Raw genomic sequence first — 57,228 nt, forward strand, 5'->3', positions numbered from 1 at the left:
CACGGTTGGCGATCAGGATCTTTTTTATCACTTGGAGGTTCCCTTGAGCCGGTGGCACCACGACCTGCTGGAGCCAGGTCGACGCGTGACCAAATGTTTCAATTCAGTCGCAGGTCCACACTAGCGCCGCTGAGGGATTAACAAAAATGAATAAAAATTGGGTCAGGCATAAGTAAACACTTATAGTCGGAACATCCGTGTGCCGTGAGAGCCTGAATAAAATGCGTAAGTCATTGATGCGTATGACATTGCGTCAGTTGCAGATCTTCAATGAGGTGTGTGATTTACGCTCCTACAGCCGCGCCGCCGAGGAAATGTCCCTCACACAGCCGGCGGTGAGCCTACAGATTCGTCAGCTTGAAGAGCTGATCGGTCAGCCGCTTTTCGACTATGTCGGCAAAAAACTCTACATGACCGAGGCGGCGGAAGCGCTCCAACGTGCCAGTCGCGACATTTTCGGGCGGCTGGAAAACCTCGATATGCAACTGTCGGACATGCAGGGTTCGCTGCAGGGTCAGCTGAAACTGGCAGTGGAATCGAGCGCGAAATATTTCGTGCCGCATTTGTTTGCTGCGTTCAAGCGCCAGCATCCGGAAGTCAATTTGCAGCTGACTGTGGTCAACCGTGGCCAGGTCATCCGCCGCCTCTCGGACAACCGCGATGATCTGGTGATCATGTCGATGGTGCCGCAGGACATGGGCCTGGAATTTCTGCCGTTTCTCAACAATCCGATTGTCGCCGTGGCGCGCCCGGATCACCCGCTGGCGCACATGGGCCCGCTGCGCTTGCAGGATCTGGAGCCGTATACGCTGCTGATCCGCGAGCAGGGCTCGGGCACGCGTCTGGCCTGCGAAGAATATTTCAAGGAAAAGCGCGTGCATTTCACCCAGACCCAGGAAGTAGCGTCCGCCGAAGCCCAGCGCGAATGCGTGGTGGCGGGTCTGGGCCTGGCGCTGTTGACGCGCCACGCCCTGAACCTGGAGCTGGCGACCGGCGGCCTGGTCGAGCTGCCGGTCGAAGAGTTGCCGCTGCTGCGCAGCTGGTGTCTGGTGCAGGCCAAAGCCAAGCGGCTGTCACCGGTGGCGCACGCCTTCCTGGCGTTCATCCGCAGCGAGCGGGCGCAGATTATTGCGATGGTTGAGCGTTTCGACGGGAAGCTGCGGGCGTCGCCTGCCAGTGCGTGATCTCGGGAAAATCGCCGATCTCAGCCTGAAGCTGGCGAAGTTCGAAGCGATCTTCGATTGCGCGGCGAAATTCCATGCGGCGCTGATCTTCCTGCTGACGACGGGTTTTCGCGGCGCTGTTGCGTTCTTCGTAGGGCTGAGCCATTTCGATTCTCCCAAGGCGAGTACGGGAGTTTCACGATAGGCGTGGGGGATGACGGTTTGGCTGCGCGGGGATGACAATGTGATGAAATGTGCGCAGGGATATGCTGTTGTTGAAGACGCTTTCGCGAGCAGGCTCGCTCCCACATCTGATCCCATTATGACCCAGAGTTTGTGTTCTCAGGAGGTCCCCAGTGGGAGCGAGCCTGCTCGCGAACAAGGTCGGAACGACCTTGCTCAATCATCCAGGGCTTTCACGGCTTTTGGAGACAAACGCAAACTGCGCAGACTGCGCTTCACGCTCTTGAGGTGATTGACCAGGCTCGGCCCGCGCGCCATGGCCACGCCCATTGCCAGCACGTCGATCACCACCAGGTGGGCGATTCGCGAGGTCAGCGGCGTGTAGATCTCGGTGTCTTCGTGCACATCGATAGCCAGATTGACGGTCGACAGTTCGGCCAACGGCGTCTGGCTCGGACACAGGGTGATCAACGACGCCCCGCTTTCGCGAACGAGGTTAGCGGTGATCAGCAAATCCTTGGAGCGCCCCGACTGGGAAATACAGATCGCCACATCGGTAGGCTTCAGCGTCACAGCCGACATCGCCTGCATGTGCGGATCGGAATACGCCGCCGCGGTCAGCAGCAAACGGAAGAACTTGTGCTGTGCATCCGCTGCCACCGCACCGGAAGCACCGAAGCCGTAGAACTCGACACGCTGCGCCTGGGACATCAGCGTCACTGCGCGCTGCAACTCGACCGGGTCGAGCTTCTCGCGCACTTCCATCAAGGTGTGCAGCGTGGTGTCGAAAATCTTCAGGCTGTAGTCGGCGACGGAGTCGTCTTCGTGGATCGCGAACTGGCCGAAGCTGGCGCCGGCGGCCAGGCTTTGCGCCAGTTTCAGCTTGAGGTCCTGAAAGCCGGAACAACCGATCGCGCGGCAGAAACGCACGATGGTCGGCTCGCTGATGCCGACGCTGTGAGCCAGGTCGGCCATGGAACTGTGCATCACCGCCGCAGGGTCAAGCAGCACGTGGTCGGCGACCTTGAGCTCCGACTTGCGTAACAGGTGACGTGACTGGGCGATGTGTTGCAGCAGATTCAAGGGGTTGGACTCTTCTTGTGGGCAAGGATGTAGCAAGCTTGTAGTTATACTACATGAAAGGGCATTTTGCCTGCTCAATGCGTAACTCGATGTCCCGGCGTCAGGCACGCTGAGGAGCATGTAGCCCTTACGGCGGGTTTTTCTGATCACGCAAAAGCCCGGCCAGACAAGCAGCGTCTACCGGCCGGCTGATCAGATAACCCTGCACTTCGTCGCAGTGTTCGGCGCGCAGAAATGCCAGTTGATCCTCACGCTCGACGCCCTCGGCCACGACTTTCAGGGCCAGCCCGTGGGCCATGGCGATGATCGCGCGAGTGATCGCTGCGTCCGCACTGCCCTCGCTCAAGCCGCGAATGAACGCCTGATCGATCTTCACGTAATCCACCGGAATGCGCTTGAGGTAACTCAACGACGAATAACCGGTACCGAAATCATCGATCGCCAGTTTCACTCCCAGATCGCGCAGTTGCTGGAACGTCGCAATGATGTGTTCGACGCTGTCGAGCAAATGACTTTCGGTCAGCTCCAGCTCGAGGCAGTGCGGCGCCAGCCCGGTTTCTTCCAGCACTTGCCGGACCAGACTGACCAGCTTGCCCTGGCGCAGCTGATGCACCGACAGGTTCACCGACACGCGGATCGGCGCCAGGCCCTGGCGCTGCCATTCGCACGCTTGCCAGCACGCCTGACGCAAAACGAATTCGCCGATCGGCCCGATCAGACCGGTCTCTTCGGCCAGGCCAATGAAGTCCGCCGGCGGCACCTGGCCCATGCTCGGATGATCCCAGCGCACCAGCGCTTCAGCGGCATTCATGCGGCCGGTTTGCAGGCACAGTTTCGGTTGGTAGAACACCGTCAGTTGCTGTTCTTCAATGGCCCTGCGCAAGTGGTTTTCCAGCTGCAAACGCTCGAGTGTGCTGGCTTGCAGACTGTCGGTGAAGAACTGGAAATTGTTGCCGCCCAGATGTTTGGCATGCTGCATGGCCATGTTCGACTGGCTGACCAGCGCCGAGATCTCACGCGCGTTGTCCGGCAACAGGCTGATGCCCATCGAAGCGCTGACCACCAGTTCATGCCCGTCAACGCTCAGCGGCAAACGCAGCTTGGCCGACAACCGCGTCGCTACCCGTGCCAGGCTCGACAGATTGCCGTAGGCATCGAACAGCACGGCAAATTCGTCACCGGACAAGCGCGCAATGGTGTCGGCTTCCGGCAAGGCATTGACCAGCCGCCGGGCCATCTTCTGCAGGAGCTGATCGGCGACTTCATGGCCGAGACTGTCATTGAGCAATTTGAAGCGATCGAGATTGATGTGCAGCAACGCCAGACTGCGGCGCCCGCCCTGGCGCACGCGCTGATGGGCTTCGTGCAGGCGTTCGCGGAACAGCGAACGGTTGGCCAGGCCGGTGAGCTCGTCGTAATGGGTCAGATAGCGCAGGCGTTCTTCCGAGGCCCGCCGCGCCGAGAGATCGGCGAAGAAGCCGACGATATGGCTGACATTGCCACGGCTATCACGCACGGCATTGAGTTGCAGCCACTGCGGATACAGCTCGCCGTTCTTGCGGGTTTCCACGAGTTCGCCCTGCCAACTGCCGTGCTGCTCCAGCGCATGACGGATCGCCACATAGTGACGACGGGCATCGCGGCTGCACGGCAACTCGACGACGTTGCGCCCGAGCATGTCGTCTATCTCGTAACCGGTAACCCGGCTGAAAGCCTGGTTGATCGCGATCAGCGCGTATTCCGGGTCCAGAATCACGATGCCTTCGCTGGCCGCTTCGAACACCGTCGCCGCCAGCCGCTGCTGCTCTTCAAGGCTTTTGCTGGCGCTGATATCGCGACGGGTGCCGACCATACGGATCACCCGGCCGCTGGCGCTGCGCTCCACGGCGCGGCCACGGTCCTCGATCCACACCCAGTGACCGTCGCCGTGGCGCAGGCGATATTCGACCTGATAATCCTCGGTGCGCCCCTTCAGATGCTCGACCAGGGCGAACTTGAGTGACGGCACATCTTCAGGATGCAGTCGTGGCTTGAGGTCGCGCAGCAGCGCGGTGACGTATTCCGGGGCGAGGCCGAACAGTTCCTGAATCTGCGTGTGATGGACCTCGTCGGTCTGCAGATTCCAGTCCCACAATCCGAGCTCACTGGCCTTGAGCGCCAGCGCCAAGCGCGCTTCGCTTTTGCTCAGGGCCTGATTGGCGGCATCCAGTTCGCGGCTGCGCTGGGCCACGCGATCTTCGAGATCGACCTGCGCTTCACGCAACTGCGCCTCGGCACAGCGGCGCTGTTCGATCTCTTTGCCCAGCTCCTGATTGAGTTGTTCGCTGCGCGTCTGCGCTTGCTGCAAATGCTCGATCAGGTGCTGATTCTGGAAACGCCGAAGCAATCCACGGTCGATCAGCCGATTGACCTGCCACGCCACCACGCTCAACGAACCGAGCAGGATCAGACCCAGCCAGCCCCAGCCCCGGGCCTGATCGTCGCCGCCCCAGAACAGGTAGCCGATCGCTGGCAGCAGGCACGGCAAGGTAAACGAGAGGAACGCCGGCAGGCTCACCGCGTAGGCGACACTGGCCGACAGCGTTGCCGCGCCGATCAGGCCAAACACCCAGGCTTGCTGCATGAAGTTGTCAGCGGGTACCAGAGCGATGCCGGCTCCGGCCAGTGTCAGGCCGGTCATGGTCGAACCGAGCAGGAACATGCGGAACCAGATCGGCTGGGCCTGACGATCAGGAATCGCCGAATCGAACGCGGCTACCTGAATCACCCGCAGCGCGACCAGCGACAGCAGCCACACCAGCCAGACGCTGACCACGAAGTAGCGCTGCGGGCTCCAGAGCAAAGCGGCGCAGACCAGACCATTGATCAACATGAACAGCGTGGGCAACAACGAGCCCTGATACAGCAGACGCGTGCGCTCCACCGCCATTTCGACGGCATAGTGCTTGCGGATCACCCGGGGGTCCACGGAGGGCCCCGACAGTTCGGCGCTGAGGATCATGGGCAACGTTCTTGTTCTTATAGGAGGGCGTGCGCCCGAAACGTGGACGGAGCATACACAAGCCGATCCCGATGCCAAACTGCTGCCGATCACAATTGCGGGGAAATTTTCCGCCGCTTGCGCACCGCTGCAACCCCTCAGGCGAGACGGGCCGAAGCCTGCAGCCAGTGACCGACCGGTCGTCATCGGCAGCACTTTCATCGGCTAATGCAACGCACGGTTTGCCCGGGCCTGCGGCGCACCCTAGAATGCCCCGATGCGCGATGATCTCTCCCTTCTGCTGAACTCCCTCAACGATGCCCAACGCCAGGCCGTAGCAGCCCCCGTTGGCCGTCAGTTGGTCCTGGCCGGCGCCGGTTCCGGTAAAACCCGAGTGCTGGTGCACCGTATCGCCTGGTTGATCCAGGTCGAAAACGCCTCGCCTCACTCCATCCTGTCGGTGACCTTCACCAACAAGGCCGCTGCCGAGATGCGCCATCGCATCGAGCAGTTGCTGGGCATCAACCCGGCCGGCATGTGGGTCGGCACCTTCCACGGCCTCGCGCACCGCTTGCTGCGGGCGCACTGGCAGGAAGCGGGCCTGAGCCAGACCTTCCAGATTCTCGACAGCGATGACCAGCAGCGTCTGGTCAAGCGGGTGATCCGCGAGCTCGGTCTGGACGAGCAACGCTGGCCGGCGCGTCAGGCGCAGTGGTTCATCAACGGCCAGAAAGACGAAGGTCTGCGGCCGCAACACATTCAGGCCAGCGGCGACCTGTTCCTGGCCACCATGCGCGGCATCTACGAAGCCTACGAGTCGGCGTGCCTGCGGGCTGGCGTGATCGATTTCTCCGAACTGCTGCTGCGCGCGCTCGATCTGTGGCGCGATCACCCCGGCCTGCTGGCGCACTACCAAAAGCGCTTCCGGCACATTCTGGTCGACGAGTTCCAGGACACCAACGCCGTGCAGTACGCCTGGTTGCGCCTGCTCGGCAAGGGCGGCGACAGCCTGATGGTGGTCGGCGACGACGACCAGTCGATTTACGGCTGGCGCGGGGCGAAGATCGAGAACATCCATCAGTACTCTTCCGACTTCCCGGACTCCGAGACGATTCGTCTGGAGCAGAACTACCGCTCCACCGCCGGGATCCTCAAAGCCGCCAACGCGCTGATCGCCAACAACACCGGGCGTCTCGGCAAAGAGCTGTGGACCGACGGCGGCGACGGCGAAGCGATCAACCTGTACGCCGCGTTCAACGAGCATGACGAAGCGCGCTACGTGGTAGAAACCATCGAAAGCGCGCTGAAAACCGGTCTGGCCCGTAGCGATATCGCCATTCTGTACCGTTCCAACGCCCAGTCGCGGGTGCTTGAAGAAGCCCTGCTGCGCGAGCGGATCCCGTACCGCATCTATGGCGGACAGCGCTTCTTCGAACGCGCGGAAATCAAGAACGCCATGGCGTACCTGCGTTTGCTTGAGGGTCGCGGCAACGACGCGGCGCTGGAGCGAGTGATCAACGTACCGGCGCGGGGCATCGGCGAGAAAACCGTCGAAGCGATTCGCGAGCATGCGCGACACAGCGACGTATCGATGTGGGAAGCGATGCGCCTACTGGTGGCCAACAAAGGCCTGACCGGTCGCGCCGCGAGTGCGCTCGGCGCGTTCATCGAACTGATCGAGAACCTCGCTGCCAAGTGCGCCGAGATGCCGCTGCACCTGATGACGCAAACCGTCATCGAGCAGTCCGGTCTGATCGCTTATCACGAAGCGGAAAAAGGTGAGAAAGGCCAGGCCCGGGTGGAAAACCTTGAGGAACTGGTCAGCGCCGCACGCAACTTCGAGAACACCGAAGAGGACGAAGAACTGACGCCACTGGCGGCCTTCCTCGGCCACGCTTCGCTGGAGGCCGGCGACACTCAGGCCGACGAGCACGAAGACAGCGTTCAGCTGATGACCCTGCACAGCGCCAAAGGCCTGGAATTCCCTTACGTGTTCCTCGTGGGCATGGAAGAAGGCCTGTTCCCGCACAAAATGAGCCTGGAAGAACCGGGGCGTCTTGAAGAGGAACGGCGTCTGGCTTACGTCGGTATCACCCGGGCGATGCAGAATCTGGTCATGACCTACGCGGAAACCCGGCGCCTGTACGGCAGCGAAACCTACAACAAGGTGTCGCGTTTCGTCCGCGAAGTGCCGAAAGGCCTGATTCAGGAAGTGCGCCTGTCCAATAGCGTCAGCCGACCGTTCGGCGGCAACCAGTCGATGAGCGGCAGCAGCCTGTTCAGCGGCAGCGAGATTCCGGAAACCGGTTTTGTGCTCGGTCAGGCCGTACGTCACTCGATCTTCGGCGAGGGCGTGATCCTCAACTTCGAAGGCTCCGGCGCCCAGGCCCGGGTGCAGGTGAACTTCAGCGAAGGCAGCAAGTGGCTGATGCTCGGCTATGCCAAGCTGGAAGCGATCTAACCACCGGCACTGAACCCATGTGGGAGCGAGCCTGCTCGCTCCCGCAGGTTATGCGACGCAAGTACATCAATCCCTCTGAACCTATCGCCTTTTCCTACAGACAAAAGTACATCGGCTGATTGCCTCGCCAAGCTGAACGCAACCTGTCAGGCAAAAGCCCGAAACACTCTCTCGCTAGCCAGTAACACTTCAGCTGTGCAACATGGCGCGCGTGTCTCCACAAAACGGGAATACCCTTTATGAAACGTTTTCTTAGCATCGCCATGGCGTTGTGCATCGGCCTGACGATGAGCCTCGACGCCAACGCCAAGCGCTTTGGTGGTGGCAAAAGCGCCGGCGCTGCGCCGACGCACCAGACCAGCCAGATGGCTCCTTCTTCTCCAGGCGTGGGCGGCGCAACAGCGACCGCTGGCGCTGCCGGTGCTGCTGGCGCCGCAGCCAAGGCCGGCGGTGCTTCGCGCTGGCTCGGCCCTCTGGCGGGCATCGCCGCCGGTGGCCTGCTCGCGTCGATGTTCATGGGCGACGGCTTCCAGGGCATGCAGATCTTCGACATCCTGATCATGGCCCTGATCGCGTTCGTGATCTTCCGCTTCATCGCCGCCCGTCGTCGCAAGCAGCAGGAGCAATTCGCTCCGGCCGGCGCGCCGATGCAGCGTGAAGTGTTCGAGCAGAAGCCTGCCGCCATGGGTTCGATCTTCGGTGGTTCGGCTGCTCCGGCTGCCGCCCGTCCAGTGATCAACGCACCGGCCTGGTTCAACGAAGAGCGCTTCCTTGAAGCTGCGCGCAGCCACTTCCAGTCGCTGCAGCAGCACTGGGACGCCAACGAAATGGACAAGATCGCCGAGTTCGTGACCCCGCAAATGCTTGAGTTCCTCAAGCGTGAGCGTGCGGATCTGGGCGACGGTTTCCAGTCGACCTACATCGACAACCTGCAGGTGCAGCTGGACGGCGTCGACGATCGTGCCGACAAGACCATCGCCACCCTGACCTTCACCGGCGTGTCGAAAACCTCGCGTTTCGACCAGGGCGAAGTGTTCAGCGAAAGCTGGAACATGGAACGTCCGCAGGGCGACAACCAGCCTTGGCTGGTCGCCGGTATCCGCCAGAACGGCTGATCCCTGCTGCGCTTCACTTGCGGTAACAGAACCCCGGCCTCGGCCGGGGTTTTTCATTTCACGGTTGCATCTATGGCGAGCTACTGTATAAACCGGCCCATATAAACCGCGCCATTCAAGCAAGAGGATCCCGGACGTGGAAGAAATCATCGAACAACTGCGCGAAGCCAACGAACCCGTGCCGGTTCCATTGGAATTGCCAGACGAAGACCAATTGGTGGAGATCGAAGAAGAACTCTTCATCAACATTCCGTTCGTCTTCAAAGAGTTTTTGCTGACCGTCAGCGACGTGGTCTATGGCAGCCTCGAGCCGGTGACCGTCACCGACCCGCAATCGCACACCTATCTGCCGGACGTTGCCGCCAATGCCTGGGACGCCGGCGTGCCGCGTGACCTGATCCCGATCTGCCAGGACGGCGACGACTACTACTGCGTTGAAGAAGACGGCACCGTGGTGCTGTGGTCCGGCGAAGAAGAGCTGATCACCGAAGAATCATGGGAATCGGTGTGGCACTGGGCGCGGGACGTCTGGCTGGAAAGCTGATCCGCCACACGCCCCGGCAGGTCAATGCCCCGACGGCTCCTTGTGATTGTCGAGGGTTTCCAGCAAGGCCACCTGCATCCGCGTATGCACGCGGATGAACCAGCGCCACAGCAGCGCCGCCACGGCGGCCGCGACGACGGCGATCAGCACCAGCAGCTTGTTGGTCGGCAGGATACTGGCCGACAAGGCTGCCAACAGCAGGAAAATCACCAGCAGCGAGAGAATCGGGATCACTTCGGCGATCACCCGGCGCACTCGCTGCGTGTGACGCCCGGCCATCTCCGGCTTGACGCCCATTTCCGCCAGCAGCATCGACAGCGCCTTGAGCTTGCGGTAAGCGGCAATCAGGAACGGTAGCGAGACCAGCAACGCACCGCCCCAAATGAGAGCCTTCTGCCAGCTCGGATCGCTAATCCAGTCCTGCAGCCACAACGACATGCGCTCGGCGAAGTATGCGCCGGCAAAGAAGATCGCAATCACCAGCGCCAGATTGACCCCGACCTGCAACAGGATCCGCCGGATCATCGACGCCAGCAGCGCACCCTCGCCCTGCGGTTGAATACTGCGCAACCATTCGCCATACATGCCGAGCACCCGCCCGAGCCGCTTGGGCACAGCGGCCGAGAGCTTGATCGACAGCGGATCCGCCGCGCGAATCAGGTACGGCGTCAGCAGCGTGGTGATCACCGACACGGCCACAGCGACCGGATAGAGGAAGTTGCTGGTCACCTGCAAGGTCATGCCCAACGCGGCGATGATGAAGGAAAATTCGCCAATCTGTGACAGACCCATGCCTACCCGCAGTGAGGTCCGTCCGTCGTTGCCAGCGATAAACGCACCGAGGCCGCAGGACAGCATCTTCCCGAGCACTACGGCGACGGTGATCACCGCAATCGGCCAGGCGTATTCGATGAGAATCAGCGGATCGAGCATCAGCCCGATGGCGACAAAAAAGATCGCACTGAACAGGTCGCGAACCGGCTCGACCAATCGTTCGATTTTCAGCAATTGCCGCGACTCAGCCATGATCGCGCCGATCAGGAAAGCACCGAGCACCATGCTGTATTCAAGCTTGACCACCAGCAGGCAGAAGCCGAAACACAGGCCGAGTACGGTGATCAGCAGCATCTCGTTGCTTTCGAATTTCGCCACGTAAGCCAGCAGACGCGGTACCAACAGAATGCCGATGACCAGCGCGACGATCATGAACAGCGACAGCTTGCCGACCGTGGAGAAGACTTCGCCCGAGCTCACCGTGCCGCTGACGGCGATACTCGACAGCAGCGCAATGATGCCGATGCCAAGGATGTCCTCGACAATCAGCACACCGAAGATCAACTGCGCAAAGCGCTCGTTCTTCATCTTCAGGTCATTCAGCGCTTTGACGATGATGGTGGTTGAGGAGATCGCCAGAATCGCGCCGAGAAACAACGAATCCATGGTGTTCCAGTCGAACCAGCGACCGATTTCGTAACCGATCCAGATCATCAGGATGATTTCGAGAAACGCGGCAATGAACGCCGTTGCCCCAACCTTGAACAACTTGCGCAGGCTGAACTCCAGGCCAAGGCAGAACATCAGGAAGATCACCCCGAGTTCGGCCAGGGTCTTGATGGTTTCTTCGTCGTGAATCAGGCCGAACGGTGGCGTATGCGGGCCGATGATGAAGCCGGCGACGATGTAGCCGAGCACCACCGGTTGCTTGAAACGATGAAACAGCACGGTTACCACGCCCGCGACCAGCATGATCACTGCCAGATCCTGAATGAAACTGATGGCATGCATGGCGTGGGCTCCTTGATGACGAGGCGCGCGGACAGACGTCAGACGTTCTGCGCGAGCAGGGTAAAAATCCGCTTTTAATGTAGGAATTGCCCTTGGGCAGGGCTTTTGCAGGTTAACACCGCGACTTCGCTCTGGAAGCCGGTGCAATATATGGAAACAGATCGCTACCGGCGTGACGGCGGCCCGCCGCGCGGCGTCCCGATAACGGTGCTTTTTGAAAAGCCACCAGGTGCCCGCAGAGGCGCTTCCTGCAATCAGCCTTGATCCGTGAGAACGTTATGGAACCCGGAAACGCCCAGCTGTCGATGACGGTACTGATGACCCCCGACATGGCCAACTTCTCTGGCAATGTCCACGGCGGCACCCTGCTCAAATACCTCGACGAAGTGGCCTACGCCTGCGCCAGCCGTTATGCCGGGCGCTACGTGGTGACCCTGTCGGTGGATCAGGTGATTTTCCGCGAGCCGATTCATGTCGGCGAACTGGTGACGTTCCTCGCCTCGGTCAACTACACCGGCAACACGTCGATGGAAGTTGGCATCAAAGTGGTCACCGAAAACATCCGCGAACGCTCGGTGCGCCACACCAACAGCTGCTTCTTCACCATGGTCGCGGTGGATGATCAGCGCAAACCGGCCGCCGTGCCACCGCTGCAACCGCAGAACAGCGAAGACAAGCGCCGCTTCATACAGGCGCAGCAGCGCCGACAGATTCGTCAGGAACTGGAGAAGCGTTATCAGGAGATCAAGGGCGACGCCTGATCAGCCTTGATTGATGTTGCCTGACAAATGGCTTTCGCGAGCAGGCTCGCTCCCACATTTGGAATGCATTCTTCCTGTGGGAGCGAGCCTGCTCGCGAATAAAGACGACCCGGTCTCAGAGACTGATCGCTGTAGCCTCGAATTTCACCCGCGGATGCGCAATGCGATCCTGCGCCCGCACCAGTTGCAGCTCGTAACTGGCGCACGCCTGGGTTTCCAGCAACACCTCATGCACTGCCGCTGCGGTGAATTCGAATGCCGCCAGCAGGCTGTCGCCCAGCAGTACCCGCGCCAGGAACAGACCAGAGGTCAGATCGCCGACGCCCACTGGCTGACGTGGAAACGCCAGCAACGGACGGCGCAAATGCCAACTGCCCTCAGCCGTCACCAACAACATTTCGAAGCCATCCGCCGGTTTGCCCGGGTAATCCAGGTGCTTGACCAGTACCGCTTTCGGTCCGCGCGCCAGCAGCGCCCGTGCCATCGCCAGGCAATCGAACAGCGACTGCGGCTTGCGCCCGGAAAAACTGTCCAGCTCCAGTTGATTCGGGCACATGATGTCCGCCACGGCCGCGGCCTCATCCAGGAGGAAGTCGCTGACCTCGGTGGGCACGCTGCAGCCTTTCTCCGGATGGCCCATCACCGGATCACACAGATACAGCATCTTTGGATTGACCGCTTTGATCCGCGCCACACCGCTGAGAATCGCCCGTCCCTGCGCGGCGCTGCCGAGATAGCCGGACAGCACCGCGTCGCAATTGCCCAACTCGCCAATTGCGGCGATGCCTTCGATCAGCTCGGGGATCTGCTGCGGCGCCAGCACCTCACCGGCCCACTGACCATACTGGGTGTGGTTGGAAAACTGCACGGTGTTGAGCGGCCAGACGTTGACCCCGACCCGCTGCATCGGAAAAACCGCAGCGCTGTTGCCGGCGTGGCCAAACACCACGTGGGACTGGATGGCGAGCAGATGAGGCGTACGTTTCATTCGGGTCATTCCGTAAAACGATTGAAATTCAAGCCGCGCAGTATGCGACGAAACACAGCCTGTACGACAGACCGGCGAGACAGTTAAGCTGACGCCATCATTTGGAGTTCGATGTCGATGCTGACCCTGGAAAACATCTTCGTGCTGATGCTGTTCGCCGCCGCTGGTGCCTGGCTATGGCACAACCACGGCTTGCGCGAGCGCGCGCTGGAGCGGGTCAAACAGCATTGCACCAACGTCGGCGTGGAGCTGCTGGACGGTAACGTCGCGCTGAAAAAGATCGGTCTGATCAGGGATGCCAACGGTCGCCGGCGGCTGGCGCGGGTCTACAACTTCGAGTTCACCGTGACTGGCGAAAGCCGCCACAACGGCACCGTCACCCAGTTCGGCGCGCACAGTGCGCAGATTGAATTGGCGCCCTACCCGGCGCCGTTCGACGACACGCCGCCGGTGGTCGAAGTGCACAAGCCTCGCGCCGAAGTCATCGAGCTGAGCCAGTGGCGGCAGGAACATACCAAGTGGAAGCCTTGAGCTGACTCACTGAATCCGGCATTCAGCCAAACCGGCTTGCAGCTGTTCGATGTTCTGCGGTTCAGCGAAGATCAGCTCGATTCTTGAGTCTTTTCGCCATTCGCTGGCTTGCCAACTCAGCTCGGCATGCTCCAGCGCATTGCCCGCAACCCAGCCATCCGTGCTGTGGATAACCAGTTTCGCCCGCTTCCAGTCAAGCGCGCTCAGCCAATAGGCGATGCGTACTTGATCAAATACCTGCCGCGGATGCCAGCGCCAACCGATGCTCCACCCACCCTCCTGCGCCTGATTTAAGCAAATCGGTTCGGCCGGATCGCTCCAGACTGCTGGCAGCTGTGCCAATCCAGTGGGCAGCGGCAGATGCCCTGCGCCTTCGTTCGCTTTTACTGCCAGCCCCGGCAGCTCGCTCAGAGGCAGTTGCGCTTGCTGCGTCCAGATCAGCCTGACGGGCGGCAGCCGACTGGCGATTTTCTCTCGAACCGCTTCATCGAGATCTTCGGCCTTGTTCAACAACAGCAAACCCGCGCTGGCCAACGCTTGCTGCTGAGCGTCCGGCAGGGTTCTACCCGCGTGCAGTGCCTGAGCGTCCAAAACCAGCACACAAGGCTGAACCGCCAGCACGCCCAGCCACGGCGCCTCGTTCAATTGCTTGAGCAACTGCGCCGGATGGCCCAGCCCGGATGGCTCGATAAACAGTCGATCCGGTCTGGCCTTGCGCAACAGACGGCCGAGGCCGATCTGGAATGGCGCGCCATTGACGCAACACAGGCAGCCCCCGGCCACCTCACCCAGTGCGATACCATCGGCGTCATTCGTCAGCAATGCAGCATCCAGACCGATCTGGCCGAACTCGTTGATCAGCACCGCCCAGCGTTCGTCCGCAGGCCGTTGCGCCAGCAACTGGCGAATCAGGCTGGTCTTGCCGGCGCCCAACGGGCCGGCGATGACGTGGGTCGGAATGTTCTGCAACATGGCGGGTACTTTCTGCGGACAGTTATTGAGGAGATCGAAGATGCGCTGGTCGGGATGGTCGTTGCTGTTGGCGCTGCTGTCGAGTGAAGCGTGGGCTCAGGCCTGCGTGGTGCACACACAGGGCGAACGGCTCGACGTCAAAGTCTGTCAGCAGAACCGGACGATTCCGCAGAAATTGTTCAATGACGGCTTCTGCCAACCGACGCTGGCCGGGCAGAAGGTCGAGGTGCAATACGTCGACCAGTGCCCCAGCGGCGCTTTCGGCGTGTGCAGCAACGCGCAAGTCGCCAATATGCCCTATCGCCAGGATATCCACTATTACGGCGTGGCCACTGATGCGGCGTATCTCAAGCCTTATTGCGAAGGCCAGAGCCAGGGCGCCTGGCGCAAGCCCTGATGTGTCAGCCGAGCCAGTCGAGGGTCAGCAACAGACGGCGTTCACCGGGTGCCGGTTGCGGCGAACGATGGATCAGGCCGAAGCCTTCATTGCCGTGCCATTTTTCGCCTTTGAGCAGCGCGACGTCGCCGCTGTTGAGCTGACGAATCGACGCTGGATCTTGCGGTTCGGCATTGGCCTGGCCAAGTTGCAGGCGATCCATCGCGCCCTCCTCAAGCCATTGGCTGCCGATGCCAGCGTAAGTAGTGATCAAGCGCACCGGCACGTGATCGACGTGGAAGCGCGGACACATGGCCTTGTCCAGCACACGCAAACGCACGCCGATACGCCGCGCCCCCAGCAGGCAGGCGAAGGCACTGATCAGCCATTTGAGATCGCTCATGAAACCTTCGAAACCTTGCAGATCACGCAGCCATGCAGCCAGACCGGCGAGATCCGGTTCGGCATCTTCGTCGGGCAATTCCAAACACAGCGACTCGGCCAAGGGCTCGTTGAGCGACAGCACCAATTGCGCAAAGTCGGCAATGTGCACGGGCAACTGGCGTTGCCAGACGGCGAGATTGGTCTGGTCGTCCAGGATTCGCGTCAACGTTTCCGGGGTCACACCCTGGTGCTGCTGACGGGTAAGAAGCGGCTGATCCTTGAGTGCGAGCATCAGGCGGCCTCTTCGTGCCAAGGGCCGAATGGATCAGGCAGCGAACGCCAGCCTTCTACACCCATGGCCATTTCTTCGTCGGTCAAAAGGCAGGCATCGAGTTCGGCGGTCAGTTGTAGGAAATCTATGTTCTGACCGATGAAAACCAGCTCCTGGCGGCAATCTCCTACGCTTGGAATCCAGTTTCCCATGATCGCCTGGACACTTTCCTGATCCTGCGGCCATTGATTCTTTGGCACAAAACGCCACCAGCGACCGGCGAATCCATGCCGCATCAAGCCACCAGCCTGCGACCAGCTACCGGCATCGGTGGGTTTGCTGGCCAGCCAGAAGAAGCCTTTGGAGCGCAGCAGCTTGCCGTTCAGCCAAGGCCGATCGATGAAGCTGAAGAAGCGTTGCGGGTGAAATGGCCGGCGCGCGCGGTAGGCCGTCGAGGCGATGCCGTATTCCTGTGTCTCCGGGACGTGCTCACCGCGCAGTTCCTGTAGCCATCCGGGCGCTTGTGCGGCCTGATCGAAATCGAAACGACCGGTGTTGAGGATTTTCTCCAGGGGGATTTCGCCCATCACCATTGGAATGATTTCAGCCTGGGCATTGAGGCGCTTGAGGATGGCGGTGAGTTCTTCACGCTCGTGCTGGCTGATCAGGTCGATTTTGCTGATCAGCAGGACGTCGGCAAACTCGATCTGCTCGATCAACAGATCGGTGATGGAGCGCTCGTCTTCTTCACCGAGAATCTCGCCGCGAGAGGCAAGGCTTTCGGCCGCCTGGTAATCGAGCAGGAAATTCACACCGTCGACCACGGTGACCATGGTATCGAGGCGAGCAATGTCGGCGAGGCTTTGCCCCTGTTCATCGCGGAAGGTGAAGGTTTCAGCAATCGGAAGCGGTTCGGAAATGCCGGTGGATTCGATCAGCAGGTAATCGAAACGATCCTCGCGAGCGAGTTTGCTGACTTCTTCCAGTAAATCTTCACGTAACGTACAGCAGATACAGCCATTGCTCATTTCGATGAGTTTTTCCTCAGCGCGGTTCAGGCTGACATCGCGCTGGACTTCACTGCCATCGATGTTGATCTCGCTCATATCGTTGACGATCACCGCAACGCGCAAGCCGTCTCGGTTACGTAGTACGTAATTCAAAAGTGTACTTTTTCCGGCACCGAGAAATCCTGAAAGTACGGTTACGGGTAATTTGGCTGACACTGGATAATCCTCATAAAAGGCAGCCGATTTACGCTTTTAGGTGTGCGCTTGGCGTGTTGCGCTTCATTTAACCGGGTCAAAGAAGGCATACGATTGTGATCGGCAGCTCAGGCTAGTTGCGATTTATGTTATAGTATAACAAGTTGATTTTGCCAGTCCGGCAGAGGAGATTTCGCAAATTGCTGCACCACCGATCGTGGAAACTCGCAATGAACAAGGGGTTGAAATGCCTGCTTTTGAGCTTTGCCATGTCGCTGGCCAGCCAAGCACAGGCGCACATGCCGGGGCCGGCGCACTGCACACGCAGCGCTAATCTGCTGGCGTGTGTAGACGTCGACGGCAATGCCTACAGCGTCAATACGGTAGGCACCACGCTTTACCTGCGCGGATTCGAGAAGGACGGCCATCGCTATTGGGCGCAGACCAACAGCCGCTTCGGCCAATTGACCTTTTTTACCGGCATTGCCTCCGATGGCGAGGCTTGGGTTGGCTATACCCGCCGTGTCGGTTGGACAACCATCAACCGCTTCTCCAGCTCGGGAGGGAGCAGCGCAAGGTTCACTTGCAGCCGGATGACGGGCTGCTAGTGAAATCCTTTTCATGAAAAAAGCATCGCTGAATGGATTGTTATAATGTAACGTAAATAGAGATCAATACGACGGTCTCAACCATGAATGCTCTTACTCTCCCGGATATCACCGCCCAATCTGCACGCCAGGCACTGCCCCTCGACTGGGTAGGCATGCGTGGGATTGCTCTACCCGTTGTGCTTGAAGGCCAATGCCTCAGCGCCAGAGTCGACGCTGGCGTGAGTCTCGATGATGGTGAAGCGCGTGGTATTCACATGTCGCGCTTGTATCTGGCACTCGAAACCCTCGAACAGCGAAGCCTTTCTCCCGCTTTGCTGCATCAGGTACTCAAGTGTTTTCTGACAAGCCATCAAGGTCTATCCGCCTGCGCGTATCTGAATATTCACACCGAATTGTTGCTGAAACGACCCGCGTTGGTCAGCCCCTTGGCCGGCTGGAAATCCTATCCGGCGTCCATTTCAGCGAGCCTGAAACAGCAAATGTTCCACGTGGAACTAAAAATTGAACTGCCCTATTCCTCGACGTGCCCATGCTCCGCAGCCTTGGCAAGGCAATTGATCCAGCAGCAATTCGTCGACGATTTCGCCAACAAAACTCTGCAACACGCAGATGTTTTGGCATGGCTTGGCTCAACCAAAGGGATCGTAGCGACGCCGCACAGCCAACGCAGCTATGCGCAACTGCACCTGCATCTCGACAGTTTCATCGACGAGCTACCGCTGACCGCGATTATCAATGACGCTGAAGCGGCCCTCGGCACCGCCGTACAGACCGCAGTAAAGCGCCCCGACGAGCAAGCCTTCGCACTCGCCAATGGGCAAAACCTGATGTTCTGCGAAGACGCCGCGCGCCGCCTCAATCTGGCACTGCAGCGCACGCCCGGCATCAACCAATTCCACATCCGCGTGATCCACGCCGAAAGCCTGCATGCCCATGACGCCGTCGCCGAAAGCAGCTGGCGACGGGAGCAAAAATGATCCGCTGCCAATCCTTGGTCTGGGGCGCACCCGGCCAACCGCTGACGACGCCTTTGAGTCTTGAGTTCGAAAGCGCCAGCCTGACCGCAATCATCGGCGCCAACGGCTGCGGCAAAAGCAGTCTGCTGAAAGTCATCGCCGGTTTGCAGAAGCCCTTGGCCGGCAAGGTGGAAATGGCTGTTCCACGCCAAAGCGGCATTTCCTTTCTGCCGCAACAGCAACATTTGGATCGACAGTTTCCAATCAGCCTCGAAGAGCTCATCGCCGCAGGTTTCTGGGGCCGTCGGCTCTCGACACAGCTGCGCACGCAGCGACTGAAAAACGCATTGGAAGACTGGCATTTGAGTGGACTCGAACAGCGCCCGTTGATGGCCCTGTCCGGCGGTGAGCTACAACGTGCCCTGCTCGCGCGACTGAGCCTTGCTGACGCCCCGGTGCTGTTGCTGGACGAACCGCACGCCGCACTCGACGAACTCGGCCAGCAATTGCTCTGGCAGCACATTCACCACTGGCACGCCGAAGGCCGGACACTGCTTGTGGTCTGCCATGACCTGGCGGCTGTCCGCCAACACATTCCGCATACCCTGCTGATCAAAAACGGCCACTGCGTGTACGGAACCAGCAGAGAACTGATCCAGCCAACACCGCACATGCAGGTCGCCTGATGCTCGCCACCGTCAGCCATTTCTGGCAGCCGTTCAGCGAGTTTGTGTTCATGCGCCGTGCCTTGCTCGGCGGCCTGGTGCTGGCATGCAGCACGGCGCCCTTGGGTGTTTTTCTGATACTCAGGCGTATGAGTTTGATCGGTGACGCTGTCGCCCACGGCATCCTTCCTGGCGCTGCTTTGGGATTCTGGTTTGCCGGTTTGAGCCTTCCCGCACTCACCCTCGGTGGCTTGGGAGCCGGGCTGAGCATGGCCGGACTCGCGGCTTGGATCACCCGGCGAACGGGGTTGCGAGAAGATGCCAGCCTCGCCGCGATCTATCCGATCTCACTGGCCAGCGGCGTTTTGATCCTTGGCATCGCCGGCAAGCGCCTCGACCTTCTGCACTTGCTGTTCGGCTCAGCGTTGGCCGTAGACGGGCCGACACTGACCGGCATGCTGTGGGTCTCGGCGGTCAGCCTCATGGCGATGGCGGCGATCTACAAACCTCTGCTGCTGGACACACTGGACCCATTGTTCTTGCGCACGGTCAGTCGTCTCGGACCACTGGCTCATGGCGTGTTCCTGACTCTGGTCGTGCTGAATCTGGTGATCGGCTTTCAGGCCATCGGCGCACTGATGGTTGTCGGCCTGATGATGCTTCCGGCTGCTGCGTCGAAATTTTGGAGTCGCCGCCTACCGCTACTGATCGCCATCGCCGCGGTCATGGGCTGCGTGTCTGTGTGGCTCGGCTTGCTGCTGTCGTTCTACTACTCGCTGCCCAGCGGCCCGGCCATCGTGCTGGTCGCGGGGGTCGGCTATCTGCTGTCGGTGGTGTTCGGACCGGTTCACGGTTTGCTGCGCCGCCCGCCTTTGCTCACATCCCAATGAGGTGTTTCCCGATGCGCGCTCTACTCGTGCTGTTCAGCCTGATGCTGTCGATGTCCTTGTCAGCCGCCGAAAAACTGCCGGTGGTCACCAGCTTCAGCATCCTTGCCGACATGGTTCATCAGGTCGGCGGCGAGCACGTTGAGATCACCAACATGGTCGGCGCGGACGCCGATGCGCACACCTACGAGCCGACACCGGACGATGCCAAGGCGTTGCTCAAAGCCAAAGTGATCATCAAGAACGGCCTCGGTTTCGAACCTTGGCTGGATCGCCTGGTGACCAGCACCGACAGCAAGGCAACGGTGATCAGTGCCAGTCGCGGGGTGATTCCACGTTCGCTCGATGAAGATGGCGAAACCGTTCCGGATCCACACGCCTGGCACAATCTGGCGAACGCTGAGTTGTACGTCGCCAACATCACCAAGGCGCTGATCGCCGCCGACCCGGCCAACAAGGCTGACTACGAGCGCAACAGCCAGACCTACCTCAAGCAGATCTATGCCCTGCTCGCCGAAGCCAAAAACAAACTCGGCGCGCTGCCGCCGGGCAATCGCAAGATTGTTACCAGCCATGATGCCTTCGGCTATTTAGGTCAGGCCTATGGCATCGACTTTATCGCGCCACAGGGTTTGTCCACCGAGCGCGAGCCGTCCGCCGCCGAAGTGGCTGCGCTGATCAGGCAGATTCGCCAGGCCAAGGTCAAAGCGGTGTTCATGGAAAACATCAAGGACGCGCGTCTGCTCAAGCAGATCGCGGATGAAAGCGGCGCACACATCGGTGGCACGCTGTACTCGGATGCACTGGCTTCCACCGGGCCTGCGAGCACATTTACCGGGCTGTTCGAATACAACCTCAATACGCTGTACAAGGCGTTGAGTCAGCCATGACCTGAGGTGCACTTCCGATCTATTCGCGAGCAGGCTCGCCCACAGTTGGAATGGGTTCCAACTGTGGGCGTCGCAGAGGTTTCAAGCGCGGGGTTTTACCGTGCCGCAATCCTGACCCAGCCACACCGCACGGGTTTCCAGGCTGCCCTTCTGGTTGATGCCGATAGCGTTGAAGGTGCCATTGGCAACGGTGGTGAACTCGCGGTCACTGAGGAACGTCGCCACGCCTGTGCCCTGGGCTTTCGGGCAGCTGAAGCGGAATTTCCACTGGTTGCCGGTGCGCTCGGTGATCTGCTGCTTGCAGCCCGATTGCGGGTCGGCCAACGGGATGTCGTTAGTCGCCACCTGCTGCGGCGTCAGGCAAGCGCGGATGCCTTTGCCGCCGATGTTGATGCCGTTTTTCTCCAGCGCCGCGCGCTGCTGCGGGGTGATCTGGCCTTGAATCTGGCCAAGAATCGATTGCACATCCATGGCCTGATCATCGACCTTCAGATTGCTCGAAGACATTTCCCACAACCCCGGCTGCAGCATTTGCGCCTGCGCAACCACCGGCAATGCCAAACCCAGGCCCAGCGCCAAACCCAGCAGACGAACGTTCATCGAGTAACTCCTGATCAGTTGTGGCCGTTAGACGCCGGCCGGTTGCGTCGGTTCATGCACCGATTAAATAGAGACATTCGCCGCAGAACATGGTCTGTTAAGCATTGCATCTCGCGGAGCAAGGCTGCCCCATGGATTTTTTCGGACCGCACATTTTCGGTTACCTGATCGCCCTGTTGCACACACTCGGTTCGATCGCTGCGATCCATGCGGTGCTCACCGTGCGCACTGCGCAAGGCTCGATCGCCTGGGCATTGTCGCTGATCTTCATTCCCTACCTCACGCTTATTCCATATCTGGTATTTGGTCGCAGCACCTTCGATGGCTACATCAAGGCGCGGCGCCAGGCCAACGAGCAGATGCGTCTGGCCATTTCCGAATTGAACTGGCGCCCGTGGGTGGAAGAAGCCTTGGCCGCTCGCGCGTCGAGTGCCTACGCCTCACTGCGCGCAATGCCGAAACTGGGGCGCATGCCGTGCCTGGCGAACAACGAGGTGCAACTGCTGGTGAACGGCACCGCGACCTTCGATGCGATTTTTCAGGCGATCGCACAAGCGAAGGAAGCCGTGCTGATCCAGTTCTTCATCATTCACGACGATCGGCTCGGCCAGCGCTTGCGTGATTTGCTGTTGAAGAAAGCCGCCGAAGGCGTATCAATTCATTTGCTCTACGACCGCATCGGCAGCCATGCCCTGCCCCATCATTACGTGCAGGCGCTACGTGATGCCGGCGTCGAGGTCAAAGCCTTTGCCACGCGCAGCGGCTGGCTCAACCGCTTTCAGGTCAACTTCCGCAACCACCGCAAAATCGTTGTGGTTGATGGCGTAGTCGGCTTTGTCGGCGGGCATAACGTCGGCGATGAATACATGGGTGAGAAGCCACCATTGGCGCCGTGGCGTGACACCCACGTCAAAGTCCGCGGGCCGGTGGTGGCCTGCATGCAGGAATCGTTCGCCGAAGATTGGTTCTGGGCTGCTCGTACTCTGCCGCCGTTGATCCTTCCGGATGCGTATCCGGAGGACGGCGTGCTTTGCCAATTGCTCGCCAGCGGCCCGGCGGATGCCTACGAAACCTGCTCGCTGTTTTTCGTCGAAGCCATTCACGCAGCAACACAACGCGTATGGATCACCAGCCCTTACTTCGTCCCGGACGAAGCGGTGTTCGCGGCATTGAGGCTGGCGGTGTTGCGTGGCGTCGATGTGCGCCTGTTGTTGCCGTCGCGGCCTGATCATCGCATCGTCTATGCCGCCTCAAGCCTGTATGCCTTTGAAGCGGTGCGTGCCGGCGTGCGGGTGTTCCGCTATCGACCGGGTTTTCTGCATCAGAAAGTCGTGCTGATCGACAGCGAAATCAGCGCCATCGGCAGCGCCAACCTGGATAATCGCTCGTTCCGCCTGAATTTCGAAGTGATGTTGCTGACCGTCGACAGTGAGTTCGCCGCCGCCGTGGAACACATGCTCAATGACGATTTCGCCCAAGCCGATGAGGTGGCCAAAGAAGAAAGCCGGGAGATCCACCGCCTGCAACAGGTCGGCATGCGGATCGCCCGGCTGATTTCGCCGATACTCTGAGCGCCCCGTTTCAGGGGTGGTAGATGTCGTCGCGGGTCCAGGGCAGTTCGTGGCTGCCATCCGGATGCGCTTTCACGGCGAGGATCTGATGCAGATTGATCCAGCCCCGGGCAAAGGCATACGCGCAACCGGCCAGATACAGACGCCAGATACGCAGTGCTTGCTCAGGCACCAGTTTCGCCGCAGCTTCGAGGTTATCCTCCAGTCGCTCACTCCAGTGATCGAGCGTGCGCGCGTAGTGCAAGCGCAAGCTTTCGACATCGACGATTTCCAGCCCGGCTTCACTGATCTCGGCTGAGATCATCGCCAGATGCGGCAGCTCGCCGTTGGGGAACACGTACTTTTCGATAAAGTCGCCTGCGCCGCGTCCAACCGGGCGGCCATCGGTGTGTTTGGCGGTGATGCCGTGGTTCATCACCAGGCCGCCCTCCTTCACCGCGCCAAACAGCGTTGCGCAATACTCGGCGAGATTGGCATGGCCAACGTGTTCGAACATGCCGACGCTGACAACCTTGTCGAAGCGGCCGTCCTGCGGCAGATCGCGATAGTCGAGCAATTGCAGTTCGACCTGATCTTCCAGACCCTCGGCCTTGACCCGCTCCTGCGCCAGCGCCAACTGCTCCTTGCTCAAAGTAATACCGAACACCTTTACGCCGAACTCTCGCGCCGCATACCGTGCCAGACCGCCCCAACCGCAGCCAACATCCAGCAAATATTCGCCCGGCTGCAAGCGCAGCTTGCGGCACAGATGGCGGAATTTGGCTTGCTGCGCCTGTTCGAGGGTTTCGCTACCGGTTTCGAAATAGGCACAGGAATACGCCATGTCGCTATCCAGCCAGAGCTGGTAGAACGCATTCGACAGGTCGTAGTGATAGGAAATGGCTTTGGCGTCGGTGTCTTTGTCGTGATGCGCACGCACCGGCTGACTCTCTTCGTCTTCGTCGAGCAGCGCATGGCTCAATTCATCGCAAACCCGGATGACCTCGCTGATCGAGCCCTCCAGTTCCAGCTTGCCTTCGACGAACGCCGCACCCAGCGCATCCAGGCTTGGGTGGGTGAATTGAGTAACCATCTGCGGGTCCTTGACGACGATGGTTACGCTGGGCGTCGGGCCCAGATTGAACTCGTGGCCGTCCCAGAGTCGCAGGCGAAGCGGTAACTGCAGATTCTGTAAGGCCGGTGGAAGTTGCGCGAGCATGGAAAATCCCCCCTTGTTTCAGACGTCTGATCTGAGGGTAGACCAACCTGGAAAAATAGCAGGCTATCGATTCGATCGGCCTTGTCTATCGTGATCGGCACATCGGCTGAACGCCACGGGCGACGCGCCTTACGATAGATGACTGCCTGCGCACTCGGCGGTTCGATGAATTTTCTTTCATTTAGCCTAAGCGTCGAGCCTGAGCAATGGCTCCTGAAAGCGCAGCAAACGTCCGGCGTTGCCCAACACCAACAGGGTGCTCAGGTTATGCAGCAGCGCCGCGATCATTGCCCCGGCCGCGCCAAGCCAACCGAACGCCGCGAAGACCACGATAGCCAGCGTCCAGCCGAGGCCGATAATCACGTTGACCTGCAAAGTACGCCGGCACTGACGACTCAAGCGCACGCAAGTACCGAGGCGACGCAAGTCGCTGCCGATCAAAACGATGTCCGCCGACGCCAAGGCAATGTCGGCCCCGCCAGCGCCCATCGCCACGCCGACCACGCCGGCCTTGAGCGCGAGCGAATCGTTGATGCCGTCGCCTACCACCATCGGACGAAAGCCGTGATCGATTTCCTTGAGCACGCGATTGAGTTTGTCCTCCGGAAGCGCTTGCGCCTGGACTTCGTTCAGCCCGACTTCCTGCGCCAGGGTCAGTGCAACGCTCTGACGATCACCGGTCAACAGGAGTTGGCGTCCCAGCCCCAGTTCGCGTAACTCGTTCAAGGCGAAGCGCGCTTCGGGTTTGATGCTGTCTGCTAGCAGCAGCCAGGCGAGGAATTCACCGTTCAAAGCCAGGCCGGCAATCGGGCCATCGTGGTCAGGAACGAGGGTCGTTGTGATGCCCAGTTGCGCGAACAACTCTGGACGACCAAGCGCAGCTTCGCCCTTCCCTGTCATCGCAACTACGCCCAGGCCTTGGCGCTCATGGATGTTGGTCAGAGGCCAATAGGCTTCCTGATCGGCCATCCCGGCGAGTGCCCGGCTCACCGGATGACTGCTCGCCGCGCCAAGACTGGCGGCCAGTGTCTGCACTTCGGCCGTGTCCGCATTCAGGCTGTCGATCGACTGCAAACGCAAGGTGCCGTAAGTCAGCGTGCCGGTCTTGTCGACCACCAGCGAGGTCAGATCGGCGAGTTCTTCGAGGAACGCCGAGCTGCGAATCAGAATCCCGTGACGCGCGGCGACGGCGACACCGGCAATCGCCGTGGCCGGCGCCGAAAGCACCAACGCACACGGACACGCCGCCACCAATACCGCGAGCATTGATTGCGCATCATGAGTGACGAACCAGGTTACCGCCGCCAGCAACAAGACCAGCACCATGTAGCTGCCGGCATAGCGTTCGAGCAATCGCGTGATCGGCGGTTTCGAGCGCTCGGCGTTTTGCATCAGGGCGATGACTTTGCCCAAAGTGGATTCGTCGCCGGTGCGAGTGACTTCGACGCGCAGCAATCCATCGAGGTTGATCGCGCCGCCGAACACCAGCATGCCGACGCCGGCTTCCACCGGAACCGACTCACCGGTAATCGACGCGGTATCAAGGCTCGCCTGCCCCGATAAGATCCGACCGTCCGCCGGCACCCGATCACCGGCCCGCACCTCGACAACATCGCCAGCGCTGAGCGTGCCGTTGTCCACTTCGATGATCGAACCATCTGCTTGCAGCTTGCGCGCATGGCTGCGGGTCAACTGGCCAAGCGCATTGATCGCTTCCTGGGAGCCGATCACGCTGCGCTCCTCAAGCACATGGCCGAAGATCATGATGATCGGCAACAACGCCGCAGTGAGCAGATCACCGGTCGCCCAGGCACCGAGCATGGCCAGCGCGATCAACTGATCGGTGATGCCGTGCAGGCTTGGGTAACGCAGGCTGTACCAAGCCGACCGCATCACCGGAACCGCTACCAGCAACGAGGCGAAACCGAGCAGCAACTGGCTGACACCGATTTGCTCCGGGAGCATCCAGCGCCAGAGCAACCCCAGACCCAGCAATCCGAGCGCAAGCATCGCCAGGGTCAATTGGCGCGCGGCGCGACGTTGTTCGGCCGAGGACAACAGGCCTGGGGCAGCGGTGGTCGCCGTCATTGACTGGCTCCTTGAATGATCAACCGGGAATCGTCTTTCGGATTGACGGTGGTGACCGACCCGGCCTGATCCAAGATCTTCGGTATGCGCTCGCGATACAGACGCAGGAGCATTTGCGGGTCGGTAGACGTGGCCAGACTCGAGACGGTTGCGGTATCGGTCGAGGCTTTTGCAAGACGCTCGCCTGCCTGCGCGTGAGCCACCTGGAGCGTGCGGTCTGCCTGTTCGTTGGCGGACTGGGCAAGTTTCTCGGCATCGGTGCGCGCGTTAGCCACTGCTTTGTCAGCCTGCTGACTGGCCGTCAGAACCGCATTGAAGGCACTGACCGCTGGCTCCGGCAGACTTGATTGCACATCCACCCGCGACACCTCAATGCCAATACCCTGGCCGCTCGCCTTCAGTTCAGCGAGTCGCGCGTTGATGCCTTGCACCAGATCACCGCGCAATCGCTCACGACGCTCGGCCGCCTGATTGTCGGCGCCGATCAGTTCCGGGCGAGCGACCAGAATGGTGTCGAGATCTCGCGCGGCGGTCAGGGCCACGGCGCTGCGCGTCACCAACCGATCGAGTGCTGGCAGCACATGTTCGCCCTGCAACACGAACGCATAGGGATCGGAGACTTGGTAAAACACTCGCACGTCCAGTTGCACTACGCCGGCATCGCCGGTCAATAAATAACCAGACCCGGCGAGTGCATCACTCAATGGCGTGGCGAAGGACGCCACCCGGTCAGCCGTCAACGCCTCGTCACTGCGCAACAGATTTTCCACTCGGCGCTCGATCATCCGATCCGCCGCCGGCAACAGAACCACCTGTTCAAAGGGTTGCGGCCACGCCCATAACAGCCCGGCATTCTGAACGCGATCCAGCGCGCCGAAGTGCAGCACCACGGCGCGGTTCTGCGGATCAATCTGCCGGACATTCGAGAACACCCATGCCAGTGCGGCCAAAACAGTGATCGCATACAGGGCGATGAAGGTCAGACGACCGGCCTGAATCCACGGACTGTTCAACGCATGTGTTCCACGTGGAACTTCTTCGCTCATGGCTGCGATCCAGCTTTGTTGTCGAGCGTCGGTGGGCCGTCGACCAATACGCGGAAAGGTGCGGCATCGGTGCGCAGAATCAATTTGGTGTCCGGCGTGACGATGGTGCCGAGGGTATCGAGGGAGCGCAGCAAGTTGTAAAGCTGCGGCGAACTGGCGTAAGCGCGCCCATAAATCTGCGCAGCCTCGACCCGGGATTGCGCTTCGATATCGGCGGCTTTCACCGTCGCATCGGCCTGGACGATCCGCGCATCGCGCTCGGCGGCGGAGCGAATTTGCGCCGCTTCGCGTTTGCCGATCGCTGTACGTTCCGTAGCAATGGTTTCACGCTCGGCACGCATGCGGTCGACCGTGGCGCTGAGCGTGACCGATGGCAAAGTCAAACGCTCGATACCCACCTGCACAACGCGCACGCCATATGTAGCAAGCAACTGTTGATCGATCTGCTGACGCAACTGCGTTTCAAAATCGCCGATGCGCACTTGTTTGGCATCAGTGTTGACCAGATTCGCCAGATCGAAACTGCTGGCCGTGGTCTCCAGCGCTGAGCCGACAAAGGTTCGAATCTGCCGCGCCGCTTCGTCCGGCTGATTCTGCACGGCACGCATGAAACGCTGCACGTGTTCAGGATCACCCTGCACCTGCCACGCCACGTAGGCCTGAATGATGATGCGCAAACCGTCCTTGGTGCCGACGTCCTGCAAACCACTTGAGGTGGTACGTAGACGCAAGTCCACCGGGATTGCCGCTTCGAACGGTGCCGGCCAGCGCCAGCTCAAACCGGGATCAAGCAATACCCGCGAAGGATTACCGAAACGGGTGATGACCGTGGCTTCACCGGAGCGCACTTGCACCAGACTTGCGGCGGCAATGGCAAACGCCACCAGCAACGCAGCCCAGCCCATACGCCGCCACGGAAATGGTCCGACTTCTGGCACCTCGCCGTGATGGTGGTGATGACCATGATGATGGTGATGCCCGCCGTGGCCGTGGTCGTGGCCGCTGTGGTCGTGAACGTCATGAACAGGCGACTGGCTCAATGGGTGGCTCCTGGTTGAGCGGTGGTACGGGCGGGCGACGGATCAGTCGGCAGTGTGAAAGTACGCAGATCGATGGTTGGCGCATTTGCGCTCCCGCCAAGTCGATGATCGAGTATCAGCAACCTGGCTTTACTCAAGCCCTGACTGAGCTGGCTGAGATATTGCTCCAGCACGAAGGCCTGGCCAGCACTGGCGAAGGCTTTCTGGTCGGCGCTGAATTTCAGGTCGGCGGTTTGCGCAGCGGCATTGATCTCCCGCGCATTGGCCGTTGCCTGATCCCGCGCCGTACTCGCCTGCAACTGCGCCTCGTTAGTGGCCTGCGCAGCCGCCCCGCGTTCGCGAGCGATCAACGCCTGCGCGCCGATCTGCGCCGCTTGCACACTGTGATAGGCATTCGCCGCGCCGGCCGGTGGATGAATCGCTTCGACGACTGTGGCAAGGATCTCCACGCCACTATTCAATCTGTTCAGATCCCTTTGCACTGCGCGACCGATTTCCTCGGCCAGCCCTGTCCTGTCGTCGCCGAGCAGACCGTCGAGGGTGCGCGAGGCAAAATCGTGAACCAGGATGCGGCTGGCGGTGCTGCGAATCAGTGTCGGTACATCGGCGCTGTTATAAGTCGCGGCGAGTGCCGCCTCGTCGTTCAAACCGATGCGATAAACGAAGCGCACGTCCATGTTGACGATTTGCAGGCCCTGTTGCGCGCCGCGGCTGCTGGCGATGACCTGGGATTTGTCGTTGACGTGGCTGGCGTCCCACAAACGGTTGGCGGTCAGCGGCGCCGGGCCTTCAGCGGAATCGGACTGCACGGCGATTGGCTTGTCGCCGACACTGGTTGCCAGTTCATGAACCACACCGTTTTCAACGGAAATCACACGCCCGAATGGCCAAGGCAAGCCGCTATGCAGACCCGGGCCGAAAACCTGTTCCGGTTTCCCGAAGCGCTGGTAGATGCCGCGACCTTGCAGGGGAATTTCATGTACGCCGCTCAGCAGCCAACCGCTCAGGGCGACCACCGCCAACACCGGCAACAAGGCCCGGCGCATGTAACTGAAGGCCCAGATCTGGCGCAGATCGATGCCGAACCGATTGTGCATTTCATGCTGCAACGCCAGTAACGGCTGCGGCGGCCAGCGCAGCATATCGGCGATAAAACTGCGCGCGAGCAGGGTCGGTTCCATTTGTTCACGCCGCGGGCTGAAGACAGACAGTAACGCGCGCAACAGCAGTTCGCCGGCAACCAACATTGGCAGGACTGCGCTGAGCACCGCCACGCGTACCGGCCAGACTGCGCTTTCGCTGGCAAACAACAGACACAGCGCACCGATCAACAGGGTGATGATCACCACCCGGGTCAGTTGCGCCAGCGCAGCCGCTTCCGGCCATTGCGCCGGCGGTTCCTGCGCCAGGTGCCGCTCCAGCACCAGCAGGGCAAACGCCAGCAACAACGCCAATGCCGCACCGATGCTCGCCAACAGCCCCAAGGCCGCCGCAGGCAGCGTGAGATTCCACACCTGCTCAATACCAAGCAGAACCAGCAACGCCCAGCCGCCGAGCCACAACGTCGGCGCACCGATATGTCCAAGCAGATGGCGGCTCTGCTGACTCAATCGCTCCAGCAGCCTTTCGTACCAGCCCTCGGCTGCGGCGCCCTCCTCCACGACGGTCGATTGCGAAGCGGGCGGATGCATTACCCGCGCGCGCCATCGCGTCACCCACCACGCCGATTGCAGGCCGGCGACCAGTGCCAGCAACGCTGCGCCCTGATTGACCAACAACGGCAACCACAGGGATTGCGGCGCAAACAGGCCGACGAAAAAAGCCAGCACCCAGCCCGACGCGGCCACTGCGCCGAGTCCATACGCCAACCGACGCAATTTGCGTGACTGCACGGCTGCCTGCTGAAAGCGCGGCAGCCCGGTGACTGGCGTGGCGTCCAACTCAAGATCGACTTGCATAACACCCCGAAAATATAGGCTCTGCGTTCATAGCGTTACGATATAACGCAAACTGTGAAATATTCGTACACAATTATGCTTATTCAAGGATGCCGCAGCTGTCGCTTGCCTGAAGCCTTGACCGGAATGTCCGGCAAAGCTCATATTACGTACATAATTTTTATCGCGACTAATCTTGGCTATCCCCATAGAGCAATCTGGAGCAAGCGCATGAGCAACTATGACGTGGTAATTCTGGGCGGTGGCCCCGGCGGTTATAACGCAGCGATCCGCGCCGGCCAGCTCGGGCTCAAGGCCGCTTGCGTCGAAGGATGTGCAACCCTCGGCGGCACCTGTCTGAACGTCGGTTGCATGCCGTCCAAAGCCTTGCTGCACGCGTCGGAGCTGTACGCCGCTGCGGTGGGCACGGAGTTCGCCAATCTCGGCATCGAGGTCGAACCGAAGCTGAACCTTGCGCAGATGATGAAGCAGAAGGACGAAAGCGTCGCCGGCCTGACCAAGGGCATCGAATTTCTGTTTCGCAAGAACAAGGTCGACTGGATCAAGGGTTGGGGCCATATCGACGGCCCGGGCAAAGTGACGGTGACCGACACCCAAGGCAACAAGAGCGAACTCAGCGCCAAGGACATCATTATTGCCACTGGTTCTGAGCCCACTCCCCTGCCTGGCGTCGAGATCGACAACCAGCGCATCCTCGATTCCACCGGCGCGCTGTCGTTGAGTGAGGTGCCCAAACATCTGGTAGTGATTGGTGCCGGGGTGATCGGCCTGGAGCTGGGTTCGGTATGGCGCCGACTCGGCGCGCAGGTCACCGTGGTCGAATACCTTGATCGCATCTGCCCCGGCGTCGATGGCGAGGCCGGCAAGACCTTGCAGCGCGCGCTGAGCAAGCAAGGCATCGCCTTCAAACTGAGCTCGAAGGTCACCAGTGCCACCAGCTCCGCCACAGGCGTGCAGCTTAGCGTCGAGCCTGCCGCCGGTGGCACGGCTGAGCTGATCGAAGCCGACTATGTGTTGGTAGCCATCGGGCGCCGCCCGTACACCCAAGGCTTGGGGCTGGAGAACGTCGGCCTGAGTACCGACAAACGCGGCATGCTCGCCAACAAGCAACATCGCACCGAAGCCGCCGGGGTCTGGGTGATCGGCGACGTCACGTCCGGCCCGATGCTCGCGCACAAGGCTGAAGACGAAGCCATGGCCTGCGTCGAGCAGATCCACGGCAAGGCTGGCGAGGTCAATTACGCGCTGATCCCCAACGTCATCTACACCCAACCGGAGCTGGCCAGCGTCGGCCAGACCGAAGAACAGCTCAAGGCCGAGGGCCGTGCCTACAAGGTCGGCAAGTTTCCTTTCACCGCCAACAGCCGGGCGAAGATCAATCACGAAACAGAAGGCTTTGCCAAAGTCCTCGCCGACGAGCGCACGGACGAAGTGCTTGGCGTGCATCTGGTCGGGCCGAGCGTGAGCGAGATGATCGGCGAATTCTGTGTGGCGATGGAGTTCAGCGCCTCGGCCGAGGACATTGCCCTGACCTGCCATCCGCACCCGACGCGTTCGGAAGCGTTGCGTCAGGCAGCGATGAATGTCGAGGGGATGGCGACGCAGATGTAGGTTCCAAACCTTGCCGCCGTCTTCGCGAGCAGGCTCGCTCCCACTTTGGAATGCGTTCCCCCTGTGGGAGCGAGCCTGCTCGCGAATGGCGCCACCCGGTCTACAGCGGCAGATGGCCTAACGGCAACGCCCCCGGCGCTTTCACCGTGTGAATGGCAAAGTTGCTGCGAATATCGCTCACCCCCGGCAGTTTCAGCAGGTGCGCGCTGACAAAGCGGTCATAAGCGCGCAAGTCAGGCACCACTACCTGCAACAAAAAGTCCGATTCGCCGGACACCAGAAACGCTGAGACCACCTCAGGCAACGCAGTGACGGCCGCATAAAAAGCCTCGGCGCGTTCTTCGTTGTGCCGCTCGACCTTGACCCCGACAAACACCGTCAGCCCCAGCCCGACTTCATCGCGATCCAGATTGGCCTGGTAGCCTCGGATCACCCCCGCCTCTTCCAGCATGCGTACCCGGCGCAGGCACGGTGAGGCCGACAGGCCGATTTCTTCCGCCAGCTCGACATTGCTCAAACGCCCGTTGCGTTGCAGCGCGGCGAGAATCTTGCGGTCATAGGCGTCGAGTTTCATCTTTGGCAGATCCCGATAGTCTGACGGTTGAAAACCAGCAGGTTATGCCAAAGCTGCGAACAATTGAAGCCGACTACGCAAGCACCTGCCCTGCCCTCTCGCTCTAGACTGGCGCGAGCAGATCAACAACGAAAGGGGGTGTGATGTGGCAAGTCTGTGGCTGTATATTTTGACGCTGGCTGTGGTTCTGCTACTGCCGGGACCGGACATGATCCTGCTGTTGCAAACCGGTGCGCGGCAAGGTCGAGGTGCGGCGCTGGCCACCGCGCTGGGCCTGGCCATCGCCCGCGGCTGCCACGTGGCACTGGCGGCATTGGGGCTGGCGGCGCTGTTCAAAACGGCGCCGTGGACGTTTGACGTGGTGCGCATCGCCGGCGCGGCCTATCTGATGTGGATCGGCATCCAGTGTTTTCGCAGCTCGCTGGTGCCGAGCCTGCAAGCCCAAGAGCAGGTACCTGCCCACGGCCAGTGGCGCGGTGCGATCCGTCGCGGTTTGCTGACCAACCTGCTTAATCCCAAGGCGCTGCTGTTCTGCTCAGTGCTGTTGCCACAGTTTATCGTCAGCGACGGCGCGCCGGTGCTGACACAGTTCGCCGTGCTCGGCCTGGTGCTGGTCAGCGTCGGCCTGCTGTTCGACAGTGTTGTCGCCATGACCGGCGCGGCACTGGGCCGTTGGCTGCAACACAGTCCAACCGCCCAGCGCGCTCAGCAATGGCTGTTCGGCAGTCTGTTGATTGGCTTCGCCGTACGCCTGAGCTTCATTCAACAGGCCTAGCCTTTGCGCACCTTGCGCTGACGACGGGTGATAAGCAGTAACGCAGCAACAGCGACCAGGATGATCGCGCCGATCTGCACCGGCCACTTGTACGGTCGCAGCGTTTCACGCACGGCATCGGTCACCTGGGTGACGTAGCGCTTGTCGGCATTCTCAAAATCCGGGTAGGGGCATTGATTGCCGAAGTCTTGCGCCCACGGCACATAAGGGCCTTCCTTGACGTAGCGCTGATACAGCGCACTCTGGTCTTCAAGGCTGCTGTTCCAGCCGGCGGCATTGCACAACACCGCAGCAAACGCCTGACTGGTGTGCGGCAGGTTATCGGCGGCGCGACTGGCCAGTGCCGTGGCGACAAAACGATAGTGATAACGCTGATCCGGTTGCGCGGCGCTGGCCTGCTGGCGCTGCACTTCCGCCGCTGAAATCAGCGGGCCGACATCCAGCTTCGTGCTCTCCAGCGTGTAATTGCCGCCGAAGGTGGCGTAATCAGGCGCCATCTCATAACCGAGGATGTCCATGCCCCACTCCCGGGCCGTCCATGCGGCGTTGTACAACGCACTGGCGCGTTTGCTCGGCCACCACGCCGACTCGGCCTTGAGCCGTTGCTCGCCATAGAGCCGGGCCTTGTGCTGCAGATCGTCACTGGCGAAATAACCGACCGCTTCCTCGTATCGCCCCTCACGCAGCAAGCGTCGACCGAGCAGATTGCGCAGATTGGCGGCCACCGACAGCGGCACATAGTTGTCGCGCTCCTGCTGCGTCAATGGCGGCGGCGCCGGCACATTCTCATCGACGTACTGCTTGAGCTCATCGACCGTCAGCACCCGCTCGGCAACGGTGGCGGCATCGAACCAGTAAAGGCTGTTGCTGCGATACAGCTGCACGAACGCTTGCAGGTATTCGCCGCGTTGCAGCGCCAGGATCGCGCTTTCGCCCTCGACCCGGCATTTTGGCTGCACCGTTTCAAACGCCCAGTCCGGCGTGCGGCGATAACCCCAGTCTTCATTCTGCGGAAAGGCCTGGGCGGCTTTGGCGTAGGCGGCGGCAGCGGCAGTCGTGTCGCCGTCACGCACTGCCAGTTTTGCCCGCAGCCACCAGGCCAGTCCGCCGTCCTCGGCGTTTACCAGAAAGGCCTTGGCAGACGCGTAGTCGCCCTGTTGATAACTCATCGCCGCCAGTCGATCGGCATTGTCGAGGCTGCCACGGGTGCTGTTTTGCAGGAGTGTGACGAGTTTCTTTTCATTCGCCGGCTGCTCACCGAAAGACCAGCCCTGACGGCTGACCAGCGACGCCGTGACCAGTTGCTGCACTGCTGGCTGCTGGAGCAGTTTGGCCAGTTGAGATTCCGGCAATTCGGCCAGTTCGTTCATCAGTTGCTTGAGCGAGGTGTAACCGACGGACGAACCGTGCAGGTTCTGTGCTTCGTACAGTTCGATGGCGCCGCTCCAGTCGCCCGCGCTGCGCAACGCCCGCGCCTCTTCACCAAGGCTGGCAACGCCCAGTTCCAGCGGATCGCTGAAGCCGTCGATGCTCAGTTGCCGTGCCTGGCGAAAGGCATCGCGCGCCTGTTCCAGCGCTTCGATGCGATCGTGTGCCGCGTTGCTCATGGCAAAGGCGATGCGCCCGAGGGAATACGCCGCCCACGTGCTGCGCAACGGACGCTGGTCTGCCGGCAGCGCCAGCACCTTGTTGAAATACTCCGTGGCCAATTGATGGTCGCCAGTGGCAAAGGCCACCGCGCCGGCGACGTACAAGCGGATTTCCACCGGCAGACTGGCGCCCTGTTCCTCGGCCTGACGTGCATCGCTGAGCCCGCGCAGGCGCTTGACCACAGCGTATTGCTCGACGCTCAGGCCCACCTGCTCAGCCTGTTCGCGCGCCAGTTCTGACGCGTTGTCTTCGGCATAATCGTTGGGGTTGTGGGTCGCCGCTGTGACATTTTTCAGCCCGGCAATGGTTTTACCGAGGCGACTGACTTCGAAGCTGAAACTGCCTTCGGGCAGATCGGCGAGGGTCTGCGCGCGGTTGTCGAGCAGGCGCATCGGGAAGTCCGGGCCGCAGGCCAGCGCCGACCCCAGCGGCAGGCTGAGGCTCAGGCAAAGCAGATGGCGGGGCCAGTTACGGGTCAACATGCGAACCTCCTTGATCAATATGTGCACAACGCGCCCAACCGACAGCGCGCTGTCCGCCCGCCGGCAAGCGGCCGTCACGCAGGCGGGTGAAGGTAAGCAGATTGGCACTTTGTTGCAACGAGTAACCGGTGAGCGCATCGGCGCCTGCACAATCCCGCGCCTTTAGGGTGATTTGCGCGGGCCACGGGCTGTCGAGATTGCCGCGGTTATCGAGCTGGATGTCATACAAACCGCCCTGCTCTTTGAATGACAGGCGCAACTGACTGTTCAGCACATCTCCGCGAGCCACCGCGCGTAAAGTAGCCAGGCTCCAGGCGCGACGATCGTTGGCCAGCGGCAGGCGAAACCAGATCAAACCGGTCAAATGCTCAGGCGGATCCTCGCGCAAAGTCTTGGCCAATTGGCTGAGTTGCTGCGGATCGGCGAGCAACTCCCGGCGCTGCCCGCCGCGCTCCAGTTGCACTTCGCTTTCCACTACCGGCGCGCCACCGTCATCGCTCAACAGCGCAACGCCGTAGGCCGGCAGCGCCAGATAGAACGGTTTGTCGCTGACATGTGCCCAGGCCTTGGCCCACTTCAACGCCTGCCTGGCGTCGAAAAGACCCAGTCGCGGATCGCTCACGGCGTGGACTTGCAGCACGCTGCTGTCGACGCTTCGCAACAGCGCCGGCAACTGCGCGCTATCGAGCCAGGCCGGTAGCGCGGTGATGCTCAAAGGCAACGATGGCGGCAAGACCGCACGCAAGTGTTTGAGGAATTCAGCGTACACGGGCAGCCGTGCATTGCCGGCATCGTGGTCGATTTCGATACCGTTCAGCGTGAGGCCTTGCGCTTGCCAATCGGCAATGACCTGCAGAATCTGCTCGGTGACCTGCTGCTGGTCCAGCGACTGCAACTGGCCATCGAGGCGAATCACTGCGATCAGAGCGCGACCATCAGCTTTCAACAACGCCGGATCAACCCGCGCCCTGCTCCACCGCTCGCCGGGAAAGGCCTGCAACGCCAGCACGCGCAGGGTGGAGAAATCATGGCGACTGTCGCGCAATGCCGGCTCATGCGCAGGTGTCCATTGGCGTTGCCAGACGTAGAGCTGCTGGTCGAGGGCCGGCGCGACGTGTTGCTCGCAACCTGCCAGCAAGACGCTAAAGATCAGACCCGCAATAGACCGCATACCTTGAAAATCCCTGAAGCCACAGGGCTGCAAGGTTACACAAAACAAGGCGTAGCGAGTCGATCAGACTGCGGCTTCAGAACACGCAGTTGGTGTGCTGGACGTACCAAGACGTTGCACCAGCGCGGCACCGCGGTTGCGCATAGGCATTTCGATGAAGCGGTAATTCAATTCGCTGAGCAGGGCAATCAGACCGAACGCCCAGAGCAAGGTGAACACTGGATGACCGGCCGGACTCGGCAGGCCCGCTTCCTGCAAACGGAAAGTAACTTCACGTACCATGAAATACACGGGAATATGAATCAGGTAGATGCCGTACGACCGACTGCCCACCCATCCCATCAATTGCTGCAAGCGCCCGGCCGATAACAGGTAATCCTGATTGTAAGAGGCGACCCACACCAGCAAGGCACTCAATAAAGCGATGGCGCCAACGCGAAAGTGAGTCGCGGAAAATCCATCGGTGGCCAGGTAACTCATCAGCGTTGCAACGACAATCAGCGCTGAGATTCCGGCCCCGTTGCGACTCAGAAACAGCGGCTGCCAACGCCGGTAATTCGGTTGAGCACTCCACATTGCCAACAGTACGCCGAGGGCCAGCGCGTCGGTTCGAACGACCATCAGCAGCGGCGTTCGCACCGCCAGCAGTTGCACTGCGACCAGCGCCAGCAGCACCCAGACCAAATGTCTGCGGCACAGCAGAATCAGCAACGGAAACAACAGGTAGAACTGTTCTTCCAGGGCCAGACTCCAGTAGACGAAACTGCTGCCATATTCGTAGCGGAAGAACGCATCGGCAAAGCGGAAATTGGCGTACTGCAACACTCCTGCGAGCGTCGCCTGCAGATTGGCCTGCAGCGTGCCGAACGCCCCGGAGCGATTGAAAAACATGCACATCAGCAGCACCAGGGCCAGCCACAGCCAGGCCGAAGGCAGCAGGCGAAAAGCGCGGCGTAGCCAGAAATTGCGCGTTTGTTCCCAGTATTGCTGACGGCTGCTGCAATTACGCAGCGCAGGAATCAGGCTGCGGGCAATTACGAAGCCGGAAATGGCGAAAAACAGGTCAACGCCCCACCAGGGTTGTGCCCAAGCATGAATGGCATCGAGCAATGGCACCGGATCGCGGAACAGATTGCCCGCAAGGTGATGGAACAGCACTCCGAGCACGGCAATGGCACGCAGCACTTCGATGTCCATGATGCGTTTACTGCTCATCCGGCATCTCCGCATCCAGCGGTTTACGCGCAATGATCACCTGACTTTTGGGCATGAACTGGTCAAGCACCTGTTTGATCGCAAGTCCGTCGGGCCGGTCGAGCATCTCTTCCCAGGTTCTCGCCCACCCACCCATCAGATGAGGAAAAGGCGCGTGGATCCGATCACGCACCGCACCGTCCGGATCCTTGCCGGCCGCTTTTTCGCTGGCCCAGAAAAAGATCATCCCCATCACCCAGAAAAACCCCGTCGCCTGCCGATGCTCAATGATCAGTCCGGCGTCTTCGACCAGTGCGGCAAAGCGCTCTGGAGTGAAGATCTGCACGTGGTTGGGCGACTGGTAATAACTCTGCGGAGCGATACCTTTTTGCAAGTGCTCGCCAACCGGGGCGGGGACACTGAGCAGGTACAACGCACCGGGACGCCCCATACGCGCCAGTTCGGCCATGAACGCCTCGGGTTCGTCGACGTGCTCCAGCACCTCCATGCACACGACACGGCTGGCGCAGCCGTCGGCCAACGGTAACGGCAAGGTGTTGCTGACCAGTCCCAGATTCGGCCGGGTGCTGCGGTCTTCGACCTGCCGTGCCAGCTCGCGCACTTTGTCGTGTTCACTGTCGGTGAAAATCACCGATGCGCCCTGGCGTACGGCAAACAATGTTGCGGCGCCCTCGCCGCAACCGACGTCGAGCAAGGTGTCGTCAGGCGTAATGGCAAAGCCCTTGAGCAATTCGCCGCTGTCATTGAGAAACCAGCCGTCCAGCACGGCATCACGCAAACCGACATCACGGGGCGACCAGACAAATAAAGGCTCGGGTTCAGCGTCTGGCGTCGGCTCAATCACCGGTTCCGCTATCGGTTCAGCCGCTGGCGGCGGTTGCGAAGATTGCGCTTGGGCAAACAATCGATGAAGCAATCTGCGAATCATGCGCCGATAACCTCCCTCGCCATTTCGGCGCGGGCTTGCAGCAGGCTCGCCAGAAACGCCCGTAATCGCTGCTCGGCCACCGCTTGACTGCAAAACGCCTCGAGACTCACGACAGCCTGTGCCGACATGGTGGCGTAACGCTGGGGATCATTTTGCGCGACGTCGTAACTGGCAGTGTAAGCGGCACAGATCGAAGCCCAGCTCGTTGCGTAGCGCAAGGTTCGATAGGCCGAACGCGGGTCGTGAGGCCAAGCCGTGAATTGCTCGGTTGCCTCGATCAGAAAAGCGTTATCGGCATTCATATAGTCGATCATTGCCGTGGTGCACGGTGCCACCGCCGGCTTGCCGCACGACATGAATTCCATCAGCGGCAGGCACTGGCCTTCGCCGTAGGAAGTGTTGACGACGTAACGGGTCGCCTGCACCAGACGTTCGTAATCCGCGTCTGCCAGATAGCCGTAGATAAGCACGATGCGGCAGCGATAAGGCTGATTCTTGTAAAGGTGATGGAGGATGTCGGTGAGGGCTTCTTCAGCATCGTGATGGGTGAGTTTCAGCACCAGGGTTGCATCAGCGTTTTCCCGCATAGCGGCACAGAAGGCACTGATCATGTCCTCCCAGTTCTTGCGCCCGTCCCGGGGGTTGAACACCGAGGTGTACACCACACCTTCAAGCACCAGCTCTTGCTCGGTGACCGGCGCGAGGAAATCGATTCCACGCCCACGGCGCAACGGCACAGGAGCGAAAGCATCCAAGGCGATCTCGCGAGTGTCGACTACCAGGCCTTTGATTTTCAGCCGTACTGAATCGACGGCTGGCTGCCCCTGCAATTGAACGCCGCGCGCTGCGAACCGATCCCAGACCGGCGCGGGGACGGCGACTATCGGGTACTCGACAGACATCGCTTTGCGCACGGCATCGACCGTGTAACTGGAGTGCGTGATCGCAGCACCGCAGGCGGCAAGTACTGTGCGCCAGTCGTTCAGCGGATCGCCAGCGAATGGCTCATCGGGAATCGTGCTGAACTCCCAGGCAAAGACCGGCAAGGTCGGACACGCCAGATGCACCGGGGTGCGATGCGGTGGCGAGAACGACAGAAATACGCAAGCCTCGCCACGTGACTGGCACTCTGCATACAACGCATCGACTTCGCTGTTCGGGTCCATGACCTCGATCACCCGACCCAGACGTTCTAGCACTGGCCGATACTCCTTGAGCACGAAGTAATAGCTGTACTCCGAGCGCCCAAGGTTGCGGCTGATGGTGTGCTGGTTGGTTTCCGAATGGATGATGATCAGCATGGGGCGCTATCCCTGACCTGGGCAACGTGACCGGGCTGTGGTTCGAGCCCGAAAAAATCCTCGACGCGCTTTTGCAGAACCGCGATCGCACTGAAATGCTCCATGCGCTGCGCGGCAGCCAACGACATTCGCTGATAATCCTGAGGCTGTGTCGTGGCCATCCGGTAACTGTCTTCGTAGGCTTGTTTCAAGGAGCCCCAGTCTGGCCGGTGACGATGCGCACGAAACAGCATGCGCGGGTCATGGGGCCACGTGCACGCCTCAACGCTGGAGTCGACCACGAACGCCACAGACTCGTCGATATAGTCCTGCATCGCCGTGTGGTCGGGGGCGATCACCGGTTTGCCGCAGGCCATGAACTCCATCAGCGGCAGACACAGACCCTCACAATGCGAGGCGTTGACGTAAAAATTCGCCGACTGGTAAAGCCGCGCGTATTGCGCATCGTCCATGTAACCGTGAATCATCACGACCCGACAGGAAAAAGGCGCCAGCTGCGCCAGTGGCGTCATCAAGTGTGCATAGACGGCAGCCAGGTCGCTCTGGGTAAATTTCATCACCAGTGTGGCGTCGGGAGTGTCACGAAAGGCCGCGCAGAAAGCGGTGAGGATCTGTAGCCAGTTCTTGCGCCCGTCCGCGGGGCGAAACACCGACGCGTAGACCACACCGTCAACCTCGGCTTGAACCTGCAATGAGGTGTCCGGCATATCTCGCGGTGGCGGTTGCACTGGCACCGGCAAAAGTTGAGGGCCGGCGATACCGGGCAAATGTCTGGCGAGCCATTCATGCCAGGAATGCCCAAGCAAGTCGTGAATCCCCTCCCAGTACCAATTCTGCAAAAACCTCACCCGTGGCACCACGGGCGTCTGATCATGGCCGGCATTGAGCAGCCAAAGGCGCAGGTAATGCTTTGCGATGACCAAGCGTCGTTTCCACGTCAGCGGTGGTGGTCGCGAAGCCTCCAACTGTGCTTCGATTTCCGCCAGTTCTTCGGCGGTGAGAGGCTTGGGCAGCAGATTATCCGGATGCAGGTTCATCTGGCGGGAATCGAAAATGCACCCTTTGAGCGTCAACGTCGTACCTGTGTTGACCGGTGTGCTGAGGTGCTGCTTGCCGATGGACGCAAGCTCCTCTCCGAGTGGGGCGGGCAATACCAGCACAGGGAAATCCTCTCCCATCGAGCGACGAATCGCTCGGGCGGTATGGCTGGACAGTGTGATCACGCGGCCATGCCTTGCCAACATGCGCGTCCAGTCCTGGCCAGGATCATCGCCCCATTGTTCATCGGGAATCGAGTCGTACTCCCAGGTAACGACGCAAATGGTCGGGCACTGGAGGTCAATCGCGGTTTTTTGTGGTCGGGTGAATGAGAGGAAAACACTCTCTTGGCCGGCGGCGTGTAACTGCCGAAAAAGCGGGTCAACCTCTGCGACAGTACTCACCACATGAACTAGCCCGACAGTTTCGAGCAATGAACGGTAAGCCTTCAATACGAAGTAATAACTCGCGTCGGGATGGCCGAGACTCTCCCTGATGGAGTGTTCGTTGATGTCCGAATAAAGAATGAAGTTCATGGCATTCCACAATGAAACCGCCTTCCCGGCAGCTTCACCCTAGTGACGGCCAAGCGTAGAACCTGATCGATCGCGGTTCTTCGTCTCAAGTCTCGTCTTGTTCTTGTTTTAGTGGTCGGTCTCACCTTTTCGCACAACGAGCCGGAACATCCCTGGCAAGCGTGATGAGGGCCATTCTAAACACATCCATCACGAGTCCGGAAACCGCCCGGCGAGAATAAATCGGACTACGCTGATGAGAACTGACCAGTCACGGTTTGCCCTGTTGAAATTGCCGAGCAATTGGCACAGATTGTAGACAAACAACTACAACAACTGACTTCGCCTGCCTGTCACCTAGCTGTTTCTTCAGCCGGGCAGACCTTTTTACAAAGCCTGTAGAAAAGCGGCGCTAGTCAAAACCAAGGGGTCGATTTTTGAAAAAGCGTCCATTCGTCGCGGATTCCAATGGATTCGTGGATCACCCTGTCTCGTCGCGTCCGACATTTCCGGGCTCCTCGTGGAAGCAGCAATCCGAGGCGTTGTCCAACGACCTCACCGAGCGGTACGACACCACCGATCTTTGGCCGCAGTTAGAAATACATCACAGCCGGCTTTTGCCACAGTGCGGCGTCAGCTGCTTCGATCACTCACACTGGAGGACAGTTTAATGCTTTCAGTGTACAGATCGTTGTACGACTACCGAGGGTTCATCAGTGGCAGCGTACAACGAGAGTTTCAAGCGCGGTACCGCAACTCCCTGTTAGGCGCGCTCTGGCCGATCTTCAATCCTCTGTCGATGATCGTGATTTACACCGTAGTCTTCTCCCACATCATGCACGCTCGCTTGCCTGGCGTGGATGACGGCATGGCCTACAGCATTTATCTGTGCGCCGGACTTCTGGCGTGGGGGCTTTTTTCAGAAATCACACTGCGCAGCCAGAACATGTTTCTGGATAACGCTAACCTGTTGAAGAAGGTCAGCTTCCCAAAAATATGCCTGCCAACGATCGTACTGATCAATGCGGGAATAAATTTCGCAATCATCATCGGGTTGTTTCTTGGCTTTCTACTCATCACCGGACGCTGGCCGGGCGTGGCATTGCTATCGCTAGTGCCGCTGGTTGCTCTGCAAATGATGCTCTGCGCCGGACTTGGCATGGTACTGGGCATACTGAACGTTTTTTTTCGGGATGTCGGCCAGCTGTTCGGTATCTGTCTGCAATTCTGGTTCTGGCTGACACCCATAATTTATCCCATCACCATATTGCCGGAGCCATTGCAGAAGTTGCTCCGATTCAATCCTCTGACCAACCTGATAGGCAGTTACCAGAATCTGTTCGTTTACGGCCAATGGCCGATCTGGAGTTCGCTGCTGCCAACATTCGTGATTGGCGCAGTGTTTTGCACAATGGGCCTGTACCTGTTTCGCAAACAGGTCGGCGCAATGGAGGATGAGCTCTGATGGGACATATTCGTGTTACACGGCTGGGCAAAGCCTATAGACAATATCCCAGTCGCTGGAGCCGTCTGATCGAATGGCTGACGCCTTTTTCACCATTGCGCCACCGCCAGCACTGGGTATTGAAAGACCTCACATTCGAAATCTCTGCGGGCCAAGCTGTGGGTATCGTCGGTGTCAACGGAGCGGGCAAGAGCACGCTGCTCAAGATGATCACGGGCACCAACCGACAGACTTGCGGCACCATCGAGCTTTCGGGACGAGTGGCGGCGCTGCTGGAGCTGGGCATGGGATTCCACCCGGACTTCACCGGTCGGCAAAACGCCGTGATGGCTGGCCAACTGCTCGGTCTGCAGGTCGAAGAAATCAACGCATTGATGCCGGAGATCGAAATATTCGCAGAAATTGGCGAGGCCATTGATCAACCGGTACGCACGTATTCAAGCGGTATGCAGATGCGCCTGGCTTTCAGCGTCGCCACAGCACGCCGCCCCGATATTCTTATCGTCGATGAAGCTCTTTCGGTGGGTGATGCATACTTTCAGCACAAAAGCTTCGAGCGGATCCGCAGTTTTCGCAAGGCCGGCACTACCCTGCTTATAGTCTCTCACGACCGCTCTGCCATTCAAGCGATCTGCGATTCCGCAATTTTGCTCGATGGCGGCCATATGGCGATGCACGACAGACCTGAAGCAGTCATGGATTACTACAACGCCTTGCTAGCCGAACGGGAGGGCCAAAGCGTACGCCAGGAAGTGCTCGACGGCGGCCAGGTTCAGACCGTATCGGGAACAGGTGAAGCCGGCATCCTTGGAGTGCGTTTGCTGGACGAATCCGAACGTTGTATCGAAGTTGCTGAAGTCGGCCAGTCTGTCGTATTGGAAGTAGAGGTTGAAGTCCGTCAGGACATCGAGAGGCTGGTACTTGGGTTCATGATCAAGGATCGACTCGGTCAGCCCATGTACGGTATCAATACCCACCGCCAGAAACAGGCATTGGAAAATCTGCGTGCCGGCGAGCGCGTCATTTACCGCTTCGCGTTTGCAATGGGTCTGGGCAAAGGCAATTACTCCGTCGCCCTCAGCCTGTCGAGGCTGGACTCGCATCTGGACAAGAATTACGAGTGGCGTGATTTGGGCTTGGTGTTTCATGTCATCAACATTCGCCACGAAGACTTTGTCGGATGCTCATGGCTTAACGCTAAGACCACGGTGCGCCGTTATGTCGAAGCCGATTTGCTCGAGCGTATGCCGTGATTCGCTTACTGGTGGAATGCACCCACGTGTTTAAGCATCCGATGGTGAACTCGGGGATCCAGCGTGTGGTGCGAAATGTCATCAAACAATTGCCCGCCAGCGCAAAAGGCGTCGAATGCATACCTGTGGTTGTGCTCAATGGCTATCTGTATCGCGTGCTGCATCTCGCACCGCTCAATTCACCTTTCCTGAACAAACTTGAAAATTTTGGTGAACGGTTGGAGCGCCTGGCTCATCGCTTTTGGCAATGGCATCAACGACGCGACGCAAAATGCACTTCGAAACTGGCGCGACGGCTTTTGTACGTGGGCTACCGACTGACCTCCTTTAGCGCCTTCGGAATATCGCTGCGACTGATTCGACGGGTCAATCGCACTCAACTGCTCAAACGTTGTTTACCGCTGCAACACCAGCCGGGCGATCAATTGTTGTTGCTGGACTCCTCCTGGCACTCGGACTTTTTCGCTCAAGTAGAAAGGTTCAAGAGCGACGGTGTTGGCGTAATTGCCGTGATCTACGACCTTATCCCGCTGACTCATCCGCATTTTTACGAAAGCCGTCTGGTCGGGGTTTTCGGCGAATGGTTCGAGTGGATCACACGCACTGCCGATGGCTACATGGCGATTTCCGCCACAGTGCGCGATCAGTTGCGTGAAGAGTTGAAGTTCCGTATCGGCGCTGAAAAGACCGCCAAATGCTGGTTCGATTTCTTTCATCTTGGCTCAGAACTAGATCTCCATGACACAGAAGGAACAATCGAGCCGCACCTGATGCAACTATTCGTGACCAGCGATCCAGTGTTTCTGATGGTCAGCACCATTGAGCCGCGCAAAAATCACGCGTATCTGCTCGACGCTTTCGAACGCGCCTGGGCCGCAGGCTCCACTGCGCATCTGTGCATCGCAGGAAAGATCGGCTGGAAGTGCGATGCATTGCTGACCCGGGTAAGCAACCATTCAGAACTGAACCAACGACTGTTCATGTTCAACGACCTCAGCGACACTAGCCTTGAATATGCATACGCTCATGCCAGTGCACTGGTTTTTCCATCGTTCGTCGAAGGCTTCGGTTTACCATTGGTGGAAGCCATGCAGCGAGGCTTGCCGGCAATGGGGAGCGATATAGCAGTGTTTCGTGAAATCGGCGGAGATTTTATGGCGTACTTTGACTTGCAGGACCCGCAAAGTCTCGCCAATCTGATTTGCTGCTTCCAGCGCAGCGGGCAATTTCCAGCTGTCCGCGACGTTGTCGATTGGCAATGGATTAGCTGGCGTGAAGCCAGCCTGCAACTAGTCGAACGCAGCGTACACCATTTGTTGGAAGTGCCTGAGGCGCTTCCCATGCAGTACGCATCTTGCCCTTGACGCAACGGTTCAACAGCGACTGCGCACCGGGATGCGCCATTCACCCCATTCCTGCAGATTTTGCTTGCCCGCTCAGCATTGCTGAACAACCTGTCTGGCGCGGCCTCCAGAGTGCGGCTGCGTAAATCAGACTGCGGTTTGCAACCCGGCCACCGTACGCGGCATTGCGACAAAACCCGGCAAGGCTTCGATCCGTGTCAGCCAGGCGCGAACGTTGGTGTAGTCGTCCAGCGAGACATTGCCCTCCGGCGCATGGGCGATGTAGCTGTAGGCAGACACGTCAGCGATGGTCGGCTCTTCGCCCGCCAGATACGCCGTTTTGCCCAACTCCAGTTCCATGACCTTGAGCAGGTTGTGCGCACGGCCAATGACTTCCTCGGCATTCAGTTGCGCACCAAACACCGTGATCAGGCGTGCCGCCGCCGGGCCAAAGGCAATCGGTCCCGCCGCTGCCGACAACCAGCGCTGCACATGCGCTGCGCCCACCGGATCGGTCGGTAGCCAGCGTCCGTTGCCATATTTCTGCGCCAGATAAACCAGAATCGCATTGGAATCGGCTAACACCACGCCATTGTCATCAATCGCCGGCACTTGGCCGAAGCTGTTGATCGCCAGGTACTGCGGCTGCTTGTGCTCACCCTTGGCCAGATCGACGAAGATCAGCTCGGTCGGCAGTTGCAGCAGCGACAGCATCAACTCGACACGGTGGGCGTGGCCGGAACGGGGGAAGTTGTAGAGTTTGATCGCTTGCATGGTCGACTCCGCTGGAAAGTGACGTCGCTACGGGGATGAGCGCGCCGATGGAGTCATCATCTATGGGTTGCCGGAACAACAGAATAACCAGCCGCTGCAATCGATTATTTCATCTCGTGCAATAACGCCGCAGCGCTCAAGGCCGGATGCTCGCGCAGCGCCTTCACGGCGAAGTCGACAAAACTGCGGATCCGCGCCGGTGCCTTGCGCCCGCCCTGATACACCACATGAATCGGCAACGGCGGCAGTTCAAACTCGGCGAGGACGATTTCCAACTCCCCCGCCGCGACTTTGTCCGCCACTTGATAGGACAGCACTCGCGTCAGGCCCAGGCCTTTGCGCGCAGCGGTGATCGCCGACTGATTGGCCGTGACGGTCAGGCGCGGTTCGGTGCGCACACTGAGTGCTTCACCGCCGTCGAGGAACGGCCAGTTGCGTTGCTGACCGATCGCCGACGTCGCCACCACCGGCAGCGCGGCCAGGGCCTGCGGGTGCTCAGGGCGGCCGTGCGCAGCCAGAAACCCCGGTGAAGCGCAGATCACCCGCCGCACTTCCCCGACGCGAATCGCATGCTGATTGCTGTCCGGCAGCTCACCGATACGCACCGCGACATCAATGCCCTCCTCGACCATGTTGACGACCCGGTCCAGCAACAGCGCGTTGATCGACACATCCGGATAACGACAAAGGTAATCGGCCATCACTGGCGTCACGAACAGATCGCCGAACAGCACCGGCGCAGTAATCGTCAACTGCCCGCGCGGCAAGGCATGGCTGCCTGCCGCCGAATCCTCGGCCTCCTGCACTTCGGCAAGAATCCGCCGGCAGTCATCGCAGTAACGCTGCCCGGCTTCGGTGAGATGCACGGTGCGCGTGGTACGCACCAGCAGCTGCGTACCGATATGCTGCTCCAGCGCCGCCACCGCCCGGGTGACGCTCGCCGCCGACAGACCCAGACGCCGCGAAGCCGCCGAAAAGCCTTGCTCCTGGGCGACAACAACGAAGATCTGCATTTCCTGAAAGCGGTCCATCGAATTCCTCCGGGCGGATACGACAATCGCAGCCGAGGCTGCGATTGTGGGAGAGCTTAGATCAACGGTGGATAACTTATTCCACGGTCACCGATTTCGCCAGGTTGCGCGGTTGATCGACGTCGGTGCCCTTGAGCACGGCGACGTAGTACGACAACAGTTGCAACGGGATCGTATAAAGGATCGGCGAGAGAATGTCGTGGATGTGCGGCATTTGCACCACGTGGGTACCTTCGCCGTTGGTCATCGCAGCCTTCTCATCCGCGAACACGATCAACTCTCCGCCGCGAGCGCGGACTTCCTGCAGGTTGGATTTGAGCTTTTCCAGCAGTTCGTTGTTCGGCGCGACAGTGACCACCGGCATGTCGTTATCCACAAGTGCCAGCGGGCCGTGCTTGAGCTCGCCGGCCGGGTAGGCCTCGGCGTGGATGTAGGAGATTTCCTTGAGTTTCAAGGCACCTTCCATCGCGACCGGGAATTGCGCACCACGGCCGAGGAACAGGGTGTGGTTTTTCTCGGCGAACAGCTCGGCGATTTTTTCCACGGTGCTGTCCATCGCCAGCGCTTCGCCGAGACGGGTCGGCAGGCGACGCAGTTCTTCGACGAGTGTGGCTTCGACGCCGTTAGCCAGAGTGCCGCGCACCTGACCCAGCGATAGAGTCAGCAGCAACAGGCCAACCAGTTGCGTGGTGAAGGCTTTGGTCGAGGCCACACCGATTTCGCGGCCGGCCTGGGTCAACAGGGTCAGGTCGGATTCACGCACCAGCGAGCTGATGCCGACGTTGCAGATGGCCAGGCTGGCGAGGAAGCCCAGCTCCTTGGCATTGCGCAGGGCCGCGAGGGTGTCAGCGGTTTCACCGGACTGTGAGATGGTCACGAACAGCGTGTCTGGCTGCACCACCACTTTGCGATAACGGAATTCGCTGGCGACTTCGACCTGGCACGGAATACCGGCCAGCTCTTCGAGCCAGTAGCGCGCGACCATGCCGGCGTGATAACTGGTGCCGCAGGCGACGATCTGCACATTGCGCACTTTGGCGAACAGCTCGGCGGCTTGCGGACCGAAGGCCTCAACCAGCACCTGATTGTTGCCCAGACGACCTTCGAGAGTGCGCTGAACCACGGTCGGTTGCTCGTGGATTTCCTTGAGCATGTAGTGGCGGAACTCGCCCTTGTCGGCGGCTTCGGCACCGTCGGTGTACTGCACGGTCTGGCGCTCGACAGCGTTGCCGTTTACGTCCCAGATCTGCACGCTGTCGCGACGGATTTCAGCGATATCGCCTTCTTCCAAATACATGAAGCGGTCAGTGACCTGACGCAGAGCCAACTGGTCGGAAGCGAGGAAATTCTCGCCCAGGCCCAAGCCGATCACCAATGGACTGCCACTGCGCGCGGCAACCAGACGATCCGGTTGCTGTGCGTTGATCACTGCCAGACCGTAGGCGCCATGCAGTTCCTTGACGGTCGCTTTGAGCGCGGCAGTCAGGTCCGGTTGTTCCTTGAGCTTGTGGGTCAGCAGGTGCGCGATGACTTCGGTGTCGGTGTCCGAGCTGAACGCATAACCCAGTGTTTTCAGTTGTTCGCGCAGAGCTTCGTGGTTCTCGATGATGCCGTTGTGCACCACCGCAATGTCACCGGAAAAATGCGGGTGGGCATTGCGCTCGCACGGCGCGCCATGGGTCGCCCAACGGGTGTGGGCGATACCGAGACGACCGGCCAGCGGCTGTTCGGTCAGGGCGGTTTCCAGCTCACTGACCTTGCCCGGACGGCGCATGCGTTCCAGGGTCTGGTCATTGGTATAAACCGCCACACCGGCGCTGTCATAGCCGCGGTATTCGAGGCGCTTCAGGCCTTCGAGAAGGATGGCGGTGATATTACGTTCAGCTACAGCGCCGACAATGCCACACATGGTTATTTCTCCTGACTGACAGCCGCACAGATCAAAGTGATCCCGCGGGCCTGAAGCTGATCGCGTGCCTCGACAGACAGGCGATCATCGGTAATGAGGGTATGGATGCTGCTCCAGGGCAGCTCCAGGTTGGGAATCTTGCGACCGATCTTGTCGGCCTCGACCATGACGATCACTTCTCGCGCAACGTCAGCCATCACCCGGCTGAGGCCGAGCAGTTCATTGAAGGTGGTGGTGCCGCGCACCAGATCGATGCCGTCGGCGCCGATAAATAGTTGATCGAAGTCGTAGGAGCGTAGTACTTGCTCGGCGACCTGGCCCTGAAAGGATTCCGAGTGCGGATCCCAAGTGCCGCCGGTCATCAGCAGCACCGGCTCGTGTTCCAGTTCGCTCAAGGCATTGGCGACATGCAGCGAGTTGGTCATCACCACCAGGCCCGGTTGCTGGCCCAGTTCGGGAATCATTGCGGCGGTGGTGCTGCCGCTGTCGATGATGATGCGCGCGTGCTCGCGGATGCGCTTGACCGCCGCGCGGGCGATCGCCTGCTTGTACTTGGAAATACTCTGCGCCGTTTCTGCGAACAGCTCTTGCGGCATGGTGATCGCCCCGCCGTAACGACGCAGCAACAGACCATGGGTTTCCAGCGCCGCGAGATCCTTGCGAATCGTAACTTCGGAAGTTTCGAAACGCTTGGTCAGCTCGTCGACACTGACTTCGCCCTGCTCATTGAGCAAGGCGAGAATGTTATGGCGACGTTGAGGAGTATTGCGCTTGGACATGGCAGCTTAAGTTTCGATTCGAAAGATAACGCAAGCAATGAAACTCTATCGAAAGGTTGCCGTCAAGACGCGGGGAGAAAAATTCAGAAAGATTGAAACGACTGTGGGAGCGAGCCCGCTCGCGAAAGGGAGTCTCGGCCACTGAAGACGTGACTGACAAACCGCATTCGCGAACAGGCTCGCTCCCACAGGAGGTTGTGGATAAATCAGGATTTTTTGATTTTTTCCGGCCGCTTCCAGCCGTCGATGTTCTTCTGACGGGCTCGGCCAACCGCCAACTGAGCGTTATCCACATTTTGCGTGATGGTCGAGCCGGCAGCAGTAGTTGCACCATTGGAAATATCCACAGGCGCGACCAGCGAATTGTTGGAGCCGATGAAAACGTCAGCGCCCAACACGGTTTTCCACTTGTTCGCGCCATCGTAGTTGCAGGTGATGGTGCCGGCGCCGATGTTGGTGCGTGCGCCGATTTCGGCATCGCCCAGATAGGTCAGATGGCCAGCCTTGGCACCCTCGCCCATGTGGGCGTTTTTCAGCTCAACGAAGTTACCGACATGGGCGCGCGCTTCGAGCACAGTGCCCGGGCGCAAACGCGCGAAGGGACCGGCGTCGCTGCCTTCACCGAGAATGGCACCTTCGATATGACTGCTGGCCTTGATTACCACGCCTTTGCGCAGGGTACTGTCCTTGATCACGCAGTTCGGGCCGATCTGTACGTCGTCTTCAATGATCACCTTGCCTTCCAGGATCACGTTGATGTCGATCAGCACATCGCGGCCTACGCTTACTTCGCCACGCACATCGAAACGCGCCGGGTCACGCAGGGTCACGCCCTGAGCCATCAGGCGACGGCCGGCGCGCAACTGGTAATGACGCTCCAGTTCAGAGAGCTGCTTGCGATCATTGGCGCCCTGCACTTCCATCGGGTCGTGCGGTTGTTCGGTGGCAACCACCAGACCATCGCTGACCGCCATTTCGATCACGTCGGTGAGGTAGTACTCGCCCTGCGCATTGTTGTTCGACAGGCGGCTCATCCAGTCCGCCAGACGATCGGCCGGCACAGCGAGGATGCCGGTGTTGCCTTCGGTGATCGCACGTTGCGCTTCGCTGGCGTCCTTGTGCTCGACGATTGCCGCGACCTTGCCGTCAGCATCACGCACGATGCGGCCGTAACCGGTCGGGTCATCCAGCTCGACAGTGAGCAAACCCATCTGGCCCGGCACGACATGCTTGAGCAGACGTTGCAGGGTTTCCACTTCAATCAGAGGCACATCGCCGTAAAGAATCAGCACAGTGTCGGCATCAATGAACGGCACCGCCTGGGCGGTGGCATGGCCAGTGCCCAGTTGCTTGTCCTGCAACACGAAATTCAGGTCATCAGCTGCCAGACGCTCACGCACCACATCGGCACCGTGACCGATCACCACGTGAATGCGCTGTGGATCAAGTTGCCGAGCGCTGTGGATAACATGGCCGAGCATGGAGTTGCCGGCAATCGGGTGCAGCACTTTGGGCAGCGCCGAGCGCATGCGAGTGCCTTGACCGGCCGCGAGGATAACGATTTCGAGAGACATGACTGGCTACCAATCCTGGGTGGTCAGCAACTGCGACCGGTTTGTGGGAATTCGGAAAAGAAAAAAGGGTAGCCGAGGCTACCCTTTTTTATCAATCGCACAATAAGCGGCTGACGGATTAACCGCCAAACTTCTTGCGGATCTGCTGGACGGTGCGCAGCTGGGCTGCAGCCTCGGCCAGACGTGTGGCAGCGGCGCCGTAATCGAAGTCCGCGCCTTTTTCGTTCAGGGCATTCTCGGCAGCCTTGAGAGCTGCCTGAGCCTGAGCTTCATCCAGGTCGGCGGCACGTTGCACGGTATCGGCAAGTACCTTGACCATGTTCGGCTGAACCTCGAGGAAACCACCGGAGATGTAGAACACCTCGGCTTCCCCGCCTTGCTTGATCAGGCGGATCGGACCCGGCTTGAGATTAGTGATCAGCGGCGCGTGACCCAGAGCGATACCAAGATCACCCAGTGCACCGTGCGCAATCACCATCTCGACCAGGCCGGAAAAGATTTCCCCTTCCGCGCTGACGATATCGCAATGGACTGTCATAGCCATCTGATTGCCTCAACCTAAATTAGCGCCCGTTGCCGGGCGCCGGGATTACAGTTTCTTGGCTTTCTCGATCGCTTCTTCGATGCCGCCAACCATGTAGAACGCTTGTTCTGGCAGGTGGTCGTAGTCACCGTTGAGGATGCCTTTGAAGCCAGCAATGGTGTCTTTCAGGGAAACGTATTTACCCGAAGCACCGGTGAAGACTTCAGCCACGAAGAACGGCTGCGACAAGAAGCGCTGGATCTTACGAGCACGGTTAACCAACTGTTTGTCGGCTTCCGACAGCTCGTCCATACCCAGGATCGCGATGATGTCTTTCAGCTCTTTGTAACGCTGCAGAACGTACTGAACGCCGCGAGCGGTGTCGTAGTGGTCCTGGCCGATCACGTTCGGGTCCAGCTGGCGCGAAGTCGAATCCAGTGGATCTACCGCCGGGTAGATACCCAGGGAAGCGATGTCACGGGACAGAACGACGGTGGCATCCAAGTGGGCGAAGGTGGTCGCTGGCGACGGGTCGGTCAAGTCGTCCGCAGGTACGTATACCGCTTGGATCGAGGTGATCGAACCTTCCTTGGTCGAAGTGATACGTTCCTGCAGAACGCCCATCTCTTCAGCCAGGGTCGGCTGGTAACCTACTGCCGAAGGCATACGGCCCAGCAGTGCGGATACTTCAGTACCGGCCAGGGTGTAACGATAGATGTTGTCGACGAACAGCAGAACGTCGTTACCTTCGTCACGGAACTTCTCGGCCATGGTCAGGCCAGTCAGTGCTACGCGCAGACGGTTTCCCGGCGGCTCGTTCATCTGACCGTAAACCAGTGCCACTTTGTCCAGAACGTTGGAGTCCTTCATCTCGTGGTAGAAGTCGTTACCCTCACGAGTACGCTCACCCACACCGGCGAACACGGAATAACCGCTGTGCTCGATGGCGATGTTACGGATCAGTTCCATCATGTTTACGGTTTTGCCTACACCGGCACCACCGAACAGACCGACTTTACCGCCCTTGGCGAACGGGCAGACCAGGTCGATAACCTTGATGCCGGTTTCCAGCAGGTCGTTGCCGCCTGCTTGCTCGGCGAACGAAGGTGCTGCGCGGTGAATGCCCCAGCGCTCTTCGGTGTCGATCGGGCCAGCTTCGTCGATCGGGTTACCGAGGACGTCCATGATCCGGCCCAGGGTCGCTTTACCGACCGGTACGGAGATGGCTGCGCCAGAGTCGGTGACTTCCAGACCGCGCTTCAAGCCCTCGGTGGAACCCATCGCAATGGTACGCACCACGCCGTCGCCCAGCTGCTGCTGAACTTCCAGGGTGGTTGCGGCCGCGCTTTGTACAGTCAGCGCGTTGTAGATGCTCGGTACGCTGTCGCGTGGAAATTCCACGTCGATAACGGCGCCGATGATTTGAACGATACGTCCGCTACTCATAGCTGGATCCTCTGAATATTTGAACCGTTAAACCGCGGCAGCGCCGCCGACGATTTCCGAGATCTCTTGGGTGATCGCAGCCTGACGCGCCTTGTTGTAGATCAGCTGCAAATCGCTGATCAAATCACCGGCGTTGTCGGTAGCGTTCTTCATCGCGATCATCCGCGCAGCCTGTTCAGCCGCGTTGTTCTCGACCACCGCCTGGTAGACCTGCGACTCGACGTAACGGACCATCAAGCCGTCAAGCAGCTCTTTGGCGTCCGGTTCGTAGAGATAGTCCCAGTGGTGCTTGAGATCCTGATCCGGGGTTGCCACCAGTGGAATCAACTGCTCCACGGTAGGCTGTTGCGTCATGGTGTTGATGAACTTGTTGGACACCACGGACAGGCGGTCGATACGGCCGTCCAGGTAGGCATCCAGCATCACCTTGACGCTGCCGATCAGATCATTGATCGACGGCTCTTCACCCAGGTGGCTGATAGCTGCAACGACGTTACCGCCGAAGTTGCGGAAAAAGGCCGCACCCTTGCTACCGACTACACACAGATCAATCTCGACGCCGTTTTCGCGGTTTACCGCCATGTCCTTGACCAGGGCCTTGAACAGGTTGGTGTTCAAGCCGCCGCACAGACCACGGTCACTGCTCACGACGACATAACCGACGCGCTTGATTTCGCGGTCGATCATGAACGGGTGGCGGTATTCCGGGTTGGCGTTGGCCAGATGCCCAATTACCTGGCGGATACGCTCCGCATAAGGACGGCTAGCAGCCATGCGCATTTGTGCCTTGCGCATTTTGCTGACCGCCACTTTTTCCATGGCGCTGGTAATCTTTTGCGTGCTTTTGATGCTCGCAATCTTACTGCGAATCTCTTTTGCGCCTGCCATGTAACACCTATCAGGTTAGCAAGCGGGAGCCTCGCGGCTCCCGCTGCGGCTTACCAGGTTTGGGTGGCCTTGAACTTCTCGATACCGGCTTTCATGCCAGCGTCGATTTCGTCATTGAAGTCACCTTTAACGTTGATCTTGGCCATCAAATCGGCGTGATCGCGGTTGAAGAAAGCGATCAGCGCTTGTTCGAAGCTGCCGACCTTGGCGATTTCAATGTCAGTCAGGAACCCACGCTCAGCGGCATACAGCGACAGCGCCATGTCAGCGATCGACATTGGTGCGTATTGCTTCTGCTTCATCAGCTCGGTAACGCGCTGACCATGCTCAAGTTGCTTGCGGGTCGCTTCGTCCAGGTCAGAAGCGAACTGGGCGAATGCCGCCAGTTCACGGTACTGAGCCAGAGCGGTACGGATACCACCGGAGAGCTTCTTGATGATCTTGGTCTGAGCGGCACCACCCACACGGGATACCGAAACACCGGCGTTCACTGCAGGGCGGATGCCCGAGTTGAACATGGCCGATTCCAGGAAGATCTGACCGTCGGTGATGGAAATCACGTTGGTCGGAACGAACGCGGAAACGTCGCCAGCCTGGGTTTCGATGATCGGCAGTGCAGTCAGGGAACCGGTTTTGCCGGTCACTGCGCCGTTGGTGAACTTCTCTACGTATTCTTCCGAAACGCGGGATGCGCGCTCCAGCAGACGGGAGTGGAGATAGAACACGTCGCCTGGGTAAGCTTCACGGCCTGGTGGACGGCGCAGCAGCAGGGAAATCTGGCGGTAAGCCACTGCCTGCTTGGACAGATCGTCATAAACGATCAGCGCGTCTTCACCGCGGTCGCGGAAGAATTCACCCATGGTGCAACCGGAGTACGGTGCCAGGAATTGCAGCGCAGGAGATTCCGAAGCACTGGCAGCCACGATGATCGTGTTGGCCAGGGCGCCGTTTTCTTCCAGCTTGCGAACCACGTTGGCGATGGTCGATTGCTTCTGACCGATGGCTACGTAGACGCAGAAAATGCCGCTGTCTTTCTGGTTGATGATCGCGTCGATCGCCAGAGCGGTTTTACCGATCTGACGGTCACCGATGATCAGCTCACGCTGGCCACGGCCGACAGGGATCATGGCATCGACAGCCTTGTAGCCAGTCTGTACAGGCTGGTCTACCGACTTACGCCAGATCACGCCTGGAGCAACTTTCTCGACCGCGTCGGTCTCGGTGTTGCCCAGTGGACCTTTGCCGTCAACAGGGTTACCCAGAGCATCGACTACGCGGCCCAGCAATTCCGTACCAACAGGAACTTCGAGGATGCGGCCGGTGCACTTGGCGCTCATGCCTTCAGCCAGCGACTGGTAGGAGCCCAATACCACGGCACCTACGGAGTCCTGCTCCAGGTTGAGGGCCATACCGTAGACGCCGCCCGGAAACTCGATCATCTCGCCGTACATGACGTCGGCCAGACCGTGAATCCGCACGATGCCGTCAGATACGCTGACGACAGTGCCTTCGTTACGGGCTTGGGAGGTCACATCGAGCTTGTCGATGCGGCCCTTGATAATTTCACTTATTTCGGAAGGATTGAGTTGCTGCATTGCTCTGCTGCCCCTTCAAACTCAAGATTTCAATGCTTCGGCAAGTTTCGCGATTTTGCCGCGAATCGAGCCATCGATAACCAGGTCGCCGGCGCGGATCACGACACCACCAATCAAGGCAGCGTCCTCCGCAACTTGCAGGCGCACTTCCCGGTTGAGTCGTGCACTGAGAACCTTGGCGAGTTTGTCTTGCTGTTCTTGGTTCAATGCAAATGCACTGGTTACTTCAACGTCTACCGATTTCTCTTGTTCGGCCTTGTACAGGTCGAACAGAGCGGCGATCTCCGGCAGAAGCAGGAGACGGTCGTTCTCGGCAACGACGTTGATGAAATTGCGTGCCTTTTCATCAAACTTGTCGCCGCACACGTCAATGAACGTGGCGGCCTTTTCTGCGCTCGTCAGTCGCGGGGCCTTGAGCACGCGCTGCAGGGTGTCGTCTTGCGACACCGCTGCTGCCAGGCCGAGCATGGCTGACCAATTGGCCAGTTGCTGGTGGGCCTGAGCGTGCTCGAAGGCCGCCTTAGCGTAAGGTCGGGCCAACGTGGTCAGTTCTGCCATGATCGCCCTCGCTTAGATTTCAGCAGCCAGTTGGTTAACCAGCTCTGCGTGCGCGTTTTGATCGATTGTGGCACCCAGGATCTTCTCGGCGCCGCCAACAGCCAGCAAGCCCACTTGGGCACGCAGCTTGTCTTTGACGCTGTTCAGTTCCTGTTCGATCTCGGCTTGAGCCTGAACCTTCACACGGTCAGCGTCGATACGGGCTTTTTCAACAGCCTCTTCGACGATCTGGTTACCGCGTTTCTTGGCTTGCTCGATGATTTCAGCTGCCTGAGCTTTCGCTTCGCGCAGTTGCTGACCCGCTTTCTCTTGGGCCAACTCCAGGTCGCGAGCTGCACGGCTGGCAGCGTCCAGACCATCAGCGATCTTCTTTTGACGTTCGTGCAGAGCAGCGATGACCGGAGGCCATACATACTTCATGCAGAACAGTACAAAAATCAGGAACGCAACGGACTGGCCAATCAGGGTCGCATTAATGTTCACGCCAACACCTCGCAGTTACGTTGTCCATCACACCA

50 protein-coding genes are annotated in these 57,228 nt (G+C 59.8%); 18 read left to right on the plus strand and 32 right to left on the minus strand.

Annotated features, from left to right (window positions below; all coding sequences use genetic code 11):
• The first annotated feature begins 221 nt into the window (after window positions 1-221).
• Window positions 222-1,184 (plus strand): LysR family transcriptional regulator, encoded by a 963-nt coding sequence (locus D8U71_RS24035; RefSeq protein ID WP_130888832.1) that lies wholly within the window; start codon window positions 222-224, stop codon window positions 1,182-1,184.
• Here D8U71_RS24035 and D8U71_RS24040 read toward each other — a convergent pair.
• The 3 genes from D8U71_RS24040 to D8U71_RS24050 form a co-directional block, all read right to left on the minus strand.
• A complete protein-coding gene (locus D8U71_RS24040) occupies window positions 1,126-1,329 on the minus strand; it encodes a hypothetical protein (protein ID WP_125916905.1) in 204 nt (67 codons plus the stop codon). The two genes, D8U71_RS24035 and D8U71_RS24040, sit on opposite strands and share 59 nt — an antisense overlap.
• A gap of 233 nt (window positions 1,330-1,562) precedes the next feature.
• A complete protein-coding gene (gene hexR, locus D8U71_RS24045; RefSeq protein WP_007962240.1) occupies window positions 1,563-2,429 on the minus strand; it encodes a transcriptional regulator HexR in 867 nt (288 codons plus the stop codon).
• 127 nt (window positions 2,430-2,556) lie between these two features.
• Window positions 2,557-5,430: a GGDEF domain-containing phosphodiesterase gene (locus tag D8U71_RS24050; protein ID WP_130888833.1), complete on the minus strand. Its 2,874-nt coding sequence runs from the start codon at window positions 5,428-5,430 to the stop codon at window positions 2,557-2,559.
• Window positions 5,431-5,686: 256 nt separating this feature from the next.
• Between D8U71_RS24050 and uvrD the strand changes: the two genes are divergently transcribed.
• The 3 genes from uvrD to D8U71_RS24065 all read left to right on the plus strand — a co-directional run bounded on the left by uvrD (window position 5,687) and on the right by D8U71_RS24065 (window position 9,529).
• Window positions 5,687-7,870 carry a DNA helicase II gene (gene uvrD / locus D8U71_RS24055; protein ID WP_110644548.1) on the plus strand — a complete coding sequence of 728 codons (2,184 nt, stop codon included), beginning with the start codon at window positions 5,687-5,689 and terminating at the stop codon, window positions 7,868-7,870.
• A 239-nt stretch (window positions 7,871-8,109) separates the two neighbouring features.
• Window positions 8,110-8,985 carry a Tim44 domain-containing protein gene (locus tag D8U71_RS24060; RefSeq protein ID WP_130888834.1) on the plus strand — a complete coding sequence of 292 codons (876 nt, stop codon included), beginning with the start codon at window positions 8,110-8,112 and terminating at the stop codon, window positions 8,983-8,985.
• A gap of 136 nt (window positions 8,986-9,121) precedes the next feature.
• Window positions 9,122-9,529, plus strand: a complete 408-nt coding sequence (locus D8U71_RS24065; RefSeq protein WP_007954245.1) for an SMI1/KNR4 family protein — start codon at window positions 9,122-9,124, stop codon at window positions 9,527-9,529.
• Window positions 9,530-9,550: 21 nt separating this feature from the next.
• On the opposite strand, the gene D8U71_RS24070 is transcribed toward D8U71_RS24065, so the two are convergent.
• Complete coding sequence (locus D8U71_RS24070; RefSeq protein ID WP_130888835.1) at window positions 9,551-11,314, minus strand: cation:proton antiporter; 1,764 nt, start codon at window positions 11,312-11,314, stop codon at window positions 9,551-9,553.
• A gap of 278 nt (window positions 11,315-11,592) precedes the next feature.
• Between D8U71_RS24070 and D8U71_RS24075 the strand changes: the two genes are divergently transcribed.
• Window positions 11,593-12,075 (plus strand): acyl-CoA thioesterase, encoded by a 483-nt coding sequence (locus D8U71_RS24075; RefSeq protein ID WP_094469908.1) that lies wholly within the window; start codon window positions 11,593-11,595, stop codon window positions 12,073-12,075.
• Between the two features lie 115 nt (window positions 12,076-12,190).
• Here D8U71_RS24075 and pdxY read toward each other — a convergent pair whose 3' ends face one another.
• The gene (pdxY, locus tag D8U71_RS24080) at window positions 12,191-13,063 is read right to left on the minus strand and encodes a pyridoxal kinase PdxY (protein WP_042608042.1); all 873 of its coding nucleotides are present in this window, start codon (window positions 13,061-13,063) and stop codon (window positions 12,191-12,193) included.
• Window positions 13,064-13,180: 117 nt separating this feature from the next.
• Between pdxY and D8U71_RS24085 the strand changes: the two genes are divergently transcribed.
• Window positions 13,181-13,594: a DUF3301 domain-containing protein gene (locus D8U71_RS24085; protein ID WP_038861179.1), complete on the plus strand. Its 414-nt coding sequence runs from the start codon at window positions 13,181-13,183 to the stop codon at window positions 13,592-13,594.
• 6 nt (window positions 13,595-13,600) lie between these two features.
• Here the strand turns inward: D8U71_RS24085 and D8U71_RS24090 are convergent, their stop codons facing one another.
• Complete coding sequence (locus D8U71_RS24090; RefSeq protein ID WP_130888836.1) at window positions 13,601-14,566, minus strand: CobW family GTP-binding protein; 966 nt, start codon at window positions 14,564-14,566, stop codon at window positions 13,601-13,603.
• Window positions 14,567-14,606: 40 nt separating this feature from the next.
• On the opposite strand from D8U71_RS24090, the gene D8U71_RS24095 reads away from it, so the two are divergent.
• Window positions 14,607-14,963 carry a hypothetical protein gene (locus D8U71_RS24095; protein ID WP_016772443.1) on the plus strand — a complete coding sequence of 119 codons (357 nt, stop codon included), beginning with the start codon at window positions 14,607-14,609 and terminating at the stop codon, window positions 14,961-14,963.
• 4 nt (window positions 14,964-14,967) lie between these two features.
• Here D8U71_RS24095 and D8U71_RS24100 read toward each other — a convergent pair whose 3' ends face one another.
• Together D8U71_RS24100 and zigA are read right to left on the minus strand one after the other, a co-directional pair.
• The gene (locus D8U71_RS24100; RefSeq protein ID WP_130888837.1) at window positions 14,968-15,618 is read right to left on the minus strand and encodes a DUF1826 domain-containing protein; all 651 of its coding nucleotides are present in this window, start codon (window positions 15,616-15,618) and stop codon (window positions 14,968-14,970) included.
• Window positions 15,618-16,823, minus strand: coding sequence for a zinc metallochaperone GTPase ZigA (zigA, locus tag D8U71_RS24105; RefSeq protein WP_130888838.1), 1,206 nt, complete (start codon window positions 16,821-16,823; stop codon window positions 15,618-15,620). The genes D8U71_RS24100 and zigA overlap by 1 nt, the downstream gene beginning before the upstream one ends.
• A gap of 209 nt (window positions 16,824-17,032) precedes the next feature.
• Between zigA and D8U71_RS24110 the strand changes: the two genes are divergently transcribed.
• From D8U71_RS24110 to D8U71_RS24130, 5 genes are all read left to right on the plus strand, one after another.
• A complete protein-coding gene (locus D8U71_RS24110; RefSeq protein WP_073470857.1) occupies window positions 17,033-17,410 on the plus strand; it encodes a glutamine synthetase in 378 nt (125 codons plus the stop codon).
• Between the two features lie 83 nt (window positions 17,411-17,493).
• Window positions 17,494-18,390 (plus strand): GTP cyclohydrolase FolE2, encoded by an 897-nt coding sequence (gene folE2, locus D8U71_RS24115; protein ID WP_130888839.1) that lies wholly within the window; start codon window positions 17,494-17,496, stop codon window positions 18,388-18,390.
• A complete protein-coding gene (locus tag D8U71_RS24120; RefSeq protein ID WP_122698756.1) occupies window positions 18,387-19,055 on the plus strand; it encodes an ATP-binding cassette domain-containing protein in 669 nt (222 codons plus the stop codon). The genes folE2 and D8U71_RS24120 overlap by 4 nt, the downstream gene beginning before the upstream one ends.
• The gene (locus tag D8U71_RS24125) at window positions 19,055-19,924 is read left to right on the plus strand and encodes a metal ABC transporter permease (RefSeq protein WP_130888840.1); all 870 of its coding nucleotides are present in this window, start codon (window positions 19,055-19,057) and stop codon (window positions 19,922-19,924) included. The genes D8U71_RS24120 and D8U71_RS24125 overlap by 1 nt, the downstream gene beginning before the upstream one ends.
• Before the next feature lie 11 nt (window positions 19,925-19,935).
• On the plus strand, window positions 19,936-20,811 hold the full coding sequence (locus D8U71_RS24130) for a metal ABC transporter substrate-binding protein (RefSeq protein ID WP_016772437.1): 876 nt from the start codon (window positions 19,936-19,938) through the stop codon (window positions 20,809-20,811).
• An 81-nt stretch (window positions 20,812-20,892) separates the two neighbouring features.
• Here D8U71_RS24130 and D8U71_RS24135 read toward each other — a convergent pair whose 3' ends face one another.
• A complete protein-coding gene (locus D8U71_RS24135; RefSeq protein ID WP_016772436.1) occupies window positions 20,893-21,411 on the minus strand; it encodes a DUF3617 domain-containing protein in 519 nt (172 codons plus the stop codon).
• Window positions 21,412-21,542: 131 nt separating this feature from the next.
• On the opposite strand from D8U71_RS24135, the gene cls reads away from it, so the two are divergent.
• A complete protein-coding gene (gene cls, locus D8U71_RS24140) occupies window positions 21,543-22,982 on the plus strand; it encodes a cardiolipin synthase (RefSeq protein WP_016772435.1) in 1,440 nt (479 codons plus the stop codon).
• A 10-nt stretch (window positions 22,983-22,992) separates the two neighbouring features.
• Here cls and cfaB read toward each other — a convergent pair whose 3' ends face one another.
• The 5 genes from cfaB to D8U71_RS24165 all read right to left on the minus strand — a co-directional run bounded on the left by cfaB (window position 22,993) and on the right by D8U71_RS24165 (window position 30,312).
• Entirely contained in the window at window positions 22,993-24,180 is a 1,188-nt protein-coding gene (cfaB, locus tag D8U71_RS24145) for a C17 cyclopropane fatty acid synthase CfaB (protein ID WP_125927529.1), read from the minus strand.
• A 186-nt stretch (window positions 24,181-24,366) separates the two neighbouring features.
• Window positions 24,367-26,268: a cation-translocating P-type ATPase gene (locus D8U71_RS24150; RefSeq protein ID WP_130888841.1), complete on the minus strand. Its 1,902-nt coding sequence runs from the start codon at window positions 26,266-26,268 to the stop codon at window positions 24,367-24,369.
• A complete protein-coding gene (locus D8U71_RS24155; RefSeq protein WP_130888842.1) occupies window positions 26,265-27,314 on the minus strand; it encodes a protease modulator HflK in 1,050 nt (349 codons plus the stop codon). The genes D8U71_RS24150 and D8U71_RS24155 overlap by 4 nt, the downstream gene beginning before the upstream one ends.
• Entirely contained in the window at window positions 27,311-28,354 is a 1,044-nt protein-coding gene (locus D8U71_RS24160; RefSeq protein WP_130888843.1) for a protease modulator HflC, read from the minus strand. Before D8U71_RS24160 ends, D8U71_RS24155 begins: the two co-directional genes overlap by 4 nt.
• Window positions 28,351-30,312, minus strand: a complete 1,962-nt coding sequence (locus tag D8U71_RS24165; protein WP_130888844.1) for a protease modulator HflK — start codon at window positions 30,310-30,312, stop codon at window positions 28,351-28,353. The genes D8U71_RS24160 and D8U71_RS24165 overlap by 4 nt, the downstream gene beginning before the upstream one ends.
• A 210-nt stretch (window positions 30,313-30,522) precedes the next feature.
• Between D8U71_RS24165 and lpdA the strand changes: the two genes are divergently transcribed.
• Window positions 30,523-31,923 (plus strand): dihydrolipoyl dehydrogenase, encoded by a 1,401-nt coding sequence (gene lpdA / locus D8U71_RS24170; RefSeq protein WP_130888845.1) that lies wholly within the window; start codon window positions 30,523-30,525, stop codon window positions 31,921-31,923.
• Window positions 31,924-32,023: 100 nt separating this feature from the next.
• Here lpdA and D8U71_RS24175 read toward each other — a convergent pair whose 3' ends face one another.
• Window positions 32,024-32,497, minus strand: coding sequence for an Lrp/AsnC family transcriptional regulator (locus D8U71_RS24175; RefSeq protein ID WP_024014870.1), 474 nt, complete (start codon window positions 32,495-32,497; stop codon window positions 32,024-32,026).
• Window positions 32,498-32,642: 145 nt separating this feature from the next.
• On the opposite strand from D8U71_RS24175, the gene D8U71_RS24180 reads away from it, so the two are divergent.
• Window positions 32,643-33,272: a LysE family translocator gene (locus tag D8U71_RS24180; protein WP_130888846.1), complete on the plus strand. Its 630-nt coding sequence runs from the start codon at window positions 32,643-32,645 to the stop codon at window positions 33,270-33,272.
• Here D8U71_RS24180 and D8U71_RS24185 read toward each other — a convergent pair.
• From D8U71_RS24185 to D8U71_RS24210, 6 genes are all read right to left on the minus strand, one after another.
• Complete coding sequence (locus D8U71_RS24185; RefSeq protein WP_130888847.1) at window positions 33,269-35,404, minus strand: hypothetical protein; 2,136 nt, start codon at window positions 35,402-35,404, stop codon at window positions 33,269-33,271. The genes D8U71_RS24180 and D8U71_RS24185 overlap by 4 nt on opposite strands.
• Window positions 35,391-36,575 carry a DUF3142 domain-containing protein gene (locus tag D8U71_RS24190; protein ID WP_130888848.1) on the minus strand — a complete coding sequence of 395 codons (1,185 nt, stop codon included), beginning with the start codon at window positions 36,573-36,575 and terminating at the stop codon, window positions 35,391-35,393. The genes D8U71_RS24185 and D8U71_RS24190 overlap by 14 nt, the downstream gene beginning before the upstream one ends.
• Window positions 36,576-36,638: 63 nt before the next feature.
• A complete protein-coding gene (locus D8U71_RS24195; protein ID WP_130888849.1) occupies window positions 36,639-37,790 on the minus strand; it encodes an acyltransferase in 1,152 nt (383 codons plus the stop codon).
• Window positions 37,780-38,718, minus strand: coding sequence for a class I SAM-dependent methyltransferase (locus D8U71_RS24200; RefSeq protein WP_130888850.1), 939 nt, complete (start codon window positions 38,716-38,718; stop codon window positions 37,780-37,782). Before D8U71_RS24200 ends, D8U71_RS24195 begins: the two co-directional genes overlap by 11 nt.
• Window positions 38,715-40,019 (minus strand): glycosyltransferase, encoded by a 1,305-nt coding sequence (locus tag D8U71_RS24205; RefSeq protein WP_130888851.1) that lies wholly within the window; start codon window positions 40,017-40,019, stop codon window positions 38,715-38,717. The genes D8U71_RS24200 and D8U71_RS24205 overlap by 4 nt, the downstream gene beginning before the upstream one ends.
• Entirely contained in the window at window positions 40,013-41,593 is a 1,581-nt protein-coding gene (locus D8U71_RS24210; RefSeq protein ID WP_130888852.1) for a glycosyltransferase, read from the minus strand. The genes D8U71_RS24205 and D8U71_RS24210 overlap by 7 nt, the downstream gene beginning before the upstream one ends.
• Before the next feature lie 649 nt (window positions 41,594-42,242).
• Between D8U71_RS24210 and D8U71_RS24215 the strand changes: the two genes are divergently transcribed.
• The 3 genes from D8U71_RS24215 to D8U71_RS24225 are packed head-to-tail and all read left to right on the plus strand — an operon-like array spanning window position 42,243 to window position 45,654.
• A complete protein-coding gene (locus D8U71_RS24215; RefSeq protein ID WP_130888853.1) occupies window positions 42,243-43,037 on the plus strand; it encodes an ABC transporter permease in 795 nt (264 codons plus the stop codon).
• Window positions 43,037-44,290 (plus strand): ABC transporter ATP-binding protein, encoded by a 1,254-nt coding sequence (locus D8U71_RS24220; RefSeq protein ID WP_122705446.1) that lies wholly within the window; start codon window positions 43,037-43,039, stop codon window positions 44,288-44,290. The genes D8U71_RS24215 and D8U71_RS24220 overlap by 1 nt, the downstream gene beginning before the upstream one ends.
• A complete protein-coding gene (locus D8U71_RS24225; protein WP_122705445.1) occupies window positions 44,287-45,654 on the plus strand; it encodes a glycosyltransferase family 1 protein in 1,368 nt (455 codons plus the stop codon). Before D8U71_RS24220 ends, D8U71_RS24225 begins: the two co-directional genes overlap by 4 nt.
• A gap of 126 nt (window positions 45,655-45,780) precedes the next feature.
• On the opposite strand, the gene D8U71_RS24230 is transcribed toward D8U71_RS24225, so the two are convergent.
• The 11 genes from D8U71_RS24230 to D8U71_RS24280 all read right to left on the minus strand — a co-directional run bounded on the left by D8U71_RS24230 (window position 45,781) and on the right by D8U71_RS24280 (window position 57,193).
• The gene (locus D8U71_RS24230; protein ID WP_130888854.1) at window positions 45,781-46,407 is read right to left on the minus strand and encodes a glutathione S-transferase; all 627 of its coding nucleotides are present in this window, start codon (window positions 46,405-46,407) and stop codon (window positions 45,781-45,783) included.
• A gap of 104 nt (window positions 46,408-46,511) precedes the next feature.
• Entirely contained in the window at window positions 46,512-47,438 is a 927-nt protein-coding gene (locus tag D8U71_RS24235) for a LysR family transcriptional regulator (RefSeq protein WP_130888855.1), read from the minus strand.
• Window positions 47,439-47,514: 76 nt separating this feature from the next.
• Window positions 47,515-49,347, minus strand: a complete 1,833-nt coding sequence (gene glmS / locus D8U71_RS24240; RefSeq protein WP_130888856.1) for a glutamine--fructose-6-phosphate transaminase (isomerizing) — start codon at window positions 49,345-49,347, stop codon at window positions 47,515-47,517.
• Window positions 49,348-49,349: 2 nt separating this feature from the next.
• On the minus strand, window positions 49,350-50,126 hold the full coding sequence (locus D8U71_RS24245) for a DeoR family transcriptional regulator (RefSeq protein ID WP_130888857.1): 777 nt from the start codon (window positions 50,124-50,126) through the stop codon (window positions 49,350-49,352).
• 206 nt (window positions 50,127-50,332) lie between these two features.
• Window positions 50,333-51,700 (minus strand): bifunctional UDP-N-acetylglucosamine diphosphorylase/glucosamine-1-phosphate N-acetyltransferase GlmU, encoded by a 1,368-nt coding sequence (gene glmU, locus D8U71_RS24250; RefSeq protein ID WP_130888858.1) that lies wholly within the window; start codon window positions 51,698-51,700, stop codon window positions 50,333-50,335.
• A 118-nt stretch (window positions 51,701-51,818) separates the two neighbouring features.
• Window positions 51,819-52,244, minus strand: a complete 426-nt coding sequence (locus D8U71_RS24255; RefSeq protein ID WP_016772407.1) for a F0F1 ATP synthase subunit epsilon — start codon at window positions 52,242-52,244, stop codon at window positions 51,819-51,821.
• A 45-nt stretch (window positions 52,245-52,289) separates the two neighbouring features.
• The gene (atpD, locus tag D8U71_RS24260; protein WP_016772406.1) at window positions 52,290-53,669 is read right to left on the minus strand and encodes a F0F1 ATP synthase subunit beta; all 1,380 of its coding nucleotides are present in this window, start codon (window positions 53,667-53,669) and stop codon (window positions 52,290-52,292) included.
• 27 nt (window positions 53,670-53,696) lie between these two features.
• Entirely contained in the window at window positions 53,697-54,557 is an 861-nt protein-coding gene (atpG, locus tag D8U71_RS24265; protein ID WP_007911960.1) for a F0F1 ATP synthase subunit gamma, read from the minus strand.
• Window positions 54,558-54,607: 50 nt separating this feature from the next.
• Window positions 54,608-56,152: a F0F1 ATP synthase subunit alpha gene (gene atpA / locus D8U71_RS24270; RefSeq protein ID WP_130888859.1), complete on the minus strand. Its 1,545-nt coding sequence runs from the start codon at window positions 56,150-56,152 to the stop codon at window positions 54,608-54,610.
• A gap of 21 nt (window positions 56,153-56,173) precedes the next feature.
• A complete protein-coding gene (locus D8U71_RS24275) occupies window positions 56,174-56,710 on the minus strand; it encodes a F0F1 ATP synthase subunit delta (protein WP_016772404.1) in 537 nt (178 codons plus the stop codon).
• A 12-nt stretch (window positions 56,711-56,722) separates the two neighbouring features.
• A complete protein-coding gene (locus D8U71_RS24280; protein ID WP_016772403.1) occupies window positions 56,723-57,193 on the minus strand; it encodes a F0F1 ATP synthase subunit B in 471 nt (156 codons plus the stop codon).
• Window positions 57,194-57,228 lie beyond the last annotated feature (35 nt).

Origin of the sequence: Pseudomonas sp. Sample_21, from assembly GCF_004307525.1 — a bacterium.
Taxonomy (GTDB): Bacteria; Pseudomonadota; Gammaproteobacteria; order Pseudomonadales; family Pseudomonadaceae; genus Aquipseudomonas; species Aquipseudomonas atacamensis.

What these genes read in the sequence shown, in the direction of transcription:
- D8U71_RS24035 (WP_130888832.1), top strand. Translation starts at nt 222, where the DNA reads ATGCGTAAGTCATTGATGCGTATGACATTGCGTCAGTTGCAGATCTTC.
- D8U71_RS24040 (WP_125916905.1), bottom strand. Translation starts at nt 1,329, where the DNA reads ATGGCTCAGCCCTACGAAGAACGCAACAGCGCCGCGAAAACCCGTCGT.
- D8U71_RS24050 (WP_130888833.1), bottom strand. Translation starts at nt 5,430, where the DNA reads ATGATCCTCAGCGCCGAACTGTCGGGGCCCTCCGTGGACCCCCGGGTG.
- uvrD (WP_110644548.1), top strand. Translation starts at nt 5,687, where the DNA reads ATGCGCGATGATCTCTCCCTTCTGCTGAACTCCCTCAACGATGCCCAA.
- D8U71_RS24060 (WP_130888834.1), top strand. Translation starts at nt 8,110, where the DNA reads ATGAAACGTTTTCTTAGCATCGCCATGGCGTTGTGCATCGGCCTGACG.
- D8U71_RS24070 (WP_130888835.1), bottom strand. Translation starts at nt 11,314, where the DNA reads ATGCATGCCATCAGTTTCATTCAGGATCTGGCAGTGATCATGCTGGTC.
- D8U71_RS24075 (WP_094469908.1), top strand. Translation starts at nt 11,593, where the DNA reads ATGGAACCCGGAAACGCCCAGCTGTCGATGACGGTACTGATGACCCCC.
- pdxY (WP_042608042.1), bottom strand. Translation starts at nt 13,063, where the DNA reads ATGAAACGTACGCCTCATCTGCTCGCCATCCAGTCCCACGTGGTGTTT.
- D8U71_RS24085 (WP_038861179.1), top strand. Translation starts at nt 13,181, where the DNA reads ATGCTGACCCTGGAAAACATCTTCGTGCTGATGCTGTTCGCCGCCGCT.
- D8U71_RS24090 (WP_130888836.1), bottom strand. Translation starts at nt 14,566, where the DNA reads ATGTTGCAGAACATTCCGACCCACGTCATCGCCGGCCCGTTGGGCGCC.
- D8U71_RS24095 (WP_016772443.1), top strand. Translation starts at nt 14,607, where the DNA reads ATGCGCTGGTCGGGATGGTCGTTGCTGTTGGCGCTGCTGTCGAGTGAA.
- D8U71_RS24100 (WP_130888837.1), bottom strand. Translation starts at nt 15,618, where the DNA reads ATGCTCGCACTCAAGGATCAGCCGCTTCTTACCCGTCAGCAGCACCAG.
- D8U71_RS24110 (WP_073470857.1), top strand. Translation starts at nt 17,033, where the DNA reads ATGAACAAGGGGTTGAAATGCCTGCTTTTGAGCTTTGCCATGTCGCTG.
- folE2 (WP_130888839.1), top strand. Translation starts at nt 17,494, where the DNA reads ATGAATGCTCTTACTCTCCCGGATATCACCGCCCAATCTGCACGCCAG.
- D8U71_RS24120 (WP_122698756.1), top strand. Translation starts at nt 18,387, where the DNA reads ATGATCCGCTGCCAATCCTTGGTCTGGGGCGCACCCGGCCAACCGCTG.
- D8U71_RS24125 (WP_130888840.1), top strand. Translation starts at nt 19,055, where the DNA reads ATGCTCGCCACCGTCAGCCATTTCTGGCAGCCGTTCAGCGAGTTTGTG.
- D8U71_RS24130 (WP_016772437.1), top strand. Translation starts at nt 19,936, where the DNA reads ATGCGCGCTCTACTCGTGCTGTTCAGCCTGATGCTGTCGATGTCCTTG.
- D8U71_RS24135 (WP_016772436.1), bottom strand. Translation starts at nt 21,411, where the DNA reads ATGAACGTTCGTCTGCTGGGTTTGGCGCTGGGCCTGGGTTTGGCATTG.
- cls (WP_016772435.1), top strand. Translation starts at nt 21,543, where the DNA reads ATGGATTTTTTCGGACCGCACATTTTCGGTTACCTGATCGCCCTGTTG.
- cfaB (WP_125927529.1), bottom strand. Translation starts at nt 24,180, where the DNA reads ATGCTCGCGCAACTTCCACCGGCCTTACAGAATCTGCAGTTACCGCTT.
- D8U71_RS24150 (WP_130888841.1), bottom strand. Translation starts at nt 26,268, where the DNA reads ATGACGGCGACCACCGCTGCCCCAGGCCTGTTGTCCTCGGCCGAACAA.
- D8U71_RS24155 (WP_130888842.1), bottom strand. Translation starts at nt 27,314, where the DNA reads ATGAGCGAAGAAGTTCCACGTGGAACACATGCGTTGAACAGTCCGTGG.
- D8U71_RS24165 (WP_130888844.1), bottom strand. Translation starts at nt 30,312, where the DNA reads ATGCAAGTCGATCTTGAGTTGGACGCCACGCCAGTCACCGGGCTGCCG.
- lpdA (WP_130888845.1), top strand. Translation starts at nt 30,523, where the DNA reads ATGAGCAACTATGACGTGGTAATTCTGGGCGGTGGCCCCGGCGGTTAT.
- D8U71_RS24175 (WP_024014870.1), bottom strand. Translation starts at nt 32,497, where the DNA reads ATGAAACTCGACGCCTATGACCGCAAGATTCTCGCCGCGCTGCAACGC.
- D8U71_RS24185 (WP_130888847.1), bottom strand. Translation starts at nt 35,404, where the DNA reads ATGTTGACCCGTAACTGGCCCCGCCATCTGCTTTGCCTGAGCCTCAGC.
- D8U71_RS24190 (WP_130888848.1), bottom strand. Translation starts at nt 36,575, where the DNA reads ATGCGGTCTATTGCGGGTCTGATCTTTAGCGTCTTGCTGGCAGGTTGC.
- D8U71_RS24195 (WP_130888849.1), bottom strand. Translation starts at nt 37,790, where the DNA reads ATGAGCAGTAAACGCATCATGGACATCGAAGTGCTGCGTGCCATTGCC.
- D8U71_RS24200 (WP_130888850.1), bottom strand. Translation starts at nt 38,718, where the DNA reads ATGATTCGCAGATTGCTTCATCGATTGTTTGCCCAAGCGCAATCTTCG.
- D8U71_RS24205 (WP_130888851.1), bottom strand. Translation starts at nt 40,019, where the DNA reads ATGCTGATCATCATCCATTCGGAAACCAACCAGCACACCATCAGCCGC.
- D8U71_RS24210 (WP_130888852.1), bottom strand. Translation starts at nt 41,593, where the DNA reads ATGAACTTCATTCTTTATTCGGACATCAACGAACACTCCATCAGGGAG.
- D8U71_RS24215 (WP_130888853.1), top strand. Translation starts at nt 42,243, where the DNA reads ATGCTTTCAGTGTACAGATCGTTGTACGACTACCGAGGGTTCATCAGT.
- D8U71_RS24220 (WP_122705446.1), top strand. Translation starts at nt 43,037, where the DNA reads ATGGGACATATTCGTGTTACACGGCTGGGCAAAGCCTATAGACAATAT.
- D8U71_RS24230 (WP_130888854.1), bottom strand. Translation starts at nt 46,407, where the DNA reads ATGCAAGCGATCAAACTCTACAACTTCCCCCGTTCCGGCCACGCCCAC.
- D8U71_RS24235 (WP_130888855.1), bottom strand. Translation starts at nt 47,438, where the DNA reads ATGGACCGCTTTCAGGAAATGCAGATCTTCGTTGTTGTCGCCCAGGAG.
- glmS (WP_130888856.1), bottom strand. Translation starts at nt 49,347, where the DNA reads ATGTGTGGCATTGTCGGCGCTGTAGCTGAACGTAATATCACCGCCATC.
- D8U71_RS24245 (WP_130888857.1), bottom strand. Translation starts at nt 50,126, where the DNA reads ATGTCCAAGCGCAATACTCCTCAACGTCGCCATAACATTCTCGCCTTG.
- glmU (WP_130888858.1), bottom strand. Translation starts at nt 51,700, where the DNA reads ATGTCTCTCGAAATCGTTATCCTCGCGGCCGGTCAAGGCACTCGCATG.
- D8U71_RS24255 (WP_016772407.1), bottom strand. Translation starts at nt 52,244, where the DNA reads ATGGCTATGACAGTCCATTGCGATATCGTCAGCGCGGAAGGGGAAATC.
- atpD (WP_016772406.1), bottom strand. Translation starts at nt 53,669, where the DNA reads ATGAGTAGCGGACGTATCGTTCAAATCATCGGCGCCGTTATCGACGTG.
- atpG (WP_007911960.1), bottom strand. Translation starts at nt 54,557, where the DNA reads ATGGCAGGCGCAAAAGAGATTCGCAGTAAGATTGCGAGCATCAAAAGC.
- atpA (WP_130888859.1), bottom strand. Translation starts at nt 56,152, where the DNA reads ATGCAGCAACTCAATCCTTCCGAAATAAGTGAAATTATCAAGGGCCGC.
- D8U71_RS24275 (WP_016772404.1), bottom strand. Translation starts at nt 56,710, where the DNA reads ATGGCAGAACTGACCACGTTGGCCCGACCTTACGCTAAGGCGGCCTTC.